General features: G+C 58.8%; 66 protein-coding genes and 3 tRNA genes (1 of these 69 running past the window's edge). 31 read left to right on the forward strand and 38 right to left on the reverse strand.

Annotation, left to right across the window (positions count from 1 at the left end; all coding sequences use genetic code 11):
- The 5 genes from BOP96_RS12180 (at position 1) to BOP96_RS12200 (ending at position 6,040) form a co-directional block, all read left to right on the forward strand.
- Positions 1–77, forward strand: a tRNA-Asp gene (locus tag BOP96_RS12180).
- Between the two features lie 388 nt (positions 78–465).
- Complete coding sequence (locus tag BOP96_RS12185; RefSeq protein ID WP_073452811.1) at positions 466–3,297, forward strand: xanthine dehydrogenase family protein molybdopterin-binding subunit; 2,832 nt, start codon at positions 466–468, stop codon at positions 3,295–3,297.
- Positions 3,290–3,829 carry a (2Fe-2S)-binding protein gene (locus BOP96_RS12190; protein WP_014719147.1) on the forward strand — a complete coding sequence of 180 codons (540 nt, stop codon included), beginning with the start codon at positions 3,290–3,292 and terminating at the stop codon, positions 3,827–3,829. Before BOP96_RS12185 ends, BOP96_RS12190 begins: the two co-directional genes overlap by 8 nt.
- Positions 3,830–3,831: 2 nt before the next feature.
- Positions 3,832–5,067 carry a c-type cytochrome gene (locus tag BOP96_RS12195; protein WP_032903797.1) on the forward strand — a complete coding sequence of 412 codons (1,236 nt, stop codon included), beginning with the start codon at positions 3,832–3,834 and terminating at the stop codon, positions 5,065–5,067.
- Between the two features lies 1 nt (position 5,068).
- On the forward strand, positions 5,069–6,040 hold the full coding sequence (locus tag BOP96_RS12200) for an XdhC family protein (protein ID WP_014719145.1): 972 nt from the start codon (positions 5,069–5,071) through the stop codon (positions 6,038–6,040).
- A 42-nt stretch (positions 6,041–6,082) separates the two neighbouring features.
- Here BOP96_RS12200 and BOP96_RS12205 read toward each other — a convergent pair whose 3' ends face one another.
- Complete coding sequence (locus tag BOP96_RS12205; protein ID WP_073452814.1) at positions 6,083–7,366, reverse strand: NAD(P)/FAD-dependent oxidoreductase; 1,284 nt, start codon at positions 7,364–7,366, stop codon at positions 6,083–6,085.
- A gap of 184 nt (positions 7,367–7,550) precedes the next feature.
- On the opposite strand from BOP96_RS12205, the gene BOP96_RS12210 reads away from it, so the two are divergent.
- The 5 genes from BOP96_RS12210 (at position 7,551) to BOP96_RS12235 (ending at position 11,107) form a co-directional block, all read left to right on the forward strand.
- Positions 7,551–7,627, forward strand: a tRNA-Val gene (locus BOP96_RS12210).
- A 623-nt stretch (positions 7,628–8,250) separates the two neighbouring features.
- Entirely contained in the window at positions 8,251–8,967 is a 717-nt protein-coding gene (locus BOP96_RS12220) for a DUF969 domain-containing protein (RefSeq protein WP_014719143.1), read from the forward strand.
- Positions 8,964–9,914 carry a DUF979 domain-containing protein gene (locus BOP96_RS12225; RefSeq protein ID WP_056785791.1) on the forward strand — a complete coding sequence of 317 codons (951 nt, stop codon included), beginning with the start codon at positions 8,964–8,966 and terminating at the stop codon, positions 9,912–9,914. Before BOP96_RS12220 ends, BOP96_RS12225 begins: the two co-directional genes overlap by 4 nt.
- Before the next feature lie 7 nt (positions 9,915–9,921).
- Positions 9,922–10,551: a pyroglutamyl-peptidase I gene (gene pcp, locus BOP96_RS12230; protein ID WP_072433801.1), complete on the forward strand. Its 630-nt coding sequence runs from the start codon at positions 9,922–9,924 to the stop codon at positions 10,549–10,551.
- Between the two features lie 64 nt (positions 10,552–10,615).
- Positions 10,616–11,107 (forward strand): anti-virulence regulator CigR family protein, encoded by a 492-nt coding sequence (locus BOP96_RS12235; RefSeq protein WP_014719140.1) that lies wholly within the window; start codon positions 10,616–10,618, stop codon positions 11,105–11,107.
- 12 nt (positions 11,108–11,119) lie between these two features.
- Here the strand turns inward: BOP96_RS12235 and BOP96_RS12240 are convergent, their stop codons facing one another.
- Genes BOP96_RS12240 through BOP96_RS12250 form a run of 3 tightly spaced genes read right to left on the reverse strand, consistent with a single transcriptional unit; the run spans position 11,120 to position 13,491 of the window.
- Positions 11,120–12,520: a heavy metal sensor histidine kinase gene (locus BOP96_RS12240; RefSeq protein WP_073452816.1), complete on the reverse strand. Its 1,401-nt coding sequence runs from the start codon at positions 12,518–12,520 to the stop codon at positions 11,120–11,122.
- Positions 12,517–13,188 (reverse strand): heavy metal response regulator transcription factor, encoded by a 672-nt coding sequence (locus BOP96_RS12245; protein ID WP_003192516.1) that lies wholly within the window; start codon positions 13,186–13,188, stop codon positions 12,517–12,519. The genes BOP96_RS12240 and BOP96_RS12245 overlap by 4 nt, the downstream gene beginning before the upstream one ends.
- A gap of 42 nt (positions 13,189–13,230) precedes the next feature.
- Positions 13,231–13,491: a DUF2790 domain-containing protein gene (locus BOP96_RS12250; RefSeq protein WP_014719138.1), complete on the reverse strand. Its 261-nt coding sequence runs from the start codon at positions 13,489–13,491 to the stop codon at positions 13,231–13,233.
- Between the two features lie 184 nt (positions 13,492–13,675).
- Between BOP96_RS12250 and BOP96_RS12255 the strand changes: the two genes are divergently transcribed.
- On the forward strand, positions 13,676–14,380 hold the full coding sequence (locus BOP96_RS12255) for an HAD family hydrolase (protein ID WP_014719137.1): 705 nt from the start codon (positions 13,676–13,678) through the stop codon (positions 14,378–14,380).
- Here the strand turns inward: BOP96_RS12255 and BOP96_RS12260 are convergent.
- The 3 genes from BOP96_RS12260 to csrA form a co-directional block, all read right to left on the reverse strand.
- Complete coding sequence (locus BOP96_RS12260) at positions 14,342–14,638, reverse strand: hypothetical protein (RefSeq protein ID WP_014719136.1); 297 nt, start codon at positions 14,636–14,638, stop codon at positions 14,342–14,344. The genes BOP96_RS12255 and BOP96_RS12260 overlap by 39 nt on opposite strands.
- Before the next feature lie 98 nt (positions 14,639–14,736).
- Positions 14,737–14,997: a hypothetical protein gene (locus tag BOP96_RS12265; protein WP_014719135.1), complete on the reverse strand. Its 261-nt coding sequence runs from the start codon at positions 14,995–14,997 to the stop codon at positions 14,737–14,739.
- Between the two features lie 210 nt (positions 14,998–15,207).
- Positions 15,208–15,402, reverse strand: a complete 195-nt coding sequence (gene csrA / locus BOP96_RS12270; RefSeq protein WP_003192511.1) for a carbon storage regulator CsrA — start codon at positions 15,400–15,402, stop codon at positions 15,208–15,210.
- A gap of 263 nt (positions 15,403–15,665) precedes the next feature.
- On the opposite strand from csrA, the gene BOP96_RS12275 reads away from it, so the two are divergent.
- Positions 15,666–16,031: an SPOR domain-containing protein gene (locus BOP96_RS12275; RefSeq protein WP_019820896.1), complete on the forward strand. Its 366-nt coding sequence runs from the start codon at positions 15,666–15,668 to the stop codon at positions 16,029–16,031.
- A 35-nt stretch (positions 16,032–16,066) separates the two neighbouring features.
- Here BOP96_RS12275 and BOP96_RS12280 read toward each other — a convergent pair whose 3' ends face one another.
- The 3 genes from BOP96_RS12280 to BOP96_RS12290 form a co-directional block, all read right to left on the reverse strand.
- Positions 16,067–16,756 carry an endonuclease gene (locus tag BOP96_RS12280; RefSeq protein ID WP_019820898.1) on the reverse strand — a complete coding sequence of 230 codons (690 nt, stop codon included), beginning with the start codon at positions 16,754–16,756 and terminating at the stop codon, positions 16,067–16,069.
- A 4-nt stretch (positions 16,757–16,760) separates the two neighbouring features.
- Complete coding sequence (locus BOP96_RS12285) at positions 16,761–17,012, reverse strand: DUF1654 domain-containing protein (RefSeq protein ID WP_014719132.1); 252 nt, start codon at positions 17,010–17,012, stop codon at positions 16,761–16,763.
- Positions 17,013–17,203: 191 nt separating this feature from the next.
- Positions 17,204–18,292, reverse strand: coding sequence for an asparaginase (locus tag BOP96_RS12290; RefSeq protein WP_019820900.1), 1,089 nt, complete (start codon positions 18,290–18,292; stop codon positions 17,204–17,206).
- A 565-nt stretch (positions 18,293–18,857) separates the two neighbouring features.
- On the opposite strand from BOP96_RS12290, the gene BOP96_RS12295 reads away from it, so the two are divergent.
- The 7 genes from BOP96_RS12295 to BOP96_RS12325 are packed head-to-tail and all read left to right on the forward strand — an operon-like array spanning position 18,858 to position 25,826.
- A complete protein-coding gene (locus BOP96_RS12295) occupies positions 18,858–19,817 on the forward strand; it encodes a sugar ABC transporter substrate-binding protein (RefSeq protein WP_014719130.1) in 960 nt (319 codons plus the stop codon).
- 57 nt (positions 19,818–19,874) lie between these two features.
- Positions 19,875–21,428 carry a sugar ABC transporter ATP-binding protein gene (locus BOP96_RS12300; protein WP_019820902.1) on the forward strand — a complete coding sequence of 518 codons (1,554 nt, stop codon included), beginning with the start codon at positions 19,875–19,877 and terminating at the stop codon, positions 21,426–21,428.
- Complete coding sequence (locus BOP96_RS12305; RefSeq protein WP_003192502.1) at positions 21,425–22,402, forward strand: ABC transporter permease; 978 nt, start codon at positions 21,425–21,427, stop codon at positions 22,400–22,402. Before BOP96_RS12300 ends, BOP96_RS12305 begins: the two co-directional genes overlap by 4 nt.
- 3 nt (positions 22,403–22,405) lie before the next feature.
- Positions 22,406–23,428 (forward strand): LacI family DNA-binding transcriptional regulator, encoded by a 1,023-nt coding sequence (locus tag BOP96_RS12310; RefSeq protein WP_014719128.1) that lies wholly within the window; start codon positions 22,406–22,408, stop codon positions 23,426–23,428.
- A 23-nt stretch (positions 23,429–23,451) separates the two neighbouring features.
- Positions 23,452–24,369, forward strand: coding sequence for a ribokinase (gene rbsK, locus BOP96_RS12315; protein WP_019820904.1), 918 nt, complete (start codon positions 23,452–23,454; stop codon positions 24,367–24,369).
- Positions 24,366–24,770: a D-ribose pyranase gene (rbsD, locus tag BOP96_RS12320; protein WP_019820905.1), complete on the forward strand. Its 405-nt coding sequence runs from the start codon at positions 24,366–24,368 to the stop codon at positions 24,768–24,770. Before rbsK ends, rbsD begins: the two co-directional genes overlap by 4 nt.
- 27 nt (positions 24,771–24,797) lie before the next feature.
- On the forward strand, positions 24,798–25,826 hold the full coding sequence (locus tag BOP96_RS12325) for a nucleoside hydrolase (RefSeq protein ID WP_019820906.1): 1,029 nt from the start codon (positions 24,798–24,800) through the stop codon (positions 25,824–25,826).
- 29 nt (positions 25,827–25,855) lie between these two features.
- Here BOP96_RS12325 and BOP96_RS12330 read toward each other — a convergent pair whose 3' ends face one another.
- On the reverse strand, positions 25,856–26,062 hold the full coding sequence (locus BOP96_RS12330) for a hypothetical protein (protein WP_014719124.1): 207 nt from the start codon (positions 26,060–26,062) through the stop codon (positions 25,856–25,858).
- 156 nt (positions 26,063–26,218) lie between these two features.
- On the opposite strand from BOP96_RS12330, the gene BOP96_RS12335 reads away from it, so the two are divergent.
- Positions 26,219–26,524 (forward strand): hypothetical protein, encoded by a 306-nt coding sequence (locus tag BOP96_RS12335; RefSeq protein WP_014719123.1) that lies wholly within the window; start codon positions 26,219–26,221, stop codon positions 26,522–26,524.
- A gap of 144 nt (positions 26,525–26,668) precedes the next feature.
- Positions 26,669–26,989: an I78 family peptidase inhibitor gene (locus tag BOP96_RS12340; protein WP_003192494.1), complete on the forward strand. Its 321-nt coding sequence runs from the start codon at positions 26,669–26,671 to the stop codon at positions 26,987–26,989.
- A gap of 67 nt (positions 26,990–27,056) precedes the next feature.
- Here the strand turns inward: BOP96_RS12340 and BOP96_RS12345 are convergent, their stop codons facing one another.
- Both BOP96_RS12345 and BOP96_RS12350 read right to left on the reverse strand, forming a co-directional pair.
- Positions 27,057–27,269 carry a cold-shock protein gene (locus BOP96_RS12345; protein WP_003192493.1) on the reverse strand — a complete coding sequence of 71 codons (213 nt, stop codon included), beginning with the start codon at positions 27,267–27,269 and terminating at the stop codon, positions 27,057–27,059.
- Between the two features lie 289 nt (positions 27,270–27,558).
- Positions 27,559–27,873 carry a hypothetical protein gene (locus BOP96_RS12350; RefSeq protein ID WP_019820908.1) on the reverse strand — a complete coding sequence of 105 codons (315 nt, stop codon included), beginning with the start codon at positions 27,871–27,873 and terminating at the stop codon, positions 27,559–27,561.
- Positions 27,874–28,237: 364 nt separating this feature from the next.
- Here BOP96_RS12350 and thrS point away from each other — a divergent pair, with 364 nt between their 5' ends.
- The 9 genes from thrS to BOP96_RS12395 all read left to right on the forward strand — a co-directional run bounded on the left by thrS (position 28,238) and on the right by BOP96_RS12395 (position 35,692).
- Positions 28,238–30,160, forward strand: a complete 1,923-nt coding sequence (gene thrS, locus BOP96_RS12355; protein ID WP_003192490.1) for a threonine--tRNA ligase — start codon at positions 28,238–28,240, stop codon at positions 30,158–30,160.
- Complete coding sequence (infC, locus tag BOP96_RS12360; RefSeq protein WP_015884933.1) at positions 30,160–30,711, forward strand: translation initiation factor IF-3; 552 nt, start codon at positions 30,160–30,162, stop codon at positions 30,709–30,711. Before thrS ends, infC begins: the two co-directional genes overlap by 1 nt.
- A gap of 59 nt (positions 30,712–30,770) precedes the next feature.
- A complete protein-coding gene (rpmI, locus tag BOP96_RS12365) occupies positions 30,771–30,965 on the forward strand; it encodes a 50S ribosomal protein L35 (RefSeq protein WP_002553160.1) in 195 nt (64 codons plus the stop codon).
- 29 nt (positions 30,966–30,994) lie between these two features.
- Positions 30,995–31,351: a 50S ribosomal protein L20 gene (gene rplT / locus BOP96_RS12370; RefSeq protein WP_003192488.1), complete on the forward strand. Its 357-nt coding sequence runs from the start codon at positions 30,995–30,997 to the stop codon at positions 31,349–31,351.
- Positions 31,352–31,460: 109 nt separating this feature from the next.
- Complete coding sequence (gene pheS / locus BOP96_RS12375; protein ID WP_003192486.1) at positions 31,461–32,477, forward strand: phenylalanine--tRNA ligase subunit alpha; 1,017 nt, start codon at positions 31,461–31,463, stop codon at positions 32,475–32,477.
- Between the two features lie 26 nt (positions 32,478–32,503).
- Positions 32,504–34,882, forward strand: coding sequence for a phenylalanine--tRNA ligase subunit beta (gene pheT / locus BOP96_RS12380; protein WP_073452819.1), 2,379 nt, complete (start codon positions 32,504–32,506; stop codon positions 34,880–34,882).
- A 3-nt stretch (positions 34,883–34,885) separates the two neighbouring features.
- Positions 34,886–35,188 carry an integration host factor subunit alpha gene (gene ihfA, locus BOP96_RS12385; RefSeq protein ID WP_002553164.1) on the forward strand — a complete coding sequence of 101 codons (303 nt, stop codon included), beginning with the start codon at positions 34,886–34,888 and terminating at the stop codon, positions 35,186–35,188.
- The gene (locus BOP96_RS12390) at positions 35,169–35,525 is read left to right on the forward strand and encodes a MerR family transcriptional regulator (protein WP_003174972.1); all 357 of its coding nucleotides are present in this window, start codon (positions 35,169–35,171) and stop codon (positions 35,523–35,525) included. Before ihfA ends, BOP96_RS12390 begins: the two co-directional genes overlap by 20 nt.
- A gap of 90 nt (positions 35,526–35,615) precedes the next feature.
- Positions 35,616–35,692 (forward strand) — tRNA-Pro (locus BOP96_RS12395).
- A 79-nt stretch (positions 35,693–35,771) separates the two neighbouring features.
- Here the strand turns inward: BOP96_RS12395 and BOP96_RS12400 are convergent.
- The 9 genes from BOP96_RS12400 to BOP96_RS12440 all read right to left on the reverse strand — a co-directional run bounded on the left by BOP96_RS12400 (position 35,772) and on the right by BOP96_RS12440 (position 40,424).
- Positions 35,772–36,935: a tyrosine-type recombinase/integrase gene (locus BOP96_RS12400; protein ID WP_238346839.1), complete on the reverse strand. Its 1,164-nt coding sequence runs from the start codon at positions 36,933–36,935 to the stop codon at positions 35,772–35,774.
- Entirely contained in the window at positions 36,821–37,207 is a 387-nt protein-coding gene (locus tag BOP96_RS30855; RefSeq protein ID WP_238346836.1) for a hypothetical protein, read from the reverse strand. The genes BOP96_RS12400 and BOP96_RS30855 overlap by 115 nt, the downstream gene beginning before the upstream one ends.
- Before the next feature lie 2 nt (positions 37,208–37,209).
- Positions 37,210–37,428, reverse strand: coding sequence for a hypothetical protein (locus BOP96_RS12410; protein ID WP_073452825.1), 219 nt, complete (start codon positions 37,426–37,428; stop codon positions 37,210–37,212).
- Positions 37,429–37,470: 42 nt separating this feature from the next.
- Positions 37,471–37,830: a hypothetical protein gene (locus BOP96_RS12415; RefSeq protein WP_073452827.1), complete on the reverse strand. Its 360-nt coding sequence runs from the start codon at positions 37,828–37,830 to the stop codon at positions 37,471–37,473.
- A gap of 49 nt (positions 37,831–37,879) precedes the next feature.
- Positions 37,880–38,059 carry a hypothetical protein gene (locus BOP96_RS12420; RefSeq protein ID WP_073452829.1) on the reverse strand — a complete coding sequence of 60 codons (180 nt, stop codon included), beginning with the start codon at positions 38,057–38,059 and terminating at the stop codon, positions 37,880–37,882.
- Positions 38,060–38,108: 49 nt separating this feature from the next.
- Entirely contained in the window at positions 38,109–38,570 is a 462-nt protein-coding gene (locus BOP96_RS12425) for a hypothetical protein (protein ID WP_073452833.1), read from the reverse strand.
- Between the two features lie 121 nt (positions 38,571–38,691).
- On the reverse strand, positions 38,692–39,105 hold the full coding sequence (locus BOP96_RS12430) for a hypothetical protein (RefSeq protein WP_073452835.1): 414 nt from the start codon (positions 39,103–39,105) through the stop codon (positions 38,692–38,694).
- On the reverse strand, positions 39,102–39,599 hold the full coding sequence (locus tag BOP96_RS12435) for a DUF4406 domain-containing protein (RefSeq protein ID WP_238346837.1): 498 nt from the start codon (positions 39,597–39,599) through the stop codon (positions 39,102–39,104). The genes BOP96_RS12430 and BOP96_RS12435 overlap by 4 nt, the downstream gene beginning before the upstream one ends.
- Positions 39,600–39,644: 45 nt before the next feature.
- Positions 39,645–40,424 (reverse strand): DUF2786 domain-containing protein, encoded by a 780-nt coding sequence (locus BOP96_RS12440; protein ID WP_073452840.1) that lies wholly within the window; start codon positions 40,422–40,424, stop codon positions 39,645–39,647.
- Positions 40,425–40,503: 79 nt separating this feature from the next.
- Here BOP96_RS12440 and BOP96_RS12445 point away from each other — a divergent pair, with 79 nt between their 5' ends.
- A complete protein-coding gene (locus tag BOP96_RS12445) occupies positions 40,504–40,695 on the forward strand; it encodes a hypothetical protein (protein WP_073452842.1) in 192 nt (63 codons plus the stop codon).
- Here BOP96_RS12445 and BOP96_RS12450 read toward each other — a convergent pair.
- The 16 genes from BOP96_RS12450 to BOP96_RS12530 all read right to left on the reverse strand — a co-directional run.
- Positions 40,665–41,300 (reverse strand): hypothetical protein, encoded by a 636-nt coding sequence (locus BOP96_RS12450; RefSeq protein WP_073452844.1) that lies wholly within the window; start codon positions 41,298–41,300, stop codon positions 40,665–40,667. The two genes, BOP96_RS12445 and BOP96_RS12450, sit on opposite strands and share 31 nt — an antisense overlap.
- 58 nt (positions 41,301–41,358) lie before the next feature.
- Complete coding sequence (locus BOP96_RS12455) at positions 41,359–41,670, reverse strand: hypothetical protein (protein WP_073452846.1); 312 nt, start codon at positions 41,668–41,670, stop codon at positions 41,359–41,361.
- 69 nt (positions 41,671–41,739) lie between these two features.
- On the reverse strand, positions 41,740–42,330 hold the full coding sequence (locus BOP96_RS12460; RefSeq protein ID WP_073452848.1) for a hypothetical protein: 591 nt from the start codon (positions 42,328–42,330) through the stop codon (positions 41,740–41,742).
- Complete coding sequence (locus tag BOP96_RS12465; RefSeq protein ID WP_073452850.1) at positions 42,327–43,094, reverse strand: lambda exonuclease family protein; 768 nt, start codon at positions 43,092–43,094, stop codon at positions 42,327–42,329. The genes BOP96_RS12460 and BOP96_RS12465 overlap by 4 nt, the downstream gene beginning before the upstream one ends.
- Complete coding sequence (locus tag BOP96_RS12470; protein ID WP_073452852.1) at positions 43,091–43,852, reverse strand: ERF family protein; 762 nt, start codon at positions 43,850–43,852, stop codon at positions 43,091–43,093. Before BOP96_RS12470 ends, BOP96_RS12465 begins: the two co-directional genes overlap by 4 nt.
- A 10-nt stretch (positions 43,853–43,862) precedes the next feature.
- Positions 43,863–45,020 (reverse strand): hypothetical protein, encoded by a 1,158-nt coding sequence (locus tag BOP96_RS12475; protein ID WP_073452854.1) that lies wholly within the window; start codon positions 45,018–45,020, stop codon positions 43,863–43,865.
- Between the two features lie 156 nt (positions 45,021–45,176).
- Entirely contained in the window at positions 45,177–45,416 is a 240-nt protein-coding gene (locus tag BOP96_RS12480; protein ID WP_073452856.1) for a hypothetical protein, read from the reverse strand.
- On the reverse strand, positions 45,413–45,550 hold the full coding sequence (locus BOP96_RS30065) for a hypothetical protein (protein WP_172314888.1): 138 nt from the start codon (positions 45,548–45,550) through the stop codon (positions 45,413–45,415). Before BOP96_RS30065 ends, BOP96_RS12480 begins: the two co-directional genes overlap by 4 nt.
- On the reverse strand, positions 45,547–45,759 hold the full coding sequence (locus BOP96_RS12485) for a hypothetical protein (protein ID WP_073452858.1): 213 nt from the start codon (positions 45,757–45,759) through the stop codon (positions 45,547–45,549). Before BOP96_RS12485 ends, BOP96_RS30065 begins: the two co-directional genes overlap by 4 nt.
- Positions 45,756–46,184, reverse strand: a complete 429-nt coding sequence (locus BOP96_RS12490) for a hypothetical protein (RefSeq protein ID WP_073452860.1) — start codon at positions 46,182–46,184, stop codon at positions 45,756–45,758. Before BOP96_RS12490 ends, BOP96_RS12485 begins: the two co-directional genes overlap by 4 nt.
- Before the next feature lie 18 nt (positions 46,185–46,202).
- Complete coding sequence (locus tag BOP96_RS12495; RefSeq protein WP_073452862.1) at positions 46,203–46,463, reverse strand: DUF551 domain-containing protein; 261 nt, start codon at positions 46,461–46,463, stop codon at positions 46,203–46,205.
- Between the two features lie 21 nt (positions 46,464–46,484).
- Complete coding sequence (locus BOP96_RS12500; RefSeq protein ID WP_138726217.1) at positions 46,485–46,817, reverse strand: hypothetical protein; 333 nt, start codon at positions 46,815–46,817, stop codon at positions 46,485–46,487.
- 261 nt (positions 46,818–47,078) lie between these two features.
- Positions 47,079–47,330 (reverse strand): hypothetical protein, encoded by a 252-nt coding sequence (locus BOP96_RS12505; RefSeq protein ID WP_073452864.1) that lies wholly within the window; start codon positions 47,328–47,330, stop codon positions 47,079–47,081.
- 62 nt (positions 47,331–47,392) lie between these two features.
- Complete coding sequence (locus BOP96_RS12510) at positions 47,393–47,935, reverse strand: hypothetical protein (RefSeq protein ID WP_073452866.1); 543 nt, start codon at positions 47,933–47,935, stop codon at positions 47,393–47,395.
- 1,076 nt (positions 47,936–49,011) lie between these two features.
- Positions 49,012–49,890, reverse strand: a complete 879-nt coding sequence (locus BOP96_RS12525) for a hypothetical protein (RefSeq protein WP_073452872.1) — start codon at positions 49,888–49,890, stop codon at positions 49,012–49,014.
- A protein-coding gene (locus BOP96_RS12530; RefSeq protein ID WP_138726218.1) for a HipA family kinase crosses the window boundary here: on the reverse strand, positions 49,871–50,525 show its 3' portion. 164 nt of this gene lie beyond the right edge of the window; the window shows 655 of its 819 coding nt (coding positions 165–819); its start codon lies off the right edge, out of view; its stop codon occupies positions 49,871–49,873. The genes BOP96_RS12525 and BOP96_RS12530 overlap by 20 nt, the downstream gene beginning before the upstream one ends.

The following is a 50,525-nucleotide window of genomic DNA, read 5'->3' on the forward strand; positions in this document are numbered from 1 at the left end:
GCAGCGGTAGTTCAGTCGGTTAGAATACCGGCCTGTCACGCCGGGGGTCGCGGGTTCGAGTCCCGTCCGCTGCGCCATATCTGCCTCAAGGCCCACTGAACGCCTTGAAGCACAAGGAAAGCCACTGGCTCACCTTGATCCGATAGCAAAGACCCTGGTCGAAAGACCGGGGTTTTTTGTGTCTGGGGTTTGGAAAAAACCTCATCTTCTTCGCTACCACCAGCGCTCATTATCGGCAAACGGCCGACAGATCATTTCGATTCTGTCGGCCGTTTTTGCGTTCTTGTGTCAAAAAATTTCAATGTGGTTATTTGCCGCAGGCGCAGAAACCTTTAAAGTTAACCCTTCGGTCAACTTTGCACTGTCATCATGGCCTTTTGATTCGTCGAGAAAGGCTTCTGCAAGTCTCCAGATTCGGTGTACTTAACCATAAGGGCGGATTTATAACCGCTCAGAGGATGATCCATGTCCAACCGTGAAATAACCCGGCGCTCGTTCCTTCAGGGCGGGCTGGTGGCGGGTGTGAGTGTCACGCTCACGCCGCTCAGCACCCAGACGCTGGCTGCCTTGATGGAAAACAGCGTGACCGTGCCGTCTGAAAAGTGGCTCGGCCATAACGGCAAGGCGCGCCAGCGTAACGATGCCTTGTCGAAAGTCTGCGGCAGCAAGGTGTTTGCCCGCGACATCCGTTCCAAGGACATGCCTGGCTGGCCCCAGCAGCAAGGTCACGCCATGTTGCTCAAAACCATCAAGGCCGACCACATCTACGCGGGCTACGACCTGTCGTGGCTTGGCGCCGAGTTGCAGCCGGACCGCATTGTCACCGCTGCCGACCTGGACAAAGACGGTATCGTCTTCCCGGAAGAACATGCGCCGGATCCGTTGTTGCCCGAGGGCAAAGTGCCGATGTTCATCGGTCACCCGGTGGCGATCCTGATCTGGAACGACTTCGAGCGTTTCCGTCAGGCCAAGAACAAGCTCAAGTTCAATGACAAGGCGATTCGTTACGGTGCCAAAGTGCCGTATTACGAAGGTGACCCCTACGGTAGCTTCCGCTACGTGCGCGTGGGTGGCCCGACCTCGGCCGACGAAGACGAATTCGCCAGCCTCAAGGATTCGATCCTGTTCCCGATGCTGAAAAACCGTCGCCCGGTGTGGAATTCCCAGCCAAACCTGCACGGCAACCTGACCGAGCGCGGGCTGTTCTACGCCGAGCGCATGAAAAGCCAGATCAACACGCCACCGGACAACTGGCTGGTGTTTGACGAGCGCTACAAAACCCCATCGATCGAACCGGCCGCCATGGAGCCGGACAACGGCAACGGTTGGTACGATCCGGCGACCAAGACCCTGCACTTTGTGGTGGCCACCCAGTGCCCATTGGAAGTGGCGACCGAGACCGCCAAGATGATCTCGCCGTCGCGCTTCGGCCTGGCCCACCTGAACATGCATCCGGGTTATACCGTGGGTTACGGTTCCAAAGACCACAACATTTTCGTCTACTACGCCGCCCTCGCTGCGTTGTATGGCGCCGGTGTACCGGTGCGTCTGGCCAATGATCGTTACGAGCAATTCCAGAGCGGCATCAAGCGTCACCCGTTCGATATCCGCTATCAGTTGGCGGTCGACAAGAACGACCACAGCTTCAAAATCTTCCTCGCCGACATGAGCGTCGACGGCGGTGGCCGGATCAACTACAGCCCGTCGGTGGCTGCGGTCGGCGCCACGGCGGCGCAGTCGATCTACTACATGCCGCAGAACGACCTGCAAGTCACCGCGTACCATTCCCGTGGCGTTGAAGCCGGTTCGATGCGGGGCTACGGCACCCTGCAAAGCATGGCGGCGACCGAAATGATGGTCGACGAAATCGCCGGTCGCCTCGGTGTGGATGCCATTGAATTGCGGCGCAAGAACGCACTGCGTTCGGGCATGAAGAACACCCAGGGAGCGATCCCTGCCGGTGCGTTGCGGCTGCACGAAATTCTCGACAAGGCCGCTGCGCACGACGTATGGAAAAACCGCGACGCGATCAAGCAACAGCGCGAAGCCGCAGACCCGGATAACTGGTATGGCGTCGGTTTTGCCATCTGCCAGAAAGACTTCGGCACCGGTTCCGAAGCGCCGATGGCCAGTGTTGAATTCAGCGCTGACGGCCGCATCAGCCTGCGCCACATCGGGATCGAAATCGGCACCGGCATGTCCACTTCGCAATCGCTGGTGGTCGCCGACTTCCTTGGCAGCCCGGCCCACGAAGTGAAGACCGGCGAAACACAATGGCAGGAAATGCAGTTGGTCACCGGCGGCAACCCCTACACCATGAGCCAGGCCGAGCAGGACAACCTGCTGCGCAACCCGCGTTGGGTGGGCAAGCTCGCGTCGGCGTCGTCCGCGACCAACTCGGCGTACTACTTCAGCCACGCCACCCGTGAAGCGGCGCGTGTGCTGTTCAACCACGGCCTGTGGCCAGCGGCGCTGGAGATCTGGCGCCAGGGCCCGTTCGGCGGCCAGGCCAACCCCTATGTGGTGCGCCGCGAAGACGCACATTGGGTGGACGGCAAGCTCACTGCCAACGGCATGCAGCCATTGAGCTTTGAAGAACTGGCCAAGCGCGCTCATGAGCGCGGCCTGGTCACCGCTGCCACGGTCCACGGGTTCAACCGCTGGAGCTGGGCCGAGGCTGAGTACAGCATCGACGGTGTGCGCGAGCGCCTGCCGCTCGACGGTCTGGCGGTGAAATACGGCGATGGCGCACCGAAAGCCAAGCAGGCGCTGATGAGCACTGCCGGTTTCCACCTGCTCGATCGCCAGAACGCCAGCTATCCCGCCACCCAGTTGAATAACGCTGCGGTGACGTACTACAGCCCCGTCGCCACGTTGGTCGAGTTGAAGGTCAACAAGGGTTCGGCGCAGGTCGAAGTGCTCAATCACCATTCATGGGTCGAGTGCGGGCGTGTGCTGGTTGAAGAGTTGGTCAAAGGCCAGCTCGAAGGTGGAGTGGCCATGGGTATCGGTCACGCGTTGATGGAGGAAATGCCGTTGTACGAAGGCGGGCCGGGGGAGGGCGACTGGAACTTCAACCGCTACCGTCTGCCGATGGCGCGTCACGTTGCCGTATGGAAACAGACCTCGGAGATTCTGCCGGCGCTGTCGCCAAGCGACCCGTCCAAAGGTATCGCTGAAGTGGTGATGATCCCGATTGTCGGGGCCATTGGTAATGCGGTGGCACACGCCATCGGTAAACGTGTTCGCGACCTGCCAATCACGGCTGCACGCATCAAGGAGGCCCTCAATGGCTAACCGTCCGCTTCAACTGACCCTCAATGGTCAACCCGTCGGCCCGGTGGACATCCCTGATGACCTGCCGATGATCGACTACCTGCACGAATACAAAAACCTCACGGGCTCGCGGCTGGGCTGCGGCCAAGGCATTTGCCACGCCTGTGTGGTGATCGTCGACAACCCGGACGGCACCAGCGAAGAAGTGCGCACCTGCATCACCGGCGCGCATTACTTTGAAGGCAAGCAAGTGCGCACTATCGAAGGCCACGCCAAGCGCGATGAGTCGGGCCAGGTCACTGAGCTCAACCCGATCCAGCAGCGCTTCGTGGATGAGTTCGCCTTTCAGTGCAGCTATTGCGCGCCGGGCTTCGTCAATGCGGCGACCGTGTTAGTGGAGAAACTGCAACGCCAGCCGACCGTGTACAGCAAGCTGGAACAAATCATCGAGGACAGCCTCGGTCATCACGTCTGCCGTTGTACCGGGTACGTGCGTTATTACAACGCCACCCGCAACGTGCTGACCGATCTCGGCCTGGTCAAGGAGGGTTAAGCATGAAGCTTTTTCTGACCCGCCTGGCCTTGGCGGTCGGCCTGGCCGCGCCGGTATTGTTTGCCCACGCTGATGATCAAGCCAAGCGCGGCGAATACCTCGCCCGCGCCGCTGACTGCATGGCCTGCCACACTGCACCGGGCGGTGCGCCGTTTGCCGGCGGCCTGCCGATTGTCTCGCCGTTTGGCACCATCTATGGCACCAATATCACGCCAAGCAAAGAACACGGCATCGGCTTGTACAGCGATGACGAGTTCTTCGCTGCGTTGACCGAAGGCAAGCGTCGCGACGGTGCGTACTTGTATCCGGCGATGCCCTACACCTCGTACCACCTGATGCCGCGTGAAGACTCGGACGCCATTCATGCGTACCTCAAAACCATCGAGCCGATCAAGCGCGCAGCGCCGGTCACGAGCCTGAGCTTTCCCTTCAACGTGCGCCTGGGCTTGATGGGCTGGAACGTGTTGTACGGCAAAGCGCTGAAACTGGAACCGGCCGAAGGCAAGAGCGAAGCCTGGAAGCGCGGCCAGTACATGGTCGAAGTGCTCGGCCACTGCGGCGAATGCCACACGCCACGTGGCCTGCCCGGTGCGATGGAGCTGGACAAGCGCCTGACCGGCGGCATCCTCAATGGCTATCTGGCGCCCAGCCTGCTCGCCACGGACCTGGCCGCGCGCGGCTGGAATGAGCAGGACCTGGCCACGTTCCTCAAGCACGGCATGAGCGCCCAAGGGACGATGTTCAACGAGATGTTCCCGGTGTTCCACAACAGCACCCAGGGCCTGAGCGATACGGACCTGGCCGCGATGGCGACCTTCCTGCTCGGCGATAAACCGCCGGCAGCCAAGGCGTTGGTCGAAGTGCCGGTGGACAAGCTCGGCCCGAGCGCTCTGCGCGGCCGCCAGGAATACCTGAACGTCTGTGCCGGTTGCCATGCCGCCGGTGGTGAAGGCAAGCCGCACATCGCGGTGGCGATGCGCGGCAACACCACGCTGCGTCTGGAAGACCCGCGCAACCTGGTGCGGGTGATCGAGGACGGGATCGGTGAGCAGAAGTTCTCCGGGTTCGAGCACATGCAACCGATGCCGGGCTTCGCTGGAAAACTCAGCCCGGCGCAACTCACCGATCTGATCAATTACCTGCGCCAAGGCTGGGGCGGGCAATCGGCGGAGCTGGCGGTGAGCGATGTGCAGAAGTTGCAGGCTGAGGCGCCGTCCATCGAGCACAAGGCGCACTGACATGCAGCATCTGGACCTGCAGGTGATACGACGGGCGCTGGAGTGGTCGGTGGCCGGGCAACGCATCTGGCTCTGTACGGTACTGGCCACCTACGGCTCGGCGCCGCGTGCGCCGGGTTCGTTGCTGGCAGTGAACGCCGCAGGGCAGTGGATTGGGTCGTTGTCGGGTGGTTGCGTCGAGGAAGACTTTCTCGAACGCGTCGCTGACGGTGCGTTTCTCGATGCGGTCAACGTGGTGCGCTACGGCGCAGGGGACGATCCGCGCTCGCGGGTCAGCCTGCCCTGCGGCGGCATTCTCGAAGTATTGGTTGAGAAGTTCGAGCCTGACTGCGAGGTGCAGGCGCACCTGCGTGAAGTGGAGTCGGCGCTGCTCGGGCAGCGGCGCTTGATTCGCCAGGTCGACCTGGCCAGCGGGGCGCGCCGCCTGGTCGCTGATTGTGAGCAGGGCGCGCGCATCGAGCGTGACAGTGAGCGGGTGCGCCTCCGCGTCGGTGCGGCTCAGCGTCTATTGCTGGCCGGGTACTCCAGCGTGGCGCAGGCGTGTGCCGAGTTTGCAGTCGGCCTCGGGTTCGAAGTGATTCTCTGCGACCCACGCGATGAAGTGCTCGAAGGCGTGGTGCTCAATGGCGTGGAGATTCGTCGCCAGTTGCCGTCGGTGTTTATTGCCGATGGCGGCTGTCACCGTGATACGGCGGTGGTTGCGCTGACGCATGACCCGCGTATCGACGATCTGGCGATGATGGAAGCGGTGCGTACCGACGCGTTCTACATTGGCGTGATGGGGTCGTTGCAGACCTCGCAGAAGCGCTTTGAGCGACTGCGCCGCATCGGTGGGTTGGGGGAGCCTGAACTGGCGCGGATACACGCGCCCATCGGGCTTAACCTGGGGAGCAGGACGCCGTCGGAAATTGCGTTGGCGGTATTGGCGGATATCGTGCGGATTCGCAGCGGGATTGCTCGCGACCGGCTCTGAAGCGCAGCCCTGTAGGAGCGAGCAAGCTCGCTCCTACAGTGTTTACATCCCGAATTTATCTCGCAACCCGTAGTACCAAGCCCCCAGCGCCGCAAACGGCGTGCGCAACATTTGCCCACCCGGGAACGGGTAATGCGGCAAACCCGCAAACGCATCAAAACGCTCTGCCTGACCCCGCAAGGCCTCTGCCAGTACTTTGCCTGCCAGGTGCGTGTACGTCACGCCATGGCCGCTACAGCCCTGGGAGTAATAGATGTTGTCACCCAGGCGACCGACCTGCGGCAAACGCGACAGGGTCAGCAGGAAATTGCCAGTCCAGGCGTAGTCGATCTTCACGTTCTTCAGTTGCGGAAATGCCTTGAGCATTTTCGGCCGTATAATCGCTTCGATATTCGCCGGGTCCCGCGCGCCATACACCACGCCGCCGCCGAAGATCAGGCGCTTGTCGCTGGTGAGGCGGTAGTAGTCGAGCAGGTAGTTGCAGTCCTCGACACAGTAATCCTGTGGCAATAAAGTCTTGGCTACTTCATCGCCCAGTGGCGCCGTGGTGATCACTTGGGTGCCACACGGCATCGACTTGGCCGCCAGCTCCGGCACCAGATTGCCCAGGTAAGCGTTCCCCGCGACGATAATGAATTTGGCCCTGACCTTGCCTTCGGCGGTATGCACCACCGGATTAGCGCCGCGCTCGATGCGCACCGCTGCCGATTGCTCATAGATCGTGCCGCCCAGAGATTCCACAGCCGCGGCTTCACCGAGCGCCAGGTTGAGCGGGTGGATATGGCCGCCGCTCATGTCCAGCAAGCCGCCCATATAGTTGTCACAGGCCACCACTTCGCGGATGCGTCGCTCGTCCAGCAACTCCAGTTGCGTATGGCCGTAGCGCTCCCACAGACGCTTCTGCGACTCCAAGTGGCCCATGTGCTTGCTGTTGAGGGCGGCGAACACGCCACCGTCCTTCAAGTCGCACTGGATCTGGTACTTGGCCACGCGCTCACGGATGATCCTGCCGCCTTCAAACGCCATCTGCCCCAACAACTGCGCCTGCTGAGGCCCGACGCTGCGCTCGATCACGTCGATATCGCGGCTGTAACTATTGACGATCTGCCCACCGTTGCGACCCGAGGCACCAAAACCGACCTTGGCGGCTTCCAGCACCGTAACGCGAAAGCCGTTCTCCAGCAGAAACAGCGCACTGGAAAGCCCGGTATAGCCGGCCCCGATCACGCACACATCGGTCTCGACCTCACCTTGCAACACAGGACGGGGCGGAACTGCATTCGCAGAAGCGGCGTAATACGACTGGGGGTAGGGGGTGTTCGCCATCCTGGAACCTCTGTTTTATATTTTTTACGAGTGCGCCGATCCTACCTGAGTTGAAAATTGCCTGCCAGCCACCCGAAAATCACGGGTGTACCCGGCGCAAATAAAAAATTCGCATATTCATAGGGTTAGCTGCAAAAAAGATGTTGACACCCCTCCGGAATTCCGTAGAATGCCGCCTCACAGCAGGCACGTAGCTCAGTTGGTTAGAGCACCACCTTGACATGGTGGGGGTCGTTGGTTCGAGTCCAATCGCGCCTACCAAACAAAATCCGCTCTGCTGGGCGGTCTGGAAGGGCTCACCGAAAGGTGGGCCCTTTTTTGTTGCCTGAAATTTGGGCAAAGGAAAGTCAAGACGCCGGGCGGCGTCCTTTCAGGGCTTGTATGTCCAATCAGGCGAAAAGCGTCGCCACCGCCAGCAGGCAAATTACCTGGGCGAACAGCTGGCAGCGTATTTCGCCAAGCGTGGTCGCCATATTACTCATTTGTCCGGCATACATAGCGGGAACCCTCATTGTCGGCGTGACACCGTGAATGAACTGCAAGTACACACAGCTGCACCGTGGAGTATAGGTGCAGATCAGGAATTTTCCCTGCCGACGCCATAGCGAGTTCATCCTCACGTCTTTTCCAAAAAAACTGCGCTGAATCTCTCCATGGTGCCGTACCCCCGATGCCATCCCCCCACAAAAATTATTGGTTTGCAGCAACAATTTTTCTTGTTGGACACCCCCGTCCCCAGGCAGCAAAGTTGCCGCCACTGACGCTCGACCTTCCAGGTCAACAATAAAAAACCGAGCCGATTGCACGCCATTTTCATGCTGTGAGCCCTTTGCCCACATCCTGCTGTAATGGCGCCGCAGCGCGCACTAAAGGACCTCTTCGCCATGCAAACTGTTGTGAACTTATGGCCGTTGATCGGCGTACTTGTCATCGTGGTCGGCTTTGTATTGCGCTTCAATCCGCTGTTGGTGGTCACCGCGGCCGCCATCGCCACCGGGCTTGCCGCCCAGTTCCCGCTGGAAAAAATTCTCGCCACCATGGGCGATGGCTTCCTTCAGACCCGTGCCTTGCAACTGATTCTGTTATTGCCGCTGGCGGTGATTGGCCTGCTGGAACGCCATGGCCTGCGCCTGCATGCGCAGAACTGGATTGCACGCTTCGAACGCGCCACGGTCGGGCGCTTGCTGATCATCTATCTGTTTGTGCGGGAGTCCACGGCTGCCATGGGGTTGACGAGCCTGGGTGGGCATCCGCAGATGGTGCGGCCGCTGCTGGCACCGATGGCCGAGGGCGCCGCAGAAAAACGTTATGGCAAGCTGCCTGACAAGCTACGCCACAAGGTACTGGCCATGTGCGCTGCCACCGACAACGTCGGGTTGTTCTTTGGTGAGGACATCTTCGTGGCCTTTGGTGCGATTGCGTTGATGCACACCTTCCTGCTTGGCTCGGGGATTGATGTGGAGCCGCTGCACATTGCGGTGTGGGGCATCCCGACGGCGATCTGCGCCTTCATCATTCACGCTATCCGGTTGCATCGTTTCGACCGGCGCTTGACCCGCGAAATGAGCTCGGCCACCGCTCCAGTGGAGGCTGCTCAATGATTATTTCCATTCAATACCTGTACTGGCTGGCGGGCGTGCTGTTGCTGATCACCGCCGGCATGATCCTGCTCGACCGTTCCCACCCCAAGCGCTGGTCCAGTGCGCTGTTCTGGTTGTTGTTCGCCGTACCGTTCCTTATAGGCGAGCGCTTGCCTTCGGTGGTCATCGGAGTGGGTGTGGTGGTGATGGCATTGATTGCGGGCTTGGGCGGCGTTGGTCGTGGCCAGCATGCCGAATTGCACGACAAGGCGTCCCGCGCCAGTGCCGGGCGCCTGGGCCACAAACTGTTCATCCCGGCGTTGGCGATTCCGCTGACCACGGTGATTGGCTCAGTGTTGCTCAAACACACCGAAATCGGTGGTGTACCGCTGCTGGACCCGAAGAACACCACCTTCGTCTCCCTGGGCATCGGTTGCCTGATCGCCCTTGGCCTGGCCTGCTGGCTGACCCGGGATACGCCGGTACAAGCGTTACGCGAATCCCGTCGCCTGACCGAAGCCCTGGGCTGGGCCATGGTGCTCCCGCAAATGCTGGCGATGCTCGGGCTGTTGTTCAATGAGGCCGGGGTGGGCACGGCGGTCGCTCATGTCACCACCACCTACATCAACCTGGACTACAAGTTGGTGGCGGTGATGGTCTATGTGTTGGGCATGGCCTTGTTTACCGTGATCATGGGCAATGGTTTTGCGGCCTTTCCGGTGATGACCGGTGGCGTCGGCGTGCCGGTGCTGGTGGGGATTTACGGCGGCAACCCTGCGGTGATGGCGGCCATTGGTATGTTCTCGGGCTATTGCGGTACGTTGATGACGCCCATGGCGGCCAACTTCAATATCGTACCGGCGGCGCTACTGGAACTGCCGGACAAAAATGCGGTGATCAAGGCCCAGATACCCACGGCGCTGATGATGCTGGTGGTCAATATCGTGCTGCTTTACCTGTTGATGTGAGGTCATTGTGCAAAACGTATTGCTGACGGGCTTCGAGCCCTTTGATAAGGCGGCGGTAAACCCTTCTTGGGAGGCCGTGCGCCAGTTGGACGGTGTGCAGTTGTGCGAGGGGGTGCAGATAGTTGCGCGTTGCTTGCCCTGCGCATTTGCCACCGCGGCCGAGACCTTGCTGCAGTTGATCAACGAACTGCAGCCGGCAATGGTCATCGCCACAGGCCTGGGGCCTGGGCGCAGTGATATTTCCATCGAGCGCGTTGCGATCAACGTTAACGATGCGCGTATTCCCGACAATCTGGGCGCTCAGCCAATTGATACCTCAGTGGTGGAGGGCGGCCCGGCGGCGTACTTCTCGACGTTGCCGATCAAGGGCATGGTCAAGGCGGTGCGTGAGGCGGGTATTGCGGCCTCGGTATCGCAGACGGCGGGGACGTTTGTGTGCAACCAGGTGTTTTATCGTTTGCAGCACGCCTTGGTGGGGACTGGGGTGCGCAGTGGGTTTATTCACGTTCCCGGCTTGCCCGGATCGAGCGAGCCGTCGATGGTGCTATCGACAACCGTGGAAGGGCTGCGGGTTGCGGCGCTGGCAGCCTGGCAAACCCAGGCGGATGTTGTCCTTGCCGGTGGCCAGATCAGCTGACAGCTGTACGCTGTGTTGCAATTTCAACTACAGTTCCAGCACACCCTTGCCTCGGAAAGTCGCCATGTTAAAGCGTACGAAACTTGTATCGGCTGCGTTGTCGCTTGCACTGTCCGTCACCAGTGGCCTTGCCCTTGCAGATCCAGGTAATGGCAAAGGCCAAGGCAATAACAAGGGTGATGCCTATGGTGGGCAGGACAACGGCAAAGGTCACGGTAATAACAAAGGTAATGCCCAGGGCGGGCCGGGTAAGGCCAAAGACAAGGGCGGCCAATCCAGGAACGACTTCAGCGTTGATCGCGGTCTTGTACTGAACGTGCTGGGCGGTCACCGCGATTATTGGCGCCCAGGGCCAGCCTTACCGCCTGGCATTCAGAAAAACCTGGCACGCGGCAAGCCCCTGCCGCCTGGTATTGCCAAGAAGCTGGACGGCCGCTTGCTGGGGCAGTTGCCTCGTTATGATGGTTACGAATGGCAGCAAGCGGGAACCGACTTGATATTGGTGGCCATTGCGACCGGTATCATCTACGAAGTTCTGAACGGTGCGTTTGATTGAGGTGTAGCGCCCTCAGGCTTCACGGCCGGGGAAAAACAACTCAAAACAGGTCACGCCATCTTCACTGCTTACACGGTACCGCCCGTTATGCAGTTGCATGATGGTCGCCACGATCGAGAGCCCCAGGCCGTTGGACTGGGATGAACGCTCGCGGGATTCATCCACCCGGTAGAACCGTTCGAACAGCCGCGGCAGGTGCTCAGCCGGGATCGTCTGGCCTTGGTTGCTGACTTTCAGGTTGATGCCCGCGCCATCCGGCACTGCCTGGATACTCAGCTCCGAGCCCGGCGCGCCATACTTGATGGCGTTGGCACACAGGTTGGCCAGGGCACGGCGCAGCAACATCGGTTCAGCCCAGATCACCCCTTCGCCCAAGGCGGTGATGTGCATGTCCACATCACCGGCCAGCCCCTCGAAGTAATCCGCGATGCGTTCCACTTCATCCGCTGCGTCCAGCGCCTGGCGTTGGCGCAGTGCGCTGGCGGGGTCGGTGCGGGCCAGGAACAGCATGTTGTCGAGCATTCGCGCCAGGCGTTCCAGCTCTTCGACATTGGAGGCCAGCAGTTGCTGGTAGCTCTCGATGCTGCGCTGCTGCTGCAGGGCCACCTGGGTTTCGCCGAGCAGGTTGTTGATCGGGGTGCGCAGTTCATGGGCCATGTCGGTGGACACTTGGCCCAGTTGTACAAAGCCTTTGGCCAGGCGTTCAAGCATGGTGTTGAACGAGTCGATCATGGGCAGCAATTCTTTCGGTGCGCCGTGGCTGTCGAGCCGTTCGGCCAGGTTGCTGACGCCGATCCCTTGGGCATGCCGGGCCAGGCGGCGCAACGGCAGCAAGCCGCGATGAACCAGCAGGTAACCCACCAGCGCCAGGATGATCGCGGCGATACTCGCCTGGATGTAGACGCTGAGTCGATAACTGGCGAGCACCGCGGTGCGCTCGGTCATCAGGCGGCCGCTGGTGATTTGCAGGCTGCCCAGGTCGCCGGAGTCGATAGCCACGGCCACCAGCGAGAAGGGAATACCGTTCAGGCCTGGCAAATGTTGCACGTCGCTCAACATGAGTTTGTGATCCTTGGGCAGCGGCTGGATCGACGGCAACTCAATATTCCCCGGGTTTACCAGCAGCAGTGGCTGTTTGCCGGGGGCGGCAATGCTCAGCACGGATTCGCGATTGCCCAGCATGTTCTGGAACAGCTCTGGCTTAGTCTTGATCAAGTCCAAGGTATTGCTGTCGTTAAGCAGGTTGCGCAACTGATCCACTCGCGATATCAGCGCGGCGTCATCGCGGCGGATCAGTTCGCGCTCCAGCTCCCGGTACAGCGCCACGCCCAGGGTTGCCAGCAGGGCGAAGGCGAGCAGGGCGAAGATCAATGCCAGGCGCAGGGTCAGGGAGTAAGGGTGCTGGCGGCTCATGGCTGGGTATCGAAGCGGTAGCCAATGCCCCGCACGCTGTGGATCAGCTTGAGCTGGAACGGGTCGTCGATTTTCAGGCGCAGGCGGCGCACGGCGACATCCACCACATTAGTGTCGCTGTCGAAGTTCATGTCCCATACCCGCGAAGCAATCAGCGAGCGGGACAGCACTTGGTCCTGGTGCGTGGCAAACAGGTGCAGAAGGGCGAACTCTTTGTTGGTCAGGGTAATGCGCGTGCCGGCGCGGGTGACCCGACGTTTGAGTACGTCAATGTGCAGGTCGGCGATGTGCAGTTGCTCTTCATCCCGGCTCGGGCCACGACGGTTGAGGGTACGCAGGCGCGCCACCAGTTCGGCGAACGAAAAGGGCTTGATCAGGTAGTCATCGGCACCCAGTTCAAGGCCTTTGATGCGGTCGGCGATGTCATCGCGGGCGGTGAGGAACAGCACCGGCGTATCGGCCTCTTTGCGCAGGCGACGCAGCACTTCCCAGCCATCCATTTTCGGCATCATCACGTCGAGTACGATCACGTCGAAGGGCGTTTCAAGGGCCTGGTGCAAACCGTCCACGCCATCGCGGGCCAGGCTCACACAATGCCCCAGTTCCTGCAGGCCATTGAGCAGATAATTGCCGGCCTTGGGTTCGTCTTCGACTACAAGGATGTTCATGGGAAGTGCTCTGCTTCAATAAGTTGCGCCAGTGTAGCCCGATCAATTGTCATTGGCGCAACCGGTGCCCTGGACTTGGTAATCCAGCACATGTTCGCGGTCTTGGTGGTCCAGGTAGCGCAGTTGCGCCGGCACAACCCCGCATTGGCCGTAGGTGTCGGTGCTCGACAGCACCTTGGCGACATCCAGGTGCACGAAGAAGCCGGTCTTGTCATGGATCACGTTGGCGGCAGGGGCGGCGTCGGCAGCGAATACCGAGCCAGTGACGAGCAAAGCGGCGAAGCCCAGGGCAATCAGTTTCATGGTGGTGTCTCACGTTCCGGGTGGGTAGTGAGCTCACGGTAACCAGGCGACCCCAACAGCCAACCAACAGGATCATGACAAGTTCGTCATTTTTGCCTCGGAACTGACGGGCCAGATCTCGGCGTTTACAAGCGTCAAGGTGATCCGTAGATTGCAGGGGCCCAGCCCATGAGGAAGCCGTGCAGTGTCCAGCCCAACTCCAAACGTATTTACCCGGCGTTACCGCGCCTTTCTGTTCGATATGGACGGGACCCTGCTCAACTCCATTGCGGCTGCGGAGCGCGTGTGGGGCATCTGGGCTGCACGGCATGGCTTGGATGTGGAAGCGTTCCTGCACACCATTCATGGTGCCCGCGCGATTGATACGATCACCCGCCAGGCGTTGCCGGGTGTCGATCCACAGGTAGAAGCCCAATGGATCACCGAGGCTGAGCTGGACGATGTCGAAGGCATCGTGGCAGTTCCCGGCGCGGTGGCGTTTTTGGCCAGCCTGCCCGTCGATCAATGGGCGTTGGTCACCTCTGCGCCAAAAGCGTTGGCCGTGCGCCGGCTGCAAGCGGCGGGCATTCCGGTGCCGGCGGTACTGGTGACAGCCGAAGATGTAAAGACGGGCAAGCCCGATCCGGCCTGTTATGTGCTGGGTGCCCAGCGCCTGGGCGTGCCGGTGCAAGACTGCCTGGTGTTCGAGGACGCCACAGTGGGCATTCAGGCTGGGGAAGCGGCGGGGGCGGATATCATGGTGGTGACCTCGACACACATGGCGCCGATGGTGACTGCCCATGCTTGCATCGAGGAATATAGTGCGTTGAAAGCCGAGCGTGGGGCTGATGGCTTGCTGTCCTTAAGTCCGTTACCGGTCTCGGCCTTCCAGGCAGTCGAGGGAGTCTGATAGCGCCTGCAACCGGCTGTTTTTCATGCCTTGGCGCGACATCACCATTTCCCTGAGTATCTCGGTGGCGAGCTGGTTGATGGCCTCTGTACCGTGATAGTGCGCACGCACGATGCCGGTAATCGCGAAGTGATCGGTCTCTGGGCCGCTGAGCACGGCTGACAGGGTGCCGTCGGCATGCAGCGTGCACTCAACCCTGTAGCTCGGCAGGCGTTCTGCCAAGGCTTTTTCGATTTGGGATTTGTTGAGGGTGTCCATCTGCTTTTGCACCTTTGATTAGCTGCGCAACGCAAGCCCAATGATAGGTGGTGGTGCGGCGGTGTAAATACCGGCGATCCGATAACCGCTAAACGCCCTCAGCGTGCGGCTTTTTCATGGGCGCGATGAGCGGCGCGCTGACACAGCTTGCGCAAGATCACCTTCTGGATGGGCTTGAGGCAGAACACAAGCAGGTAGCCACAGAGTAGAAGCGCCAGATCCACCCAGGAATGGGTGTCGGGATCGGCCCCTTCAACTTCCATTCTCAGGCCACACCCGAGTGCCACGAAGGTCAGCCCTATCAACAGGGCAATCATCCAGGATCTGGAAACAAGGGATTGCGACGCGGCTGGCCTCATCGACGTGTTCCTGAAATGCACTCGGATGGCAGGATAAAGTGTCAGAAATTGGGCTGCCAATAGCGCGACAAGTTCCGGATACCCTGACAGTTTCATCTTGCAGCGAAGGGAAAGCTCAAGGCGCGCTGGTCACGCGGGGAAACGCGAGCAGGCCAATTGGGTTTTCGCCAGCCGTTACAGTGAACGAAAAGGCTGGCTACTGGAGGCGTTTCAAGGCGTCTGGTTTTTGTCGGGTGCAGTCAGGCCGGCCTGGATACGCTGGTAAATCTCCTCGCGATGCACGGCAACATCCTTAGGGGCGTTGATGCCGATTCGTACTTGCTGGCCGCTAACGCCCAGGATGGTGATCGTAATGTCATCACCGATGTTTATGCTTTCACCGACTTTGCGGGTGAGTATAAGCATGGACTTCTCCTTGAATTACTTTTAAGGACACATGTTCAGACAGGGTAGGTGTCGGATGTGTGTAGCTTACTGCGAAGCGCTTCCCTGTGACTGCCTCTTTCTAGGACGCATAGAGGCGACATTAATTCCCATGGCGGTATCATACAGGTCGCGATACATGATTCGCATTGTTTAAGCCAACGTTTATGACGGCCAGAATAGACAGTGAATGGTAAAGTTGCCTCTTTGATCCTCAAAGGAGCAGGGCAGTGCGTAAAGTAGCGATGGCAATTGTGGTGTTGGCGTTGGCCGGATGCGGTGAAGGTAAGTCGGTCGATGCCCCCAAGGCCAAGCCTGCCGTGACCGAAAGCCTGCCGCAAACCGGTGCGATTGCCGCTCAGGAGTGGGATATACGGGTCGGCCCGCCGGACCACAAGCTGCAGGCGATCACCGACCTGACCGCCTGGTTGCTGGAACACGGCTTCAATTTCTATATCGTCAAAGTCGACGGCAAGGATGAGGTGCTATTGGGGCCGTTCGCGACCAAAGCCGAGGCCGAAGCCAAGCAGGCGCTGCTAAACGAAAAAATGGCACGGGCCAAGAAAAACGACACCGTGTCGGAGATCATCGAACACAAGGCTGCGCAGTAGCAGCAGGCCAGGTGGGCGGGCAGCCCCGCCCACGTTCAGCCGCAGGCCTTCAGGTTGACCGGGCCGACGAACTCATTGCCGCGCCCCATCACGCAAGCCACGGTCTGGTTGCGCTGGCGCTCCCAGATTTGCACCGGATAGGTCTTGTTCCAGGCTTCATACAATTGCCGGTCCTGCTTCGACAGGCGTAGGCCGTATTGCTTGCTCATATAAAAATACGTACGTGCGATCATTCCGCGAATGGACGGGCGCGGCATGACTTTCTTTGCCTTGAAGTCCACCTGGGTCAGGCATGAGCCATACTGCCCGCTTTGCACCGGCAGCCAGCCAAAGCTGAAGTTGTTACGGTCGCCATTCACTTCGCCGATGCTCGGCACCAGGTTGTGCAGGTCTGCCTCGGCGCGCTTGAACACCTCATCATGGCGCGTGCAGTTTTTTCGCCCGCCATTTTGCCAGCATTGGCGCAGATGCCCGATTTGCCAGGCCGGTACGATGTGTTCCCACTCAATGCGCGCGGCGCGGTTGGCGTTTTTGCGGGGGATGTAACCGCAGGCTTTCAGGTTGACCCGGTTACCGGTGTATTTGCAGCCGCAATAAAATTCGGTGGATTGCGGCGCGTAGAGCTTCCAGGCGATTTTCTTGGCTTCGCTGAAGGTTCGAGGGGCTTGGGCGTTGGCGGTGACGGTTAAAAACAGACAGCACACAGCAATAAAACGGGCACTCATTGAATCAATCTTCCTTCGGCACAACCCAGAAAATCTGCACGCCACCGTCATCTCGATAGGCGAGGGTGACGTTGTCGTTTTCCGAAATCTCTTCCAGTAAACGTTGCCAATCGGTCTCCGGTTCATCGGGTAAACGGAAGATCAACGCTGCCTTGGCTTTTTGGGCGTTGGTCGAATTGATGATTTTTTGCACGCGGATAGCCAGGCGCTGGTAGGCGTCAGGCGATGCAGGGGCTGCGGAAGAGGGCTTTGCCACAGAACATTCCTTAATTGGCTGTACGCACATACAGTATTTAACTGTAGGCAATTTCGCAACTGCTTAAATTTCAAGAAGTTCGTCTGACAGCGAATCAGGAAGTTTGTTGAGGTGCGGGGGGAGAGGGGTTGAATATGGCGAGGGAGCAAGCTCCCTCGCCACAAAAGCATCTACAGGTGAATCAGCAGGGATCAGTATTCCCAGAAGATCCGTTGCAGTTCCTTGCTGTCCTGGGTCTTGGTCAGTGCGACCATGGCCAGGATGCGGGCTTTCTGCGGGTTCAGGTCAAGGGCGGCGACCCAGTCGTATTTGTCGTCTGGCTGTTCGGCGTTACGCAGAACCATGCCACCGGCGTTGACGTGGGAAGAACGAATGATCTGCACGCCTTGCTTGCGCAATTCCACCAATGCTGGAACGACCTTGGACGATACCGAGCCATTGCCGGTACCGGCGTGAATGATCGCTTTGGCGCCCGCTTGGGCCAATGCTTTGTAAGCGGTGTCGCTCACGTTGCCGTAGCCGTAGGCAATTTCAACGTCAGGCAGGCTTTTGATGGTCTTGATGTCGAACTCAGAATCCATGGTGTGACGCTTGGCCGGCAGGCGGAACCAGTAGGATTTGCCTTCAACGACCATGCCCATTGGCCCCCATGGGCTCTTGAAGGCTTCGGTTTTGATGTTGATCATCTTGCTGACGTCGCGACCCGATTGGATCTCGTCGTTCATGGTCACCAGCACGCCTTTGCCGCGGGCTTCCTTGCTGCCTGCGACCGCAACGGCGTTGTACAGGTTGAGCATGCCGTCTGCCGACATCGCGGTGCCTGGGCGCATGGAGCCGACGACCACGATAGGCTTGTCGGTTTTTTCCACAAGGTTCAGGAAGTAGGCGGTTTCTTCAAGGGTGTCGGTGCCGTGGGTGATCACGATGCCATCCACGTCCTTGCTGTCTGCCAATTCGGCGACACGGCGACCCAATTGCAGCAGGTTTTCGTTATTGATGCTTTCCGACGCAATTTGCATTACTTGTTCGCCGCGAACATTGGCGATCTGGCTAAGCTCAGGAACGCCGGCGATCAGTTGTTCGATGCCGACTTTGGCTGCCTGGTAGGTGGCGCTGTTGGCCGCGCTGGCGCCGGCGCCAGCGATGGTGCCGCCGGTGGCGAGGATGACCACGTTGGACAGTTTGGTCTTGCTTTCAACTTCCTTTGCCTGGGCGGCAACGGGGAACAGCAGCAGAAGGGCCAATGCGCCCGGAATAACGTTCTTCAATGCAGATTTCATTATTTTTCTCTCTGGTTTTTGATGAGTGCTGTAGCAGGTTCATCTAGAACACCCGGGCGGTTCTGAACGCCGCGAGGTGCTGAGAAAGAGCAGGATTTGTACCAGGCTGAGTATGTTGGTTTTTTTAAATTAACTTATTGATTTAAAACAACTTAAAGCAGGGTTTCGGTTTGGTGGGGGTCGGTGCTGTCCGGCTTTCCGAACGAGAAGGGCTGTGGTGTTCGGTTGTCCGAAAAGCGTTCACGATTTGTCCGGGCACCCTGCATGATCATTCGCCACCCAGGCTGTCGTTTCAGCGAAGGTCAGAGAGGGCGAGCTTGCTTAAACGTATCAGCGGCCGATAGCTGAAGGGAGGGCGTGGAGGGCGTCCGTGAAAGCCTTGCTGCTACCGTTGACAAATCTCGACAAGGTTCTCATAGTTTACTCAACGCAAACGTTTGCGAGATGTTTCACTGCGCCCTTGGCACATCGTGACAGCTCGTATCAGCCGCCCAAGTGGGAGGGCTGCCGAAGGGGTCTTCGGTGCAAGCGTTGCTCACAATAATCATAAGATCGGAGTGAACCCATGAAGCTGCCATTTGCTGGACGTCTTCTTGCTGTTGCTGTGCTTGCTGCCGCATCCGCCGCTTTGCCTCTCTCTTCTGCATTTGCCGATGACGCTGCCAAAACGCCTACCGTGGGTTTGGTCATGAAGTCCCTTGCCAATGAGTTTTTCGTCACCATGACCGACGGTGCGAAGGACTACCAGAAAGCGCACCCAACAGAATTCAAGTTGATCTCCAACGGCATCAAGAACGAAACCGATACCAGCGCGCAGATCGCCATTGTCAACGAAATGATCAACGCCAAGGTCGATGCGCTTGTCATCGCTCCCGCCGACTCCAAGGCACTCGCCAGTGTGCTGAAGAAAGCTTCCGATGCCGGTATCAAAGTCGTCAACATCGACAACCGCCTGGACCCGGAAGTACTCAAAAGCAAAAACCTCAATATCCCGTTCGTAGGCCCGGATAACCGCAAAGGCTCCAAGCTGGTGGGCGACTACCTGGCCAAGCAACTGGCCGCCGGTGACAAGGTCGGCATCATCGAGGGCGTACCCACTACCACTAATGCCCAGCAGCGCACCGCAGGCTTCAAGGATGCGATGGACGCGGCAGGCATGAAGATTGTTTCCACCCAATCCGGTAACTGGGAAATCGACCAAGGCAACAAGATCGCGGCAGCGATGCTGAGCGAAACACCGGATATCAAGGCGCTGTTGGCCGGTAACGACAACATGGCCCTGGGCGCTGTTTCCGCCGTGCGTGCGGCAGGCAAGGCCGGCAAGGTGCTGGTTGTGGGTTATGACAACATTGACGCGATCAAACCAATGCTCAAGGACGGTCGTGTGTTGGCCACCGCTGACCAGGCCGCTGCCCAGCAAGCCGTGTTTGGTATCCAGAACGCGCTGAAGCTGGTCAAGGGTGAGAAAGTCGATGCCAAAGATGGCGTGATCGAAACCCCGGTCGAACTCGTCATCAAGCAGTAATCCTGGCAGTACCCAACAGCGCCCGCTCGTCCTGAGCGGGCGCCTGGAGATTTTCCTATGTCATCTTCCGCCCCGAACGCTGTCCTCTCGGTCAGCGGTATCGGTAAGACCTATGCCCAACCGGTTCTGTCCGACATCACCCTGACGCTCAATCGCGGGGAAGTGTTGGCGCTGACCGGTGAGAACGGCGCAGGCAAAAGCACCTTGTCGAAGATCATCGGTGGCTTGGTCACGCCCACTACCGGGCACATGCAATTCAATGGTCAGGATTACCGCCCCGCCAGCCGCACCCAAGCCGAAGCCTTGGGCGTGCGCATGGTCATGCAGGAACTCAACCTGCTGCCGACGCTGACCGTGGCTGAGAACCTATTCCTGGATAACCTGCCGAGCCGCTGTGGCTGGATCAGCCGCAAACAACTGCGCAAAGCCGCGATCGAAGCCATGGCCCAAGTCGGCCTGGACGCGATCGACCCGGACACGCTGGTGGGCAGCCTGGGCATCGGTCACCAGCAAATGGTCGAGATCGCCCGTAACCTGATCGGCGACTGCCATGTACTGATCCTCGACGAGCCCACGGCGATGCTTACTGCTCGTGAAGTCGAGATGCTGTTCGAACAAATCACGCGCCTGCAGGCTCGAGGCGTGGCGATCATTTATATTTCTCACCGGCTCGAAGAGTTGGCCCGTGTCGCCCAGCGCATTGCAGTATTGCGCGACGGCAAGCTGGTCTGCGTCGAGCCGATGGCCAATTACAACAGTGAGCAGTTGGTGACCTTGATGGTCGGTCGCGAACTGGGTGAACACATCGATTTGGGCCCGCGCACCATCGGAGGCCCGGCCTTGACGGTGAAGGGCCTGACCCGTTCGGACAAGGTCCGCGATGTGTCCTTTGAAGTGCGCGCCGGTGAAATCTATGGCATTTCCGGCCTGATCGGCGCCGGCCGCACCGAGTTGCTGCGCCTGATCTTCGGCGCCGATCCGGCCGACAGCGGCACCGTGGCCTTGGGTTCGCCGGCCAAGGTGGTGAGCATTCGCTCGCCGGTGGACGCGGTCGGTCATGGTATTGCCTTGATCACCGAAGACCGCAAGGGTGAGGGCCTGCTGCTGACCCAATCCATCAGCGCCAACATCGCCCTGGGCAACATGCCGGAAATTTCCGGCGGTGGCGTCGTCAACAGTCGCAACGAAACCGCTCTGGCCAAGCGCCAGATCGACGCCATGCGTATCCGCAGTTCCAGCCCGACGCAACTGGTGTCCGAGCTGTCGGGTGGTAACCAGCAGAAGGTGGTGATTGGCCGCTGGCTGGAGCGCGATTGCGCGGTGATGCTGTTCGATGAGCCCACCCGTGGTATCGACGTCGGTGCCAAGTTCGACATCTACGCTTTGCTCGGTGAGTTGACCCGTCAGGGCAAAGCGCTGGTAGTGGTGTCCAGTGACCTGCGTGAGCTGATGCTGATCTGTGACCGCATCGGTGTGTTGTCCGCCGGGCGGCTGATCGAGACCTTCGAGCGTGACAGCTGGACCCAGGACGAATTGCTCGCCGCCGCCTTTGCCGGCTATCAGAAACGTGATGCGCTGCTCAACGAAGCCGCGCCTAGGAATACCCCATGAAAACAAGCATTTCCCCCGGTAAAACTGGCGGCAACTTCTATGGCCTGGGTACTTACCTGGGGCTGGCAGGTGCCTTGCTGGCAATGATTGCGCTGTTCTCGGTGCTCAGCGATCACTTCCTGTCCTATGACACCTTCAGCACCCTGGCCAACCAGATTCCTGACCTGATGGTGCTCGCGGTGGGCATGACCTTCATCCTGATCATTGGCGGCATCGACCTGTCCGTGGGCTCGGTGTTGGCATTGGCAGCCTCGGCAGTCAGCGTGGCGATCCTGGGCTGGGGCTGGAGCGTGTTGCCCGCCGCCCTGTTGGGCATGGGCTGCGCGGCGTTGGCCGGCACCATCACCGGTTCCATCACGGTGGCCTGGCGCATTCCGTCATTTATCGTATCCCTCGGCGTGCTGGAGATGGCCCGCGGCGTGGCCTACCAGATGACGGGCTCGCGCACCGCTTATATCGGTGACTCGTTTGCCTGGCTGTCCAACCCGATTGCTTTTGGTATTTCCCCGTCGTTCATTATCGCCTTGCTGGTGATCATCGCGGCCCAGTTGGTGCTGACCCGTACTGTGTTCGGGCGTTACCTGATCGGCATCGGTACCAACGAAGAAGCGGTGCGCCTGGCGGGTATTAACCCCAAGCCATACAAGATTCTGGTGTTCAGCCTGATGGGCCTGTTGGCCGGTGTGGCGGCGCTGTTCCAGATTTCGCGCCTGGAAGCGGCGGACCCGAATGCCGGTTCGGGCCTGGAGCTGCAAGTGATCGCCGCCGTGGTGATCGGCGGCACCAGCCTGATGGGCGGGCGTGGCTCGGTCATCAGTACGTTCTTCGGGGTGTTGATTATTTCGGTCTTGGCCGCTGGGCTGGCACAGATCGGCGCGACGGAACCGACTAAACGTATCATTACCGGCGCCGTGATCGTGATTGCCGTGGTCCTCGATACTTACCGCAGCCAGCGCGCCAGTCGGCGGGGCTGAACCATGGCAACGATCAAGGATGTGGCAGCGCTTGCAGGTATTTCCTACACCACCGTGTCCCATGTGGTGAACAAGACGCGCCCAGTCAGCGAGCCGGTACGCATCAAGGTCGAGGCGGCGATCAAGCAGTTGGACTACGTGCCCAGTGCCGTCGCACGCTCGCTCAAGGCCAAGACCACGGCCACCATCGGCCTGCTGGTGCCCAATAGCCTCAACCCGTATTTTGCCGAACTGGCTCGGGGTATCGAGGATTACTGCGAGCGTAATGGCTATTGCGTGATCCTCTGCAACTCGGATGACGACGCAGAGAAACAGCGCAGTTACTTGCGCGTGTTGCTGGAAAAGCGCGTCGATGGCTTGATCGTGACATCCGTGGGCGGCGATGACAGTGGCCTTGCCGCGGGCTTGAGTGCAGTGCGCACGCCCATGGTGATTGTCGACCGGGCGCTGGATGGGATTGATGTGGACCTGGTGCGCATCGATCACGAAGAGGGCGCTTACCTGGCGACCCGGCACTTGCTTGAACTGGGGCACCGGGACATCGCCTGTATCGGCGGCCCTGGGCATACCCGCGTGGCGCAGATGCGCCTGGCGGGTTACCAGCGTGCATTGCGCGAGGCGGGCATCGAGGTGTTGGCCAGTCGTACCCTGGAAAGCGATTTCACCAGCACGGGCGGGTATGCCGCAGCCGTAGAGTTATTATCGCAACACCCGCCCAGCGCGATTTTCGCCAGCAACGATATGATTGGTTTTGGCGTGCTGCGCGCCGCCGCCGAGCGCAATGTGCGGGTGCCGGGCGAGCTGTCGGTCATCGGTTTCGATGACATCCAGATGGGGCGCTACGTCTACCCCGCGCTGACGACGGTCGGCCAGTCGATCCTGCAATTGGGCGAGACTGCGGCCGAATTGTTACTGCAACGAATAGCAACACCCCAACTGCCGATCGATCAACGTATCGTGACGCCCAGTATTGTTTTGCGTGAGTCGACTGCGCCATTGGCTGATGTGTTCGCCCAATACCGCTGAACCGAATTGATGAGTACTGATGTATGCCAGCAAAAGTAGTGGTAATAGGCAGCTTGAACATGGACCTGGTCACTCGCGCCAGTCGCTTGCCGCGTGCCGGTGAAACCCTGATCGGCCAGACGTTCTCCACTGTGCCCGGCGGCAAGGGCGCCAACCAGGCCGTCGCCTCGGCACGCCTGGGGGCGAGTGTCGCCATGGTGGGATGCATCGGTACCGACGCCTATGGCAGCCAATTGCGCGATGCGCTGTTGGTGGAAGGGATCGATTGCCAGGCCGTCAGCACGGTGGACGGCTCCAGCGGTGTGGCATTGATCGTGGTCGATGACAGCAGCCAGAACGCCATTGTCATTGTGGCCGGCAGCAACGGTGAGCTGACGCCTGCGTCGCTGCGAACGTGCGACGCTGTGCTGCAGGCGGCAGACGTGATCATCTGCCAGCTTGAGGTGCCGATGGAGACTGTTGGGTATGCGCTCCAGCGGGGGCGCGAACTGGGCAAGACGGTCATTCTCAACCCGGCCCCGGCAAGCGGGCCGTTGCCCGCTGATTGGTATGCCTCGATCGATTATCTGATCCCCAATGAAAGCGAGGCCAGCGCTCTGAGTGGCGTGACGGTCGACTCCCTCGACAGCGCCAAGGTCGCCGCGACCGCGCTGATCCAGGCGGGCGCCGGTAAGGTCATCATCACCCTGGGCGCCCAGGGCGCGCTGTTTGCCGACGGCCAGAGCTTTGAGCACCTGGTGGCGCCGAAGGTCAAGGCGGTGGATACCACCGCTGCTGGCGATACCTTTGTCGGTGGCTTTGCCGCCGCGCTGGCCGCGGGCCAGAGCGAAGCCCGGGCGATCCGTTTTGGCCAGGTGGCGGCGGCATTGTCAGTGACCCGCGCCGGCGCTCAGCCTTCCATTCCTACGCTGCACGACGTACAAGGTTTTGTGCCCGCATGAAAAAGACACCTTTGCTGAATATCGCCCTGTCGCGCGTGATCGCGTCCCTGGGTCACGGCGACATCCTGGTCATCGGCGATGCCGGCCTGCCGGTGCCTCCCGGCGTCGAACTGATCGACCTGGCACTGACTCAGGGCATCCCTGACTTCATCAGCACCTTGCGCATCGTGCTTAGCGAAATGCAGGTGGAAAGCCATGTGCTGGCAGAAGAGATCCTGCTGAAGCAACCGCCCGCGCTGACCGCGCTAAATGCGCTCACAGAGCAGGCTGCACTGGGTGAGCGCCGCCTGCTCAGCCATGACCAATTCAAGCAATTGAGCCGCAATGCCCGCGCCGTGGTGCGCACTGGCGAATGCCAGCCGTACTGCAATATCGCGCTGGTGTCCGGCGTAACGTTCTAGCGTCCCCCCAATGACAAGGAGTGCTTTATGCAACGTGGTCTACCTACCCTGAAAAACCTGTTCCGGAGTGTTCTGCTTTTGTCCGCGCTCACTGCTGCAAGCGCCCAAGCGGCGGAAAAAATCGACCTGATCATCGATACCGACCCGGGTGCCGATGACGTGGTGGCCTTGCTGTTCGCCATGGCCTCGCCGCAGGAGTTGAGCATTCGTGCGCTGACCACCGTCGCCGGCAATGTGCGCCTGGACAAGACCTCCCGCAACGCACGCCTGGCGCGCGAGTGGGCAGGGCGCGAGGATATCCCGGTGTACGCCGGTGCGCCAGCGCCGCTGCTGCGCAAACCGATCTACGCCGAGAATATTCATGGCAAGGAAGGCATCTCGGGCGTCACGGTGCATGAACCGAAAAAAGGTCTGGCCGAAGGCAATGCGGTCGACTATCTGATCAACACCCTGAGCAGCGCCAAGCCGCACAGCATCACCATCGCCATGCTCGGCCCGCAGACCAACCTGGCACTGGCACTGACTCAAGCGCCCGAAATCACCCAGGGCATCAAGGAAGTGGTCGTGATGGGCGGCGCCCACTTCAATGGCGGCAATATCACCCCAGTGGCTGAGTTCAACCTGTTCGCCGATCCGGTGGCGGCGGAGATCGTGCTCAAAAGCGGTGTGAAGTTGACCTACCTGCCGTTGGACGTGACCCATAAAGTCCTCACCAGCGACGCCCGCCTGAAGAAGATTGCGGACCTGAACAACAACGCGAGCAAGGTCGTCAGCAGTATTCTGAATGAGTATGTCAAAGGCGATATGGAGCACTACGGCATTCCGGGTGGCCCGGTCCATGACGCTACCGTGGTGGCGTACCTGCTCAAGCCTTCGCTGTTCAGCGGTCGTGAGGCCAATATGGTAGTCGACAGCCGCGAAGGCCCGACCTTCGGCCAGACCATCGTCGATTGGTACGATGGGCTCAAGCAGCCAAAGAATGTGTTCTGGGTTGAGAATGGCGACGCCCAGGGCTTCTTCGATCTGTTGACCGAGCGCCTGGCGCGTCTGAAGTAAGTTAGCGGGGCGGCACTCGTCGCCCGGTTCTAATCGCGCTCTTGGGCGCCCCTGTAGTCGGCCGGGTATTTCTCGAATATCTGGCCGATGAACGCTTGCGCCGCCTGGGTGCCCAGTTCCTTGACCAACAGATCGATACCAATGATCGCCAGTTCTTCCGGGCTTCCGGGGCTGTAGGAGCTTTGCCCTTGGGGCCACTTGGCTTTGATGTCGGCTTGAAGCGTTACGGTGGTCATGGAAATCTCACGGGCTGAAAATGCGGGGTAGTGCACTGGAACGCCGTTCCAGAGGGGCGCAGTTAAGCATTTTGTACGGCATTTGGCACTGCTACTTAGGCATGAAGCAGCGGCTGTGCGACACTGTCGGCCTGTTAAATGGCCCGGAAACACCGCGTGCAAATCGATTTGAGCAACCCCGACAACCTGACGCTGGAGGCCGTGCGCCAACTGCTTGGCAGCGCCAGTGACGACGAACATACCCAGCTGCGGGTGAGCAAGGCAGGCGTTGCCTACATTTCTTCCGGCGTAGTCGGTGGGGCTGATATCGGTGGCCTGCTGTTTCGCCTGGAGACCTGGGCCAAGGGTTCCGGTTATGTCGGCCTCGTGGCGGCCAGTGATGAAGTGTGGGTCATGCAGATTTTTAACGCGCTGAAGCAGAATTGGCCTACAGCGACGTCAGACTATATCGACATCTACTAAGTGCGTTCATATCTAGTCACGATTGACAGGGCGCTTGCCAGCAGTGAGTCAGGCAGACTTGCCCACAAGCGGTTAACGTCTTGAAACCAATCGCTTTGACTGATGTCGCACGATCTCTCTCCACTTTTTATCATAGGAGGCTTCATGCCTTGGAAGCTCGCATCATTCGGTACTTTGTTGGCTGCGCTCGCGTTGGCAGGTTGCAGCACCCCGGGTGCCTCTGAGCCAGGCAAAGCTGCCACTGCGACCGATGCCGGTCATAGCCGCTGTGAGTCGAAGGCTGCAGAGTTCGCCATCGGCCAGAAGGCCTCGCCCCAGTTGCTGGAGCAAGCTCGCACACGTGCCGGCGCGCAGAATGCACGCATTCTCAAGCCCAATGACATGATCACGCTGGAATATCGCTCCGACCGCTTGAACCTGAACACCGACAACAATCTGGTGATCAACCGGGTTAACTGCGGCTGATACGGCTTTTGCATTACCCATAAAAAACCCCGTCACATGGACGGGGTTTTTTTAGCTCAGCGGAGAATTACTCGCCGCGAACCTGTGCAGCTTGCATACCCTTTTGGCCTTTCTCAGCCACGAAGGAAACGGTTTGGCCTTCTTTCAGGCTTTTGAAACCGTCGCTTTCGATAGCTTTGAAGTGTACGAACAAGTCGTCACCGCCACCTGTAGGAGTGATGAAGCCGAAGCCTTTTTCATCGTTGAACCATTTAACGGTGCCGGTTTGGCGATTAGACATGGTGTATCTCCAAGAAACATATATTTTCAGTAGTGCTGTGCTGCTCAGGCCAACTGGGCACACTGGGCTATCATAGTCGAAATGTTCGGCTTGGGAGCCCCCCCAAGGCACTGTTTGCTAATCAATCGCTTTGCGTTTGATTTATCATTCGGCTGAAAGCCCCGATTTACGGGGCTTTGCGACGAAATATCAGCTGTTAAAAAAAGCCGTAAAACCTGCATAATTTGTGTGAAATGGCAGTTTTCAGGCTGTTTTTCCAGCGAAATGGCCGTCGAATCGTCAGCCAATCTTACTTTTTCTTCACCACTTTGCAGGACGAAATAGCCGCGACCGCTTTGTTTTTAAGCTCCGGGCTGGCGTTCTGGTTGGTCATCAATTCCTTGATCTCGGCAGTGCTCAATTCGGCATTGATCTTGTCAGCGCCGCATTCGCAGTGGGCCTTGGCGGTCTTGACGTCCACGTTCTGGCTGGCGGCGGCACTGCAGTCGTTGACGAAGGCGTCACGGGCGCCGGCTGGCCAGTTGGAAGGCGCTGCAGCCTGCGCGCCGAGGGAAAGGAGGCTCAGGGTAGCGGCGACAGCGAGGGTAGAGGTAAAACGCATCATGGGATGCTCCTTTGGGTCGAGGACGAACGGCGATTCTCAGTGGCTTTGAGGCCCTGCGTACAGCTCAAGTTCACTTTCGCAGCTATAAAGCCATGAATTGCTCTTTACCCAACGCTTGGCCGACGCGATGACCGTTCATCTGTGCTAGCATCCTTGCCTGGCTATTTCCGGGCGCGCCATTTGCCGCCTTGCCAGGTCCTTTTTGTTCACTCCAGTCACTCTGGTTCGATTATCGGTTGGCCGAAAGGCTCCTGCCGCTGTAAGGCAGGCGTTCTTCATTGAACGGCCTGGTGTTGGATCTTGTACTGGCTCATCCCAACCCACGTGACCTTTGGTAGGGGTCACCACTAGGAGAGGAGGCGCCATGCCAACTATTACTCTTCCCGACGGCAGTCAACGTTCATTCGATCATCCGGTTTCCGTAGCCGAGGTCGCCGCATCCATTGGTGCTGGCCTGGCCAAGGCCACCGTGGCCGGCAAGGTCGACGGCAAGCTGGTTGACGCCAGCGACCTGATCACCAGCGACGCCAGCCTGCAAATCATCACGCCCAAGGACCAAGAGGGGCTGGAGATCATTCGCCACTCTTGCGCGCACTTGATTGGCCATGCGGTCAAGCAACTGTATCCAACCGCCAAGATGGTGATCGGCCCGGTCATTGAAGAAGGCTTCTATTACGACATCGCCTATGAGCGTCCTTTTACTCCGGACGACCTGGCGGCCATCGAGCAGCGCATGCACGCGCTGATCGAAAAAGATTACGACGTCATCAAGAAAGTCACCCCCCGTGCCGAAGTGATCGACGTGTTTACCGCGCGTGGCGAAGACTACAAGCTGCGCCTGGTGGAAGACATGCCGGACGAGCAGGCCATGGGCCTGTACTACCACGAAGAATACGTCGACATGTGCCGTGGCCCGCACGTGCCGAACACGCGCTTTCTCAAGTCGTTCAAGCTGACCAAGCTGTCCGGTGCCTACTGGCGCGGCGATGCAAAGAACGAGCAACTGCAACGGATCTACGGCACTGCCTGGGCTGACAAGAAACAGCTGGCCGCCTACATCCAGCGCATCGAAGAAGCCGAAAAGCGCGACCACCGCAAGATCGGCAAGCGCCTGAACCTGTTCCACCTTCAGGAAGAAGCGCCGGGCATGGTGTTCTGGCACCCGAATGGCTGGACCCTGTACCAGGTGCTTGAGCAGTACATGCGCAAGGTGCAGCGCGAAAACGGTTACCTGGAGATCAAGACTCCACAGGTGGTCGATCGCAGCCTGTGGGAGAAATCCGGGCACTGGGCCAACTACGCCGACAACATGTTCACCACCCAGTCGGAAAACCGCGACTACGCCATCAAGCCGATGAACTGCCCGTGCCACGTGCAGGTCTTCAATCAGGGCCTGAAGAGCTACCGCGAGTTGCCGATGCGCCTGGCCGAATTCGGTGCCTGCCACCGTAACGAGCCATCGGGTGCGCTGCACGGCATCATGCGCGTGCGTGGCTTCACCCAGGACGACGCCCACATCTTCTGCACCGAAGAGCAGATGCAGGCCGAGTCCGCAGCGTTCATCAAGCTGACCATGGACGTTTATCGCGATTTCGGCTTTACCGAAGTCGAGATGAAGCTGTCCACTCGTCCGGAAAAGCGCGTCGGTTCCGACGAGCTGTGGGATCGCGCTGAAGCGGCACTGGCCGCTGCGCTCGACAGTGCGGGCCTTGCGTACGATCTGCAGCCGGGTGAGGGCGCCTTCTACGGTCCGAAGATCGAGTTCTCGCTCAAAGATTGCCTTGGCCGTGTCTGGCAGTGTGGTACCCTGCAGCTCGATTTTAACCTGCCGATCCGTCTGGGAGCCGAATACGTCTCCGAAGACAACAGCCGTAAACACCCGGTTATGCTGCACCGGGCGATCCTCGGTTCGTTCGAGCGGTTCGTCGGTATCCTGATCGAGCACTACGAGGGCGCGTTCCCTGCGTGGCTGGCTCCGACTCAGGCAGTGATCATGAATATCACTGATAAACAGGCAGATTTTGCCGCTGAAGTTGAAAAAACTCTCAACGAAAGCGGGTTTCGTGCCAAGTCCGACTTGAGAAATGAAAAGATCGGCTTTAAAATCCGCGAGCATACCTTGCTCAAGGTTCCCTATCTCTTGGTTATCGGAGATCGGGAAGTCGAGATGCAGACTGTCGCTGTGCGTACTCGTGAAGGTGCTGACCTGGGCTCGATGCCCGTCGCCCAGTTCGCTGAGTTCCTCGCGCAAGCGGTTTCCCGGCGTGGTCGCCCAGATTCGGAGTAATTATTATTAAGCGTGAAATGAGACAAGATAAACGAGCTGCACCGAAAGCCCCGATCAACGAGAATATCTCGGCACGCGAGGTTCGGTTAATTGGCGCTGATGGCGAGCAGATTGGCATCGTCTCGATTGATGAAGCGCTTCGTATTGCAGAAGAGTCCAAGCTGGACCTGGTGGAAATCTCCGCCGATGCAATCCCACCTGTTTGTCGGGTGATGGACTACGGCAAATCGATCTTCGAAAAGAAGAAGCAGGTTGCCGCAGCGAAGAAGAACCAGAAGCAGATTCAAGTAAAAGAAATCAAGTTTCGTCCAGGGACGGAGGAAGGGGATTACCAGGTAAAACTGCGCAACCTGGTACGTTTCCTGAGTGATGGGGACAGGGCCAAGGTATCCTTGCGATTCCGCGGCCGTGAGATGGCCCACCAGGAGCTGGGGATGGAACTCCTCAAGCGGGTTGAAGCTGACCTGCTCGAGTACGGTTCGGTCGAACAGCATCCTAAGATGGAAGGACGCCAGCTTATTATGGTCATCGCCCCGAAAAAGAAGAAGTAATCAACAGGGCACGGCAGGCCTTCTGATTATGTTTATCAACTGAATGCGGAGTACCGAACATGCCAAAGATGAAAACTAAAAGTGGTGCTGCTAAGCGGTTTCTGAAAACTGCTAACGGCATCAAGCACAAGCACGCTTTCAAGAGCCACATCCTGACCAAAATGTCGACCAAGCGTAAGCGTCAACTGCGCGGTAGCAGCTTGCTGCATCCGTCTGACGTGGCAAAAGTCGAGCGCATGCTGCGCCTTCGTTAATTTTGGTTCAAGAATAGAGGAAGTAACTCATGGCTCGTGTAAAGCGTGGCGTCATGGCCCGTAAGCGTCACAAAAAAATTCTGAAACTTGCTAAAGGCTACTACGGCGCGCGTTCACGCGTATTCCGTGTTGCCAAGCAAGCGGTAATCAAGGCAGGCCAATACGCCTACCGCGACCGTCGTCAGAAAAAACGTCAGTTCCGCGCTCTGTGGATCGCTCGTATCAATGCTGGTGCACGTGTTAACGGTCTGTCCTACAGCCGTTTCATCGCTGGCCTGAAAAAAGCGTCCATCGAAATCGACCGTAAGGTTCTGGCTGAACTGGCCGTGAACGAAAAAGCGGTGTTTGCTGCGATTGTCGAGAAAGCTAAAGCCTCCTTGGCTTAAGTACCCCCGACAGTCACCCTGGGCTACTCCTGTGGCCCAAGGTGGTAAACGTCATAAATAGGGGAAGAGCCTTCAAGCTCTTCCCCTATTTTGTATCTGGAGTCTGTACATGGAAAACCTGGACGCGCTCGTCGCCCAAGCCCTTGAGGCTGTGCAAAGCGCTGAAGATGTAAATGCCCTGGAGCAAATCCGGGTTCACTACCTTGGCAAGAAAGGTGAATTGACTCAGGTGATGAAGACCCTGGGAAATCTGCCTGCTGAAGAGCGTCCGCAAGTCGGTGCGCTGATCAACGTCGCCAAGGAGCGTGTCACAGAGGTTCTCAATGCGCGCAAGGCGTCGCTCGAGGAGGCCGATCTTGCGGCCAAGCTCGCCGCCGAGTCCATTGACGTGACCTTGCCTGGTCGTGGCCAGGCCTCGGGCGGTCTGCATCCGATCACCCGGACTCTGGAACGTATCGAACAGTTCTTTACCCACATCGGCTACGGCATTGCCGAAGGCCCTGAGGTCGAAGACGACTACCACAACTTCGAGGCGCTCAACATCCCAGGCCATCACCCGGCCCGGTCGATGCACGACACCTTCTATTTCAACGCCAACATGCTGCTGCGCACCCATACCTCGCCGGTACAGGTCCGCACCATGGAAGCGAACAAGCCGCCGATCCGCATTGTCTGCCCAGGCCGTGTGTACCGTAGCGACTCGGATATCACCCATTCGCCGATGTTCCACCAGGTCGAAGGCCTGCTGGTTGATCGCGATATCAATTTCGCCGACCTCAAAGGCACCATCGAAGAATTCCTGCGGGTGTTCTTCGAAAAAGAGTTGGCGGTACGTTTCCGTCCTTCGTTCTTCCCGTTCACCGAGCCATCCGCCGAAGTCGACATGGAATGCGTGATGTGCAGCGGTAAAGGCTGCCGTGTGTGCAAGCAGACCGGCTGGCTGGAAGTGATGGGCTGCGGCATGGTTCACCCCAACGTACTGCGCATGTCCGGGATCGACCCGGAAGAGTTCTCGGGCTTTGCCTTCGGCATGGGCGTTGAGCGTCTGGCCATGCTGCGTTACGGCGTGAACGACTTGCGTCTGTTCTTCGACAACGACTTGCGGTTCCTCGCGCAATTTCGCTAGTCGTAACGAATCTTTAGGAGAGCAGGATGAAATTCAGTGAACAATGGCTGCGTGGCTGGGTAAGCCCGCAGGTAGATCGCGACGAGTTGGTTGCTCGTCTGTCGATGGCCGGTCTTGAGGTCGATAGCGTTACGCCGGCCGCCGGTGTTTTCAGTGGTGTGGTGGTGGGCGAGGTGTTGAGCACCGAGCAGCACCCGGATGCCGACAAATTGCGTGTGTGCCAGGTCAGCAACGGCTCGGAAACCTTTCAGGTCGTGTGCGGAGCGCCTAACGTGCGCCCGGGCCTGAAGATCCCGTTCGCCATGATCGGCGCCCAGTTGCCGGGCGACTTCAAGATCAAGAAGGCCAAGCTGCGTGGCGTTGAATCCAACGGCATGCTGTGCTCCCAGGCCGAGCTGCAAGTGGGTGAGGGCAATGATGGCCTGATGGAGCTGCCGGCCGACGCGCCAGTGGGTCAGGACATTCGTGCTTACCTGGAACTGGAAGACGCCAGCATCGAGGTCGACCTGACCCCCAACCGCGGCGACTGCCTGTCCCTGGCTGGCCTGGCCCGTGAAGTGGGTGCGCTGTACAACGCGCCTGTCACCCGTCCAGCGGTCGCTGCCGTACCTGCGGTACACGACGAAGTACGCTCGATTGAAGTATTGGCGCCCAACGCTTGCCCGCGTTACCTGGGGCGTGTGATCCGTAACGTCGACCTGTCCAAGCCAACCCCGCTGTGGATGGTCGAGCGCCTGCGTCGTGCCGACGTGCGCAGCATCGACGCCGCCGTCGACATCACTAACTATGTGATGCTGGAACTCGGCCAGCCGCTGCACGCCTTCGATCTCGCCGAAATTAACGGCGGCATCCGCGTGCGTATGGCCGAAGAGGGTGAAAAACTGGTACTGCTCGATGGCCAGGAAGTCAGCCTGCGTGCCGACACCCTGGTCATCGCCGACCACGCTCGCGCCCTGGCGATTGCCGGCGTGATGGGTGGCGAGCACAGCGGTGTATCCGCTACCACTCGTGATGTATTCCTTGAAAGCGCGTTCTTCGACCAGATCGCGATCGCTGGCAAGGCTCGTTCCTACGGCCTGCACACCGATGCGTCGCACCGCTACGAGCGTGGTGTGGACTGGAAGCTCGCCCGTGAAGCCATGGAGCGCGCCACCGGCCTGCTGCTGGAAATCACCGGTGGCGAAGCCGGCCCGATCACCGAAACCGTCAGCGAACAGTACCTGCCGTCGATTGCGCCGATCACCCTGCGTGCCAAAAGCGTTGAGCAAATGCTCGGCCTAGTCATCGAACCGGCTGAAATCGAGCAACTGCTGTCCGCGCTCGGCCTGGGTATTTCCGCGGGCGGGGAAGGGCAGTGGCAAGTTGCGGTACCTAGCCATCGCTTCGACATCAGCCTGGAAGTCGACCTGATCGAAGAGCTGGCGCGCCTGTACGGTTACAACCGTCTGCCGGTTCGCTATCCGCAAGCACGCCTGGCACCGCAACCCAAGGCCGAAGCGCGTGCGCACCTGCCTGAACTGCGTCGCCTGCTGGTTGCCCGTGGTTACCAGGAAGCCGTGACGTATAGCTTCATTGATCCCAAACAGTTCGAACTGTTCAACCCTGGCGTTGAGCCGTTGCTGCTGGCCAACCCGATCTCCAACGATATGGCTGCCATGCGTTCGTCGCTGTGGCCGGGCCTGGTGAAGGCGCTCTCCCACAACCTGAACCGCCAGCAAGACCGCGTGCGTCTGTTCGAAAGCGGCTTGCGTTTCGTCGGCCAGCTTGATGGCTTGAAGCAAGAGCCGATGCTGGCGGGCGTCGTTTGCGGCAGCCGTCTGCCAGAAGGCTGGGCGCAAGGCCGTGAGGTCGTGGACTTCTTCGACGTCAAGGCAGACGTGGAAGCGGTGCTCGGCTTTGCCGGTGCGCTGGACGCCTTTACGTTCGCGCCGGGTAGCCACCCAGCCTTGCATCCAGGCCAGACTGCACGTATCGAGCGTGAAGGTCGCTTGGTAGGCTTCGTGGGCGCCATTCACCCAGAACTGTCGAAAACCTTGGGGCTGGACCGTCCAGTCTTTGTGTTTGAGCTAGTCTTGGCTGAAGTTGCGTCGGGCAAGATGCCTAAATTCAGCGAGTTGTCGCGCTTCCCTGAAGTGCGTCGCGACCTGGCCCTGATTGCCGACCGTGAAGTCGCTGCCACTGCAGTTCTGGATGTAATCCGTGAAAATGCAGGGGAATGGCTGACAGACCTCAGGCTATTTGACGTCTATCAGGGTAAAGGCATTGATCCGCATAGAAAAAGCCTTGCAGTTGGCTTGACCTGGCAGCATCCATCGCGCACTCTTAATGACGATGAGGTGAATACCACGACGCAAAATATCCTCACCTCGCTCGAACAAAGGTTGAACGCCACGTTAAGGAAGTGACGTATGGGGGCTTTGACGAAAGCTGAGATGGCGGAACGTCTGTACGAAGAGTTGGGTCTGAACAAGCGCGAGGCCAAGGAATTGGTTGAGCTGTTTTTTGAAGAGATCAGACACGCTCTGGAAGACAACGAACAGGTCAAATTGTCCGGTTTCGGCAATTTTGACCTGCGAGACAAACGCCAGCGGCCTGGCCGCAATCCAAAAACGGGAGAAGAAATCCCGATCACGGCTCGCCGTGTGGTCACCTTTCGTCCAGGGCAGAAGTTGAAGGCCCGAGTTGAGGCTTATGCTGGAACCAAGTCATAACGACGAGCTACCCGTCATCCCAGGCAAACGCTACTTCACCATTGGTGAAGTCAGCGAGCTGTGTGCGGTAAAACCGCACGTGCTGCGCTATTGGGAGCAGGAGTTTCCTCAACTCAACCCCGTCAAACGCACCGGGAACCGTCGGTATTATCAGCGCCAGGACGTGCTGATGATCCGACAGATCCGCGCGTTGCTGTACGACCAGGGGTTCACCATCAGCGGCGCACGCCAGCGTATGTCCGGTGATGAAGCCAAAGACGACACCACCCAATACAAGCAACTGATCCGCCAGATGATCTCCGAATTGGAAGATGTACTGGTGGTGCTGAAAAAATGATTCAAGCTTTAAAAATACTTCCACATTTCAAAAGCTTGCGGTATATTCCGGTTCGCTTCGTTAAGAAGCGAACCCAGTAACACGCCTAGTCGGGGCGTAGCGCAGTCCGGTAGCGCACTAGCATGGGGTGCTAGGGGTCGAGTGTTCGAATCACTCCGTCCCGACCATATTATTCAATGACTTAGGCCAATGTTCACAGCATTGGCCTTTTTCATGTGCGTGACATTTGCGTGACTTGTCGTTTTTTCACGCCTGCTTCCTCTTCAAGATTGTCAGCACCGGTCCGCGAGAATCGGTTGCTGATACCATGTTCGCAGCTTCAATCAGATGCCCGAGCTCAGCGCCCGAGTAGTGACTGGTGATGCTGCCGTTCTTGTGCCCCAAAAGGGCCTTGCGGTCTTCCTCGGTCACGCCTGCTGCTCGCAGCCGACGGCCAAACGTGTGTTTAAGGTCATGGATCCTGATGGATGCATACCCAGGGTGAGCGGGGCGAAGGTTTTCCTCCTGCCAGAGTTTCGCCGCTCTCACCCGCGCCTTCTTCCAGGCCGAGTCGTTCATGCGGTGCATCGCGGTGCCGTTGTATGGGAAAACCCATTCCTTGCTGATGCCGCGCTGCTTCTCGATGATCGACCTGGCCACACTGTTCAGCACCACCAGCCGCTCGTCACCGTTCTTCACGCCTGAGCGCTCATGCCGACCGCCAAAGTCGGCGGGTATCAGAAATACGCTGGTGCCCAGTTCCGGTACCGCAATCTCCCAATCCCATCTCAGCTTGCAGACCTCCTGCTCCCGTGTGCCGGTGTTCACCTTGAACAGCGCCATCGTTTGCAGGTGAGCCGGCAACTCAGCAAAGAGAATCGACTGCTCCGGCCACGACATGGGGTAAGGCTTGCGGCTCGACTTCTTCTCTTCCAGCTTCGTGAGCATCGGCACGCTATCCAGCCACGGCCTGCGCTCATCGTCTCGCCACTTCCTGGCACACAACGATAAAACCCGAACCACACGCTCGATCGAGATATTCACCGTTCTGTTGCTGACACCCTTCTTCACCTTTCCGCCTTCAATCTTCTTCGTCGCTAACCGATCCTTGATGAATGGCACCAGCGCCTGGTCATCAATGTGCGTCAGTGGCATGTCGCCTATGAAGGGGTCCAGCTGGGAAAGGTGGTGTGCCGACAGCTTGATTGACGGCTGGTCCTTGAACTCCAGTAGGAAGCGAGTCGCCGCCTCCCGCCAGGTTCTGACCTTCTTCACGCCGTACACCTTTTGCTGCCGGATCTGCTCCAGCCTGAAGATCAGGTAGCGCTCCGCTTCTTCCCGGTCACCAGTTCCAGTGCTTTCGTAAAGTCGTTCTCCGTTGATTTTCTTGTCGATATGCCAGATGCCTTTCCTCTCGGAGAGCCCTGTGATCGATTTTCGCGCCATGATTTATCTCCTTTCTGGCGCTCGCTGCGGGGCGATTGTTGCTCCGTTGCGCCTTTTTTATCAATCGCCTTTGCCTCGACGTACGCCGTGGCCCAGTCGTCAAGCTCCTGTCGATCAAAGCCAACGCCGCGCCCGCCGATGGGGAACTCGCTGACGAAGGGCCTGACGGTCTCGTCGAAAATTGCCCGGCACATGCCCAGGTACCCAGGCGCTTCCTTTGCTCGAATGAACCGCGGTATCAGTTGTTGCGCGCCCATGCCTAACTCCCGCCGGCCGTGGGCCGCGCTGTCTTGATTATGTGAACGATCATGCCGAAGGTGAAAAGCATCCAGGCGCAGGTACCGCCGAATGCGTAGAGAAGGTCGGACGTCTCTCCGTCCATGACCAGTTCGGGTGCGATCCAGAAGATCCAGCAGACGGTGCCGGACACGTACAGCGTTATGCCCACAATGAGCAGGGTGAGTTTTATTGCGAACATGGGGTGTCCTTGCCGCGCTGGGCGGCTGAAGGTGGGTGAGGGTTACGCCGCTTTGCGCGATGCAGTTGCGGCCATGCGCCGCCGCGTGATTTGCAGCTGAAAGCGGTACGCTTTGAACCGGCGCCCGTCACCTGGTGGAATCTCAGGCGCCGTGTACGACAAGTCCTCCTCCAGTTGACCGAAGTAATAGAGGTGCTCACCGTCTCCCATCCATTCAGGTTGTGCGGTTGCCCATGAGCGCGCGGCCATGCAGGACGAGCAAGTCTTGAAGGTTTCCATGTCGCCCTCCCAGCATCCGCTGATTAGCTGGTACTGCTGGCCAGGCTGGATCGGCCCATAGCATTCACAGCATTTGTGCTGCTTGCGCGCTACGGGCATGGTTTCCGTTTGAAAGTCGGACATAGGAATACCTCGCCCGCCGCTCACCGGCAGGCATGTAGGGGGATTGGGGTTAGGGGTAGTTCTTGCTGATGCGCTGGGCGATGGCTTCAAGCTTTTCGGCCATGCTCCACATGTCGTTGTTGTCGCGGCGGGATACCACTGCTGCGCGCTGGACGTTGCGATCGATCAGGATCTTGGCTGCCAGCAGGATCAGCCATGCCTCGACCTTGCGCCGGAAGAACCGCTTCATGGCCTTGGCCCCTTGTAGATGAACACGTAGGCGAACCAGAGGGGGGCGATCATGGCGTCACCGTCAAATTGCCGTAGCGCTCCAGTAGTTCCTGTTCGAGCTGGGCGGCGAGCGTGTCGTAATTATCGAGCCGCATGGTGCGCATACACTGATTGTCCGCATCCCAGCCGCTCGGCACTCCGTGGCCTGCCCACCAGATACGTGCAAAGCGGAAAACGTCCATGGCCGCCTCAGTGCGGAACTCGTAGACATGCCCAGGCGATCCTTGCCATAGAAGATTTTCCCCGCCGATCAAAGCGTTTAAGCGCCGAGCGAGCTGGCCCTTGCCAAGCGCAATACCCAGGTTCCCACGACCGATCATGTACTGGTATTGGGCATAGTGGCGGTCCTGCTCGCTATCACGCCTCAGGCCCTTGGTACCGCCGATGTAGTTGTCGATTACACCCCGGGCTGTTTTTTTGACCTGCGCGCGCCAGATGGCCTGCAGGATTTCTGCGTCGGTAACTTTCATTGGGCGAGTTCGTCCTTGCCGCTATAGCGGCTGACTTTGAAGGGGGAGGGGCTACAGAGGTTTCAGCAAATCAGTTGTGCCAGTGCCAGCAGGCACCAGCAGTAGGCGGGGAGTCGGGGTTTCATTCCGGAGCACCATTACCAGCGCCGAGAAACCCGCATCCGGCGTCGTCGCACTGCTCAACCGTGGCCCTGTCGCAGTTTGCGCACCGTGCTGCCTCTGCTGGCTTGAGTGCGGCAATGATCAATCGCAATCCGCGTCGCGCACTGTCTGCTAGCTCCACGTCGTAAACGCTGACGGCGACATTCAGCGCCTTCAATGCCAGCTCTGCCTCCGGCACCAGGCTGCCCAGCGCATCTTCCCGCTGATCCGCTGCGTTCAGGCGCTGCTGCAGGGCGTCACGCTCGGCTGTGACCCGGTCAAGGTCCGACGAAAACACGACAAGCACTTGCTCATCGCGCAACTCGCCATCTGTTGCTGGATCGAAGTCGCAGAGGTCGATGCCAAGGACCATAAAACTTTGTATTCCGCTCATCCTGCAATCTCCATCGATACCAGATCATGGGCATTCACAACCGTCATGCCGAGGCGGTGGGCGATCAAAACTTCGAGGCTTGCCCCTTGAGAGTTTTCCCAGCCCGGCAGCAGCGCCACTTGCCCGCACAGTCCCAGGCGAGTCAGGTCGTAGGCCATGTAGTCTGCCCAGTCAGCACCGGCGACGACGCCGTGCTCCGCAGGGTTCTCGACCACGTAGCCACGGCCGCGCAGCTCGGCGGCCATCTTGTTGAAGGCGGGGAAGTTGAAGTCTTCGAGACCGGTCATAGGTCCGGCCAGGTAAAGGCGGTTGGCGCGGTCGACCTGAAGCGTGACGCCGGGCAACGGATCGTTGCTCAGGACATAACGCGCTGGCTTAGAACCACATTCACATGTGTCGAACACGTCGTGAGCGGCCCAGGTGCGGCCGTCAGGAGACGCTTCGAAGCATGGCGGCGCCAGATAGAGCACCGGAGGATTATTTTCTTTAGGCATGGGGCGTCCTATCCGGGTCATGCCCGGGCGGTGGAGTGGGGTGAATCAGGCGGTTTCGGATAGCGCAAGGATGTCTTCTCCGCCGCGCGCGATGCCGGCGTGCAGTTCAACCTTGCTACCGGCGAGCATGCCGGCGATCTGGGCGCTCATATCCAGCTCGACGCCCTTGCTTTTCCGTGACTCTCTGATGTCCTGAGTGGCGAGGTATTCGCAGATCAATGCCTTGTCCTGCGCGTGAATCGCGACGAGGTCTTGGCCGGTGTAGGACTGGCCGGTCGGATCATCATCAGCCTGAGGCACAAGCGCCTTCAGCTTCGATTGGACCTCCCACACCCACGCCAGCGCGAAATGGTCGCCGGCAGTTTCGGGCGAGTAATCGCTTCGGCGAGCGCCGGACCTGACCGCAGAGCAGTATTCCTTGCGCGCCTGGGTGAGCTTTCTGTGCAAGGACTCATACGCATACATCGCGATGTTCTGAGCCGGAGAAACGCCGACGAATGTTGCGCACTCGATGACTTGCCCTTTCGCAGAACTCCACTTCCTGCGCCGCAGGGTCGTGCAGTTGAATGCATCCGCTACGGCGATGCTCAGTTGCTGATCCCATGCCGGCCGACGCTTGGCGCGGAAAAGGTTCGACTCGACTTCACCGACGTCGCTCAATTTCACATCCATTTCGGTCAGCCGGTACTCGCGCATCAAGGACTGGGCCTGGCGCAAAGCCGTGGCGGCTTCGTTCTCGTTGGCGCTCTGGGCCAGTGCCAGGCAGTGCTTGATCTTGCGGATCGCGCGCTCGAGTTTCTTTTCGTCGATCTGTTGTGCGGACATAGGGGATCCTCGCCGGCTGGCGTGATTCGTAAATTGGGTTGATGATCTGCACTCAGCAAAAAACCTGACGGTGACTGCGATGAGCACGAAAACCGATGTGGAAGCGATACGCCTTATCGGCGATGAGGTTGTGCGGCTGCTCAGCCTTCCTGATGAAGCGCTGGAGGTAGAGGTGCGCCAGGGGCTCAAGCTGATCGCTGATCTTGCACGGTGGCGTGACCTGGCGGGAATGGAGCCGTATCAGGCTACTGACTGCTCGGCGATGAAGTAGTCCCAGGCTGCTTTATCACCTTGGGCCACATACCATTTCAGCTCCGTGCTTTCTTCTGAGTCGGTCACTGAGCCGCCGTATTGAGCGCCGGGGAAATTGAACAGTCCTTTGTTGCCGCACCATGGGTAACCACCGGTGAACTCGGTGAAGGTGACCCCAGGCCTGGCGGCCGCCACCCTAACCTTGAACTCTTCGAATCTGGCATTGCGTGCCGCCACCTCGGCTTCATGCCCAGTCTTACACTCGGGCGAGCAGTAAACGACACGGCCATCGAACACCAGGTCCAGTGCGATATCGGTTTCGGTTTCTTCATCCCAGTAGCTGGCATCACTGTCGCACCGGGCGCCGCAATGGTTGCAGCCGAACCACCAGCCGGCATCGATGTAGGCCTTCGCCGGGATAAAGCGGTGGCCTGCATATTGGTCAGCCCAATGCGCGCGCCGGCAGGACACTGCGCCGAAGTCTGTGCCAATCTCGTCTGCACCCTGGCGTCGAGCGGCTGCATTCGAGGTGGCGAACTGGATGTTGGATTCTTCTGGGTCGTTGGTCTCTACGGAGTAGGCCAGCACCTTACGCGATGCCGGATCGACTTTTGGCTTGCTCATGGATTATCTCCAGTCAGGCGCCGCCCTCCGCGTTACCGGATGCAGCGAGTAGGGTGGGTTATGCTTCTTCGGCGTCGAGCCGTGATGCTTGGCGCTGGCCTATGGCGTAGAGTTCTGCCGCCACGTTTTCGTTAACTTCTATTTTGTGGCGCGAACGAAGCGCTTCACGCGCACCTTCTCTGCCGAGGGAGTGGACATAGCGAAGGGAGCCGGCCATCACGGATGCCTGTTCGGTGTCTTCAGTCCAGGCCATGAGATCGGAGAGCATCTGCTTCTCGCCAGCCCGTACCCGGTGCCGAAGCTCTTCCTCGCCAAGCTCCTTGCGTTTCGCCGCGCTCTTTGCAGATCGCGCTTTCTGATCCATGGCCATGGCCTACCTCTTCTATTCCGCTGGCCGGCAGTGCTAGCCAGGTTTGACGTTTGCGTTGCTGGGTGCGGGCTATGCGGCGCATGAGGTGCTTCCACGCCGAGCCTTTGGATAGTCGATGCCGTGGGCCGCGATGATCCGCTCGAATGCCTTATTGTTGATGGCTAGCTTCCCGCAGCACTGGCGCCGTGTGATTCCCAGTTCCAGGAATGCACGAATGCGCTCGGCGTACTTCGCGTCGCGCTCGCCCATTTGGTCGCGGCGGTAGTTGTTGTTCGCACCGCCTCGTTCCGGCTTCTTGAACGTGATGTCGTTCATGGTGGCGTGCTTGTAGACGTTGCGGCGACTGATGCCCAGGGCGGCGGCGGCCTCTGTTTGGGTGTGCGTGGCGCTCAGTTGGCGCATGTGCTCCACCAGCTTTAGCCTGGCCTGCTCCCGAACATCTTCCCTGTCCAGGGGCAGGGGAGCCGCTTCAACCCGGCGCCGAACGAAGGGCTTGGGCGCGGGCGGCTCTTGAGGTACGTATACGACCGGTTTCGGCGGTGGTGGAGGCTTTATTTCCTCTATCTCACCGCCGGCCGCCACAAACTCAGCGACCTGGGCGGCCAGCTCGTTAGAAGACTTCCGAAGGCGTTCTACTTCGTTCTGTAGGATGCTGATCATGCTGCTTTACTCCTGAGGGCCGCCTCGTACCCATCTACTAAGAGCTTGAATTCCCAAAGGTCTTCTTCCATCTTTTCGATGTAGTCGTCATCGCGCTGGAATTCTTTCCACCAGAGCTGGCGACCTACTGGCTTGAGCAGTGGGCAGTACATGCCGATGTGCCACCATTTCCGGCCGCCGATCCACATGCAGCCTTGCACCTGGTCGATAACATCGCTGGCGTCGTTGTCGATATGGAAGGCGCGGAGCTTGTCGGGAGCCAGAAAGCACTTGTACTCGGACCCGCCATCATCGCCAATGAACCCATCTGCACTGGCGCCAAACACGCCATCGTCAGTCTTGATCAGCCCAACCTGGGTTACGATGAGGCCAGTCTGAATTTCGTGTTCCATCCTCGCCTCGGGCTCAAGCTCATGGCCGCGGCGCATCTGCCAGGTTTCGAAACCGCCATCCAGTGGAGCACCGCCGATGCGCTCGACTGCCAGCTCGAAAGCGTATGACAGTGCCGCACCTGATGGCTCGCCTACTTTCTCTCCGTCCAGAGCGCGCTGAACTACCTCAGCCTTTGGAGCAGCCTTGTATCCTGCCAGGTCGCGGGATTTGGTTTCGCTGTGGCCTGCCAGCATGGCGTCCACATACTTTCGCTGCTGGGCAGTCAGTCCGTTCACCTTGGAGCGGGCGGTACTGAACATGCTGGCAGTGATGACGCCGGCGCGGGCCTGTAGCCACTCGGCCGATCCTTGAGTGCAATTCACGATGATCATTGAGGCGCCTCCAGCTTGGCTTTGTGGACGGTGACCGCAGTCTTAACTGTCGAGTATCCGTTGGTGTCCCCAGACGCCTGAAGAACCTTCAGACTGGCCTGCCAAACATCCTTAAGTTCATCCGGCGTCGTGGTCTGCCCAACGCGCTCAAGGATGTCTGCGACGACCTGGGCGCGAAGATCCTCTGTTTCAGATCCATCCGACGACTGCCCATCATCGTCGCGGATGTCGCCGGTCGTGATGTTCAGTAGCGCACACATCACATAGCGCTTGCCGTAGGTGGTCGAAGAGCCAACGGCCTGTACATCGTTGCGGCCCTTTCCGATATCAGTCGGAAGGGTCATGGTCGTTTGCTCGCGGTGCCCACCTCGATGCATCAATATTCCCGTGACGCTGATCAACTTGTCCGCGTTTTCAACCTTGAAGGTGATGGCGAACCCGTGCTGCTGCATGATCGGTTTCAGGGTGTGGGTGATGTGATCCAGCGTTGCGTAGGAGTTTCCGGTGTGCAGGTTTACAGCACCCTCAAATACCGTTGGGATGTTGCACTGCATTTCGGCCATGGCGGTGTTGAATTCTTGCTCGGCTGTCTTGGCCTGCATACGCTCGTGCATTGCCAGAAGGCGCTCCATCTTCTCGATGTCGCAGCTCGGGTCCGCGGCGGCACGACTGATGACAGCCATGATGCTGGTGTCCATTGCAGCCGGCGCGGCAACCTGACGGCGCTGTTCCGGCGGCATGATGATGTCGGTGGACATGCTGAATACCTCAGAATTGAATGGATACGTTCGGCACTTCGCCGCGGGCGATCTTCAGGACGATGGCCTTGGCCAGCTCTTCGCTGATGTTCATGCCGATCAAAGCCTGCTTGGCTTCGCCCAGGATTTTCGACTTGTGCGCTACATCTGCCTGGCGCTCCTGCTGCTGGCGCAGGATTTCATCTGCCGCTGCGTTCGCCCTGGCAACCTCAGCCAGTCGCGCCTGTTCGACGGCTTCTTCTTGTCGGCGTATGGCTGCAAGGCGGTCTTGCTCGGCGCGCTGCTCGGCGGCGATTCGGTTTGTCTCGGCCTGGGCTGCTACTGCACGGGCCTGCTCAGCTTGAAGTTCAAGTTGAAGGCGCTGGCGTTCGGCGGCCGCCTCTGCATCCAGCACGGCCTGCGCGGCGGCGCGCTGAGTGGCGGCGGCCTGATCCAGCAGTTCTTGTTCACGCCGTGCGGCAGCTTCGCGTTCGGCCTGGGCCTGCCGCTCGACTTGGAGTCTGGCCTGCTCGGCGGCGACCCGGGCAATCTCTGCATCACGGTCACGCTGGGCCTGCGCTTCAGCCTCGGCGCGCAGGCGCACCAATTCAGCCTGTTCGGCTTCGTAATGAATGCGGTCAGTGTGCAGGGTGCGCAGCTTCAGCAGCGTTTCGCCCTTCGCCTGGGCGGCTTCGGGCAAAAACTCTTCCCAGCTGTCGTTGATCGCAACCAATTCAAGGATGGCGATGACGTGACCGACCTGGTCGGCACTGGGCGCGCCTTCGAAAATTAGAAAGTCCTTCATGCCCTGGATGCCATCGACGTGCTTGTCTTTGCGCGCCTGATCGGCATCTTCCCACTCTGTCAGGGGCTGGCGGGTGGCATCGCGCAGGCTGTCCATTTTGGTGACGAACTCGCGCAACTCTGCCTCGACCACCTTTGGCATTTCCTTCAGGCGTTTCAGGTAGTCGCGGCCAGGTGTCTCGACTGCCTTTTTGGACTTACTAACGGTTGCGGCCAGGGATGCAATGCGAGCGCGACCTTTCACAGTGGTCAGGTCTGGCACCTCGCCGGTGACCTCTGCCTTTACCGCCTCGAAGAACTGGCCCAGGCCGCCAGCTACGTAGATGGCCGGCGCGTTATCGGCGCTGATGTCGTCGATGGTGATTACTTGCTGTTGTGCGGACACGGTGACTCCCTGCCGCGATGCTCGCAGCGATTGAAGGTGTTGTTTATTGAGTGATTCGATCAGCGAGAGCGCCGAGCAGCATCAGGAAGGTGAGGATGGAGAGTGCTATCGCAGACCCGCGCCAGAAGCAGTAGCGCTTGGCTCTTTGGTAGGAGGTCATGGCGTTTCGTCCTCGATATAGAAGATGTCCTGGTCATGGAGCACATGGGCATCGTCACGCAGATAATTCCAGTCCGAGAAGTGACACGCTTGTAGCTGACCGCATACGTCGATCCGCATCAGACCGGTCTCTACATCGATATCGTGCACAGGCCACCACCAGTCTTTGCCGTTCTCGCTAACCCAAAATGGATGAGGCAGGGAGTTGATCAGCTCTATGTTGAGCAGGTCGGTCATATCATCACCCGGCAAGTCCAGCGGCCCGCACACTTGCAAGGCTGCTCGATCCATTTCACGTCTACCAGAAACAAGAAACCCTGATTTCTCAGGGCCTCGGCGATACCTTTGAATGATCCGGCGATGATGGTCATGACGCCTCCTTGAGCTGCGTATTGCGCTCGACAAACTTTTCGTCGAGTGCATCGCGGTAACGGTTGGCGGTTGGGGTATCGATTAGATCGGCGAATTCCGCCATTTCGATCATGCCCATAGCGAAGGTACGGTCCGGCACTGGGGTGCAAGAGCGGGACATCTTCGCGACTTCCAGCCCCAGGCGGCACAGGGCGAGTGTTGCGTTCATAGTTCGTCGTCCTCGGCCTGGGCGGCCAGTGCGTCGTCAGCCATGGGCCGGAGTAGGGCTTCTGCAATTTCGCCAAGCTTGCCAAAGGGGTGATCACTTAGGCCCAGCAGCTCGACAACGGCTTCTTTGTCGGCTCGGCCGCAGCTGTTGGCGACTAGAAGGCGCCCAAGGGCGGGCGTGCCTACCTCAAAGTCTGCCTGCCGGGCGTTCGCCAGCTCATCCGCCGCCAGCTCCAACTGGGCCACCGTGACGCACTGCGGCGATCTCATGCGCAGCTGAACCTTCACGTCTGCGCCAAACCTCACCAGCTGCTCCGTGGCGTTGTACAGCCACTCCCTACGGGCAATCTCCACCGCCGACTCGCTCACTGGAGGCGGCAACTGAGCGTCGTAACGATCCTGGCATATCTTCAATGCTGCGTTCATGGTCGCCTCCAGATGGCGTTATTCGGTGGGCGGGGCGGGGAGTGGCTGCCAGTGAGTGATCCACCAGTCATCGCCGTGCGGTGAGCTGTAGCTGTCGAAGTAGGACAGGGCGCGGTGGTTGCAAACAGGCACGTACTCTCCCATTGCTACTTCGCTTCCTTCTTCCTCATTCTGGGATCCGTCTTCATTTTCATGACGGCGGATGTACTTCACGGAAACCAGCAGATCGCAGCGATGCTCAGGTCTGCGCTCGTCGTTGACGCTGATCCAATCGCTCATGGCGACCTCCAGTGTTTGGGGTTAGGCTGAGCGGGCGGCAAGCATGGCGTCGGCGATCTTGTAAGCGGCTTTCGCGGTGTCGCTTTCGCCCCCTTCAAGTCCGAACAAGCATGGGGCGCCTGCTGTTGAGATAATTCCCTGCAGGGCCTTGGCGGCGAAGTAGTCGCGAACCGTGATCCCGAAGCAGGTGCCGTGCCCGCCGTATTCGTTTGCGCCGACAGGGAAAGCCGGCTCTTTGGCATCTACGGCTTGGCACTCAAAGCAAACGCCACCGGACTGCTCCGACTCTTCGATCAGGCTGTTGCACTTCAAGCACGACCCGAAGCGTTCCGGATCTGGTGGCTGAAAATTCATGGCTTTCTCCATTCGTTGATTGATCCAACAAAGCTCGCAATGCACTCATCCGCTCCGCTGGTTGCCGTTGGGCGCGGAGGGGGGGGCATTCGGGTGGTGTCGGAAGGGATTCCGGTCTTTCCCGGCTGCCAGTGATTGAGTTATCGACGCTTCACACGCCGTCGGTTAATGACACCGAACGCCTGATGCAGGGGGCCGCATTGCGCGGTGTGTACTCATCCGCACCCAGCTGCGCACTCTGTGAATGCGCAGGAAGATGGTTCAGGCCGCGCTCTTAGCGTCTTCTCGCTCTTCGCCAATGCGATTTGCGCGCTCTTGGTCTTCGGCATCGTCGCCGATGTAGGAAGCGCCCTCTTCAGGACATTCATCGAACCATGCGTAAAGGCCGGCACCGCTGTGTGCTGTGTCGTCACCCATCTGGATGACAATCGCGTCGTAGCATTCTGGATCGCCGCTTGACTCGCTCATCTCGAGCAACTCTTTGATTTGGTAATGACTCAGTGTGATTTTCATTGCTGTGGCTCCCGGTTGATTTCCCGTCTGGCCCTGTCGCCAAGGCCAGCCAGTGAAATCGCTCAATACGGTTTCTCAACCTTGCCTTGGTCTTGCAGGCTTTTGATGTGGAACAGGTTGTTCAACATCACGTCCATCTGGCCGGCCAGTTGGTTGCGCAAGCCGTCCTTGAGTGCGCCGGTTACAGCGTTGACGCTGGTCTGCATCTGCTTCGTGAAGTCCTCGGCGCAGATCTTGGTCATGAGCCACTGCGCCCGAGTGACTGAGTTGTAATCGCTCGATGCCGGCTTGCCATCTCCGGGGTTTACCTTGCCGTTCCAGTAAGCGGTTACCGTTTTTTCCAGTTCCTTGCGCAGCGTGGTGGATGGCCCTTCCTGATCGCCCCACTGATTCACCCGGCGATATTCACGCTCAAACGAGCCATTGATGGTTTCGTCGATCGCCTTCTGGATCTGCGAGGTGACGCGCTCATCGAAGATTTTGTCGATGCGTTTTTTCACCTCCTTGGCGACCATATCGGTGAGGTCTTCATCCTCCCGCAGCAACTGATCGGCGACGTTCGACACGATGGATTTCTTCAGTTCAGCTTCGTTGATGTTGAGCATTTTGTGACTCCCGTTGATTTCCAATGCCGCCTCATCGAAGCGGCATCAGTAAATCTTTGGTCTTTCTCCGCACCCGCTTACCAGGTCATTCACTCAGTTCGGTCAACACCTCGTCCGCCGTCGCAGTGGGCTGCGCGTGGGCAGGCTTTCGGGCCTGTCGGATCGCCGGTCGCCGGTAGAGGCAAGTGCGGTTTTTTTCATCGGTTTACTGACCTCCCACCGATGGAGCCGGGAGTGACCTAACCGGACTGGCCGGGTAGTCGTTCATGGCACTGGTTGTTTGGTTACTTCCAGCCGTCTCGGTTGAACCATGCGCAGATAGCAGGTATGGCGTTTGCCGCCAGAATCCCGAGAGACACGCACATAAATGGCACTACGAGTAGGACCCAGATACTGCCAAGCATGTGGACGTAGGTCGCGATCGAGGCAATGGCGACAATCAGTGGCAGCACCGTACGCTTCTGTTTTGATGTGATAGTCATGCGCCTCCCTCGACTGATTTTCTTGCCTGGGCAAGACCGGCCCTCATCGCAGCTTGTAAGTGGTTTTTGAGAGCCTCCTGCAAGAGCTCGCTTCCCTGCGCCTTATCAATGGCATCGCAAATGTCACGACCTACGCAGGTGTCGGGCGTGAAGCTGACCTTTACCAATCTCATCGCTTGCTCCGTTGCTTGGTTGTCATCCCAGAACGCCCTGTCGCCAAGGCGTTCCAGCGATGCTTTCCGCCGTGACCCGCTACTGGCGTCGGTCACCGGCTTGAATCGAATGTCGCGTCTCACCGTTGGCGTCGGTTCCCCGATCACCCCAGCTCAACTTGCCGTCTTACTTAAAGAACTTGGTTCCAGTCGGTCCCCAGGTAGGGGGCTGGGAGATCACTTCGCTGATCCCGTGCTATCTGGCGGCTTCACCAGTCGTGTGGCGGGCTTTGAGGCCCTGGCGAGTCCCTGTTGGGTGACTCGATGGAGTGAATATATCCAATGGATATTCATAGGTCAACTCCAATGGATATAAAAAATATCCCGGGCATAAAAAAGCCCGCTTCAAGGCGGGCTATTCACAGTTAGGGCGATCGGGGTGTTATGCGGCGGCACGCTCTAGGCGCTGGATTTCCTTGGCGCCTTCGAACGCGCTGTTGACGGTTACCAGGTCAAAGTCTTTTTTCTCTGCCATGTCCTGAAGCATTAGTATCCGGTCGCTGTAGCTTTTTTTTGCAGCTGGCTTTGAGCTTTCAACTCCTGACGCATAGGGGACGACAAGAATCATTGCGGCTCTGTGCTGATGTGAAATTAGCGCGTCATGGTCCTTCAGCTGCTCAAGCCTAAACACCTTGGATGTGGCGGTTTCGAACAATGATCCAAGACGATAATTTGGCGAAATACTGCAGACGTTCACCGCGATTCTTGAAGAAAAGTAATCGCACTGCAGGGAAAGGGATGAGCCCCTGATGGTCACGTCGACCATTCTATTGAAGTGTGGGGTTAGCGAAGAATCTACTCTCTCCATGGCCTTCTGTACGCGCTTCCAGTAGGAAGATCGGTCGTGAGACGACTTCGCATCATCGGAATGGATATGGCTAAGGCTCGCACATAGATCTGCGCCTTGGGAAAGGATGTCCTGCAGGTCGTAGCCAATACCTTCTCGCGCCTCTCCGAGAATCACGCCGTGAACACCCGATGAAAAGCCTTTAATAAACCCCGATTTTGCGTAGAGCATGGCTTTTTTCAAAGCGAGCTCCATCGTTGCCTTCATCCCGCCAGCTGCCTCTCCGTAGAGGCAGAGGATGGCTTTGTCTGTAATTGTCAGGTTCCCCGCTACCTCACCATTGGCAGACGCCACCACACCTATGGTGATTCGCTCGCCAGACTCGACAACCGGCTCAAGATAAACTGGCGCCCATTGAGCTTCGCACGTTGGGAATTCAGGAATTCCATTATATTCAGGCGCTTGGGCGTTCATTCGATAAGTCTAAGTGTGTTTGTCGAATCCCCAATCCGCTCTCGAGCAGCATGGGTACGTGGCTAATCCTGTCCTGCAGAAACTGTATTACAGAATCAACGTGAGCCGCAGAAACCTTGCAGGGGCCTGGGAGAGATGCCTCAGCATGCGCGCTAAAGCCAATTTCTCCTAGCGCGAAAGCCTCCTCCTTGAGCCTCTGATGTGTCCGGCGTATTTCAAATTTTCCGAGGTCTTCAGAAAGCCTCGCAAGGAGATAATTCTGTATTGTTTCATGAGCCCTTATCAAGGGATGGCGCAATGCCTCCTCATGATCAATCAGCCAGATCTTCCCATCTGCACCCATCAAAATGTTGCGTAGATTTCGGTCGGCGTTAGCTATCAGTTCGTCAAAGACAATTGCCGTCCGAGCGTGGGCCCACTTATTGAGCAAGGCGTTTACGTCATCCAGTCGTGCGATTCGGGCAATGGGCGCCGCCCCGCAATCCAGGCTTGCAACACATAACTCAAACTCTGATGCAGTGCCGACGGTCTGTCCGCGGGCGTATACGGGAATGGTGATGGGAATGGGTAGGCCGAGCGACTGCCCAAGCAGCGAGCTTAGGACCTCAGCATAGATGAGCTTGGCCGGAAGCATC

Origin of the sequence: Pseudomonas sp. FSL W5-0203, from assembly GCF_001896155.1 — a bacterium.
In the GTDB taxonomy this organism is placed as follows: Bacteria; Pseudomonadota; Gammaproteobacteria; order Pseudomonadales; family Pseudomonadaceae; genus Aquipseudomonas; species Aquipseudomonas paracarnis.

What these genes read in the sequence shown, in the direction of transcription:
- BOP96_RS12185 (WP_073452811.1), top strand. Translation starts at nt 466, where the DNA reads ATGTCCAACCGTGAAATAACCCGGCGCTCGTTCCTTCAGGGCGGGCTG.
- BOP96_RS12190 (WP_014719147.1), top strand. Translation starts at nt 3,290, where the DNA reads ATGGCTAACCGTCCGCTTCAACTGACCCTCAATGGTCAACCCGTCGGC.
- BOP96_RS12195 (WP_032903797.1), top strand. Translation starts at nt 3,832, where the DNA reads ATGAAGCTTTTTCTGACCCGCCTGGCCTTGGCGGTCGGCCTGGCCGCG.
- BOP96_RS12200 (WP_014719145.1), top strand. Translation starts at nt 5,069, where the DNA reads ATGCAGCATCTGGACCTGCAGGTGATACGACGGGCGCTGGAGTGGTCG.
- BOP96_RS12205 (WP_073452814.1), bottom strand. Translation starts at nt 7,366, where the DNA reads ATGGCGAACACCCCCTACCCCCAGTCGTATTACGCCGCTTCTGCGAAT.
- BOP96_RS12220 (WP_014719143.1), top strand. Translation starts at nt 8,251, where the DNA reads ATGCAAACTGTTGTGAACTTATGGCCGTTGATCGGCGTACTTGTCATC.
- BOP96_RS12225 (WP_056785791.1), top strand. Translation starts at nt 8,964, where the DNA reads ATGATTATTTCCATTCAATACCTGTACTGGCTGGCGGGCGTGCTGTTG.
- BOP96_RS12235 (WP_014719140.1), top strand. Translation starts at nt 10,616, where the DNA reads ATGTTAAAGCGTACGAAACTTGTATCGGCTGCGTTGTCGCTTGCACTG.
- BOP96_RS12240 (WP_073452816.1), bottom strand. Translation starts at nt 12,520, where the DNA reads ATGAGCCGCCAGCACCCTTACTCCCTGACCCTGCGCCTGGCATTGATC.
- BOP96_RS12245 (WP_003192516.1), bottom strand. Translation starts at nt 13,188, where the DNA reads ATGAACATCCTTGTAGTCGAAGACGAACCCAAGGCCGGCAATTATCTG.
- BOP96_RS12250 (WP_014719138.1), bottom strand. Translation starts at nt 13,491, where the DNA reads ATGAAACTGATTGCCCTGGGCTTCGCCGCTTTGCTCGTCACTGGCTCG.
- BOP96_RS12260 (WP_014719136.1), bottom strand. Translation starts at nt 14,638, where the DNA reads ATGGACACCCTCAACAAATCCCAAATCGAAAAAGCCTTGGCAGAACGC.
- BOP96_RS12265 (WP_014719135.1), bottom strand. Translation starts at nt 14,997, where the DNA reads ATGAGGCCAGCCGCGTCGCAATCCCTTGTTTCCAGATCCTGGATGATT.
- csrA (WP_003192511.1), bottom strand. Translation starts at nt 15,402, where the DNA reads ATGCTTATACTCACCCGCAAAGTCGGTGAAAGCATAAACATCGGTGAT.
- BOP96_RS12275 (WP_019820896.1), top strand. Translation starts at nt 15,666, where the DNA reads ATGGCAATTGTGGTGTTGGCGTTGGCCGGATGCGGTGAAGGTAAGTCG.
- BOP96_RS12280 (WP_019820898.1), bottom strand. Translation starts at nt 16,756, where the DNA reads ATGAGTGCCCGTTTTATTGCTGTGTGCTGTCTGTTTTTAACCGTCACC.
- BOP96_RS12290 (WP_019820900.1), bottom strand. Translation starts at nt 18,292, where the DNA reads ATGAAATCTGCATTGAAGAACGTTATTCCGGGCGCATTGGCCCTTCTG.
- BOP96_RS12295 (WP_014719130.1), top strand. Translation starts at nt 18,858, where the DNA reads ATGAAGCTGCCATTTGCTGGACGTCTTCTTGCTGTTGCTGTGCTTGCT.
- BOP96_RS12300 (WP_019820902.1), top strand. Translation starts at nt 19,875, where the DNA reads ATGTCATCTTCCGCCCCGAACGCTGTCCTCTCGGTCAGCGGTATCGGT.
- BOP96_RS12305 (WP_003192502.1), top strand. Translation starts at nt 21,425, where the DNA reads ATGAAAACAAGCATTTCCCCCGGTAAAACTGGCGGCAACTTCTATGGC.
- BOP96_RS12310 (WP_014719128.1), top strand. Translation starts at nt 22,406, where the DNA reads ATGGCAACGATCAAGGATGTGGCAGCGCTTGCAGGTATTTCCTACACC.
- rbsK (WP_019820904.1), top strand. Translation starts at nt 23,452, where the DNA reads ATGCCAGCAAAAGTAGTGGTAATAGGCAGCTTGAACATGGACCTGGTC.
- rbsD (WP_019820905.1), top strand. Translation starts at nt 24,366, where the DNA reads ATGAAAAAGACACCTTTGCTGAATATCGCCCTGTCGCGCGTGATCGCG.
- BOP96_RS12325 (WP_019820906.1), top strand. Translation starts at nt 24,798, where the DNA reads ATGCAACGTGGTCTACCTACCCTGAAAAACCTGTTCCGGAGTGTTCTG.
- BOP96_RS12330 (WP_014719124.1), bottom strand. Translation starts at nt 26,062, where the DNA reads ATGACCACCGTAACGCTTCAAGCCGACATCAAAGCCAAGTGGCCCCAA.
- BOP96_RS12340 (WP_003192494.1), top strand. Translation starts at nt 26,669, where the DNA reads ATGCCTTGGAAGCTCGCATCATTCGGTACTTTGTTGGCTGCGCTCGCG.
- BOP96_RS12345 (WP_003192493.1), bottom strand. Translation starts at nt 27,269, where the DNA reads ATGTCTAATCGCCAAACCGGCACCGTTAAATGGTTCAACGATGAAAAA.
- BOP96_RS12350 (WP_019820908.1), bottom strand. Translation starts at nt 27,873, where the DNA reads ATGATGCGTTTTACCTCTACCCTCGCTGTCGCCGCTACCCTGAGCCTC.
- thrS (WP_003192490.1), top strand. Translation starts at nt 28,238, where the DNA reads ATGCCAACTATTACTCTTCCCGACGGCAGTCAACGTTCATTCGATCAT.
- rpmI (WP_002553160.1), top strand. Translation starts at nt 30,771, where the DNA reads ATGCCAAAGATGAAAACTAAAAGTGGTGCTGCTAAGCGGTTTCTGAAA.
- rplT (WP_003192488.1), top strand. Translation starts at nt 30,995, where the DNA reads ATGGCTCGTGTAAAGCGTGGCGTCATGGCCCGTAAGCGTCACAAAAAA.
- pheS (WP_003192486.1), top strand. Translation starts at nt 31,461, where the DNA reads ATGGAAAACCTGGACGCGCTCGTCGCCCAAGCCCTTGAGGCTGTGCAA.
- pheT (WP_073452819.1), top strand. Translation starts at nt 32,504, where the DNA reads ATGAAATTCAGTGAACAATGGCTGCGTGGCTGGGTAAGCCCGCAGGTA.
- ihfA (WP_002553164.1), top strand. Translation starts at nt 34,886, where the DNA reads ATGGGGGCTTTGACGAAAGCTGAGATGGCGGAACGTCTGTACGAAGAG.
- BOP96_RS12390 (WP_003174972.1), top strand. Translation starts at nt 35,169, where the DNA reads ATGCTGGAACCAAGTCATAACGACGAGCTACCCGTCATCCCAGGCAAA.
- BOP96_RS30855 (WP_238346836.1), bottom strand. Translation starts at nt 37,207, where the DNA reads ATGGGCGCGCAACAACTGATACCGCGGTTCATTCGAGCAAAGGAAGCG.
- BOP96_RS12410 (WP_073452825.1), bottom strand. Translation starts at nt 37,428, where the DNA reads ATGTTCGCAATAAAACTCACCCTGCTCATTGTGGGCATAACGCTGTAC.
- BOP96_RS12415 (WP_073452827.1), bottom strand. Translation starts at nt 37,830, where the DNA reads ATGTCCGACTTTCAAACGGAAACCATGCCCGTAGCGCGCAAGCAGCAC.
- BOP96_RS12420 (WP_073452829.1), bottom strand. Translation starts at nt 38,059, where the DNA reads ATGAAGCGGTTCTTCCGGCGCAAGGTCGAGGCATGGCTGATCCTGCTG.
- BOP96_RS12425 (WP_073452833.1), bottom strand. Translation starts at nt 38,570, where the DNA reads ATGAAAGTTACCGACGCAGAAATCCTGCAGGCCATCTGGCGCGCGCAG.
- BOP96_RS12430 (WP_073452835.1), bottom strand. Translation starts at nt 39,105, where the DNA reads ATGAGCGGAATACAAAGTTTTATGGTCCTTGGCATCGACCTCTGCGAC.
- BOP96_RS12435 (WP_238346837.1), bottom strand. Translation starts at nt 39,599, where the DNA reads ATGCCTAAAGAAAATAATCCTCCGGTGCTCTATCTGGCGCCGCCATGC.
- BOP96_RS12440 (WP_073452840.1), bottom strand. Translation starts at nt 40,424, where the DNA reads ATGTCCGCACAACAGATCGACGAAAAGAAACTCGAGCGCGCGATCCGC.
- BOP96_RS12445 (WP_073452842.1), top strand. Translation starts at nt 40,504, where the DNA reads ATGAGCACGAAAACCGATGTGGAAGCGATACGCCTTATCGGCGATGAG.
- BOP96_RS12450 (WP_073452844.1), bottom strand. Translation starts at nt 41,300, where the DNA reads ATGAGCAAGCCAAAAGTCGATCCGGCATCGCGTAAGGTGCTGGCCTAC.
- BOP96_RS12455 (WP_073452846.1), bottom strand. Translation starts at nt 41,670, where the DNA reads ATGGCCATGGATCAGAAAGCGCGATCTGCAAAGAGCGCGGCGAAACGC.
- BOP96_RS12460 (WP_073452848.1), bottom strand. Translation starts at nt 42,330, where the DNA reads ATGATCAGCATCCTACAGAACGAAGTAGAACGCCTTCGGAAGTCTTCT.
- BOP96_RS12465 (WP_073452850.1), bottom strand. Translation starts at nt 43,094, where the DNA reads ATGATCATCGTGAATTGCACTCAAGGATCGGCCGAGTGGCTACAGGCC.
- BOP96_RS12470 (WP_073452852.1), bottom strand. Translation starts at nt 43,852, where the DNA reads ATGTCCACCGACATCATCATGCCGCCGGAACAGCGCCGTCAGGTTGCC.
- BOP96_RS12480 (WP_073452856.1), bottom strand. Translation starts at nt 45,416, where the DNA reads ATGACCGACCTGCTCAACATAGAGCTGATCAACTCCCTGCCTCATCCA.
- BOP96_RS30065 (WP_172314888.1), bottom strand. Translation starts at nt 45,550, where the DNA reads ATGACCATCATCGCCGGATCATTCAAAGGTATCGCCGAGGCCCTGAGA.
- BOP96_RS12485 (WP_073452858.1), bottom strand. Translation starts at nt 45,759, where the DNA reads ATGAACGCAACACTCGCCCTGTGCCGCCTGGGGCTGGAAGTCGCGAAG.
- BOP96_RS12490 (WP_073452860.1), bottom strand. Translation starts at nt 46,184, where the DNA reads ATGAACGCAGCATTGAAGATATGCCAGGATCGTTACGACGCTCAGTTG.
- BOP96_RS12495 (WP_073452862.1), bottom strand. Translation starts at nt 46,463, where the DNA reads ATGAGCGATTGGATCAGCGTCAACGACGAGCGCAGACCTGAGCATCGC.
- BOP96_RS12500 (WP_138726217.1), bottom strand. Translation starts at nt 46,817, where the DNA reads ATGAATTTTCAGCCACCAGATCCGGAACGCTTCGGGTCGTGCTTGAAG.
- BOP96_RS12505 (WP_073452864.1), bottom strand. Translation starts at nt 47,330, where the DNA reads ATGAAAATCACACTGAGTCATTACCAAATCAAAGAGTTGCTCGAGATG.
- BOP96_RS12510 (WP_073452866.1), bottom strand. Translation starts at nt 47,935, where the DNA reads ATGCTCAACATCAACGAAGCTGAACTGAAGAAATCCATCGTGTCGAAC.
- BOP96_RS12525 (WP_073452872.1), bottom strand. Translation starts at nt 49,890, where the DNA reads ATGAACGCCCAAGCGCCTGAATATAATGGAATTCCTGAATTCCCAACG.